Origin of the sequence: Streptomyces sp. MS19 (assembly GCF_047200595.1) — a bacterium.
Classification (GTDB): Bacteria; Actinomycetota; Actinomycetes; order Streptomycetales; family Streptomycetaceae; genus Streptomyces.
Genome location: NZ_JBJZOH010000023.1, coordinates 1 through 57671 on the forward strand (window position 1 = coordinate 1; position 57671 = coordinate 57671).

At 75.4% G+C, this 57671-nt stretch carries 44 protein-coding genes and 2 pseudogenes; 19 read left to right on the forward strand and 27 right to left on the reverse strand.

Features of this window, described 5'->3' with window-relative positions:
* Positions 1 to 109: pseudogene (locus ACL02R_RS20530) on the forward strand (IS481 family transposase); the annotation flags it as partial.
* Positions 110 to 116: 7 nt separating this feature from the next.
* Here ACL02R_RS20530 and ACL02R_RS20535 read toward each other — a convergent pair.
* Together ACL02R_RS20535 and ACL02R_RS20540 are read right to left on the reverse strand one after the other, a co-directional pair.
* Positions 117 to 518, reverse strand: coding sequence for a hypothetical protein (locus ACL02R_RS20535; RefSeq protein ID WP_412798422.1), 402 nt, complete (start codon positions 516 to 518; stop codon positions 117 to 119).
* A 534-nt stretch (positions 519 to 1052) separates the two neighbouring features.
* Positions 1053 to 1450 (reverse strand): annotated as a pseudogene (locus ACL02R_RS20540) (YchJ family protein); the annotation flags it as partial.
* A 193-nt stretch (positions 1451 to 1643) separates the two neighbouring features.
* On the opposite strand from ACL02R_RS20540, the gene ACL02R_RS20545 reads away from it, so the two are divergent.
* From ACL02R_RS20545 to ACL02R_RS20590, 10 genes are all read left to right on the forward strand, one after another.
* A complete protein-coding gene (locus tag ACL02R_RS20545; protein ID WP_412798423.1) occupies positions 1644 to 3446 on the forward strand; it encodes a BTAD domain-containing putative transcriptional regulator in 1803 nt (600 codons plus the stop codon).
* 5 nt (positions 3447 to 3451) lie between these two features.
* A complete protein-coding gene (locus ACL02R_RS20550) occupies positions 3452 to 5605 on the forward strand; it encodes a TOMM precursor leader peptide-binding protein (protein WP_412798424.1) in 2154 nt (717 codons plus the stop codon).
* A 213-nt stretch (positions 5606 to 5818) separates the two neighbouring features.
* Entirely contained in the window at positions 5819 to 7744 is a 1926-nt protein-coding gene (locus ACL02R_RS20555) for a TOMM precursor leader peptide-binding protein (protein WP_412798425.1), read from the forward strand.
* A 50-nt stretch (positions 7745 to 7794) separates the two neighbouring features.
* The gene (locus ACL02R_RS20560) at positions 7795 to 9372 is read left to right on the forward strand and encodes a nitroreductase family protein (RefSeq protein WP_412798426.1); all 1578 of its coding nucleotides are present in this window, start codon (positions 7795 to 7797) and stop codon (positions 9370 to 9372) included.
* A gap of 36 nt (positions 9373 to 9408) precedes the next feature.
* A complete protein-coding gene (locus ACL02R_RS20565) occupies positions 9409 to 12189 on the forward strand; it encodes a lantibiotic dehydratase (RefSeq protein WP_412798427.1) in 2781 nt (926 codons plus the stop codon).
* 56 nt (positions 12190 to 12245) lie between these two features.
* A complete protein-coding gene (locus ACL02R_RS20570) occupies positions 12246 to 13244 on the forward strand; it encodes a lantibiotic dehydratase C-terminal domain-containing protein (protein WP_412798483.1) in 999 nt (332 codons plus the stop codon).
* A complete protein-coding gene (locus tag ACL02R_RS20575; protein ID WP_412798428.1) occupies positions 13241 to 14353 on the forward strand; it encodes a peptidase M50 in 1113 nt (370 codons plus the stop codon). The genes ACL02R_RS20570 and ACL02R_RS20575 overlap by 4 nt, the downstream gene beginning before the upstream one ends.
* 19 nt (positions 14354 to 14372) lie before the next feature.
* Entirely contained in the window at positions 14373 to 15386 is a 1014-nt protein-coding gene (locus ACL02R_RS20580; RefSeq protein ID WP_412798429.1) for an ABC transporter ATP-binding protein, read from the forward strand.
* Entirely contained in the window at positions 15383 to 16138 is a 756-nt protein-coding gene (locus ACL02R_RS20585) for an ABC transporter permease (protein WP_412798430.1), read from the forward strand. Before ACL02R_RS20580 ends, ACL02R_RS20585 begins: the two co-directional genes overlap by 4 nt.
* A complete protein-coding gene (locus ACL02R_RS20590; RefSeq protein WP_412798431.1) occupies positions 16135 to 18057 on the forward strand; it encodes a TOMM precursor leader peptide-binding protein in 1923 nt (640 codons plus the stop codon). The genes ACL02R_RS20585 and ACL02R_RS20590 overlap by 4 nt, the downstream gene beginning before the upstream one ends.
* A 199-nt stretch (positions 18058 to 18256) precedes the next feature.
* Here the strand turns inward: ACL02R_RS20590 and ACL02R_RS20595 are convergent, their stop codons facing one another.
* Positions 18257 to 18433 carry a thiazolylpeptide-type bacteriocin gene (locus tag ACL02R_RS20595; protein ID WP_362968761.1) on the reverse strand — a complete coding sequence of 59 codons (177 nt, stop codon included), beginning with the start codon at positions 18431 to 18433 and terminating at the stop codon, positions 18257 to 18259.
* A 213-nt stretch (positions 18434 to 18646) separates the two neighbouring features.
* Here ACL02R_RS20595 and ACL02R_RS20600 point away from each other — a divergent pair, with 213 nt between their 5' ends.
* Both ACL02R_RS20600 and ACL02R_RS20605 read left to right on the forward strand, forming a co-directional pair.
* Positions 18647 to 19900 carry an amidohydrolase gene (locus ACL02R_RS20600; protein WP_412798432.1) on the forward strand — a complete coding sequence of 418 codons (1254 nt, stop codon included), beginning with the start codon at positions 18647 to 18649 and terminating at the stop codon, positions 19898 to 19900.
* Positions 19897 to 20151 carry a hypothetical protein gene (locus ACL02R_RS20605; protein WP_362968765.1) on the forward strand — a complete coding sequence of 85 codons (255 nt, stop codon included), beginning with the start codon at positions 19897 to 19899 and terminating at the stop codon, positions 20149 to 20151. Before ACL02R_RS20600 ends, ACL02R_RS20605 begins: the two co-directional genes overlap by 4 nt.
* Positions 20152 to 20198: 47 nt before the next feature.
* Here the strand turns inward: ACL02R_RS20605 and ACL02R_RS20610 are convergent, their stop codons facing one another.
* The gene (locus tag ACL02R_RS20610) at positions 20199 to 21194 is read right to left on the reverse strand and encodes a helix-turn-helix transcriptional regulator (protein WP_412798433.1); all 996 of its coding nucleotides are present in this window, start codon (positions 21192 to 21194) and stop codon (positions 20199 to 20201) included.
* A gap of 337 nt (positions 21195 to 21531) precedes the next feature.
* Between ACL02R_RS20610 and ACL02R_RS20615 the strand changes: the two genes are divergently transcribed.
* Positions 21532 to 22662, forward strand: coding sequence for a lactonase family protein (locus ACL02R_RS20615; RefSeq protein WP_412798434.1), 1131 nt, complete (start codon positions 21532 to 21534; stop codon positions 22660 to 22662).
* 181 nt (positions 22663 to 22843) lie between these two features.
* Here the strand turns inward: ACL02R_RS20615 and ACL02R_RS20620 are convergent, their stop codons facing one another.
* A complete protein-coding gene (locus ACL02R_RS20620; RefSeq protein WP_412798435.1) occupies positions 22844 to 24925 on the reverse strand; it encodes a glycoside hydrolase family 97 protein in 2082 nt (693 codons plus the stop codon).
* Positions 24926 to 25686: 761 nt separating this feature from the next.
* Here ACL02R_RS20620 and ACL02R_RS20625 point away from each other — a divergent pair.
* Positions 25687 to 27114 carry a serine hydrolase domain-containing protein gene (locus ACL02R_RS20625; RefSeq protein ID WP_412798436.1) on the forward strand — a complete coding sequence of 476 codons (1428 nt, stop codon included), beginning with the start codon at positions 25687 to 25689 and terminating at the stop codon, positions 27112 to 27114.
* Between the two features lie 30 nt (positions 27115 to 27144).
* Here ACL02R_RS20625 and ACL02R_RS20630 read toward each other — a convergent pair whose 3' ends face one another.
* Positions 27145 to 27978 carry a hypothetical protein gene (locus ACL02R_RS20630; protein WP_412798437.1) on the reverse strand — a complete coding sequence of 278 codons (834 nt, stop codon included), beginning with the start codon at positions 27976 to 27978 and terminating at the stop codon, positions 27145 to 27147.
* A 211-nt stretch (positions 27979 to 28189) separates the two neighbouring features.
* On the opposite strand from ACL02R_RS20630, the gene ACL02R_RS20635 reads away from it, so the two are divergent.
* Entirely contained in the window at positions 28190 to 29215 is a 1026-nt protein-coding gene (locus ACL02R_RS20635; protein WP_412798438.1) for a LuxR C-terminal-related transcriptional regulator, read from the forward strand.
* A gap of 35 nt (positions 29216 to 29250) precedes the next feature.
* Here the strand turns inward: ACL02R_RS20635 and ACL02R_RS20640 are convergent, their stop codons facing one another.
* Genes ACL02R_RS20640 through ACL02R_RS20705 form a run of 14 tightly spaced genes read right to left on the reverse strand, consistent with a single transcriptional unit; the run spans position 29251 to position 48150 of the window.
* Positions 29251 to 30063 (reverse strand): thioesterase II family protein, encoded by an 813-nt coding sequence (locus tag ACL02R_RS20640; RefSeq protein ID WP_412798439.1) that lies wholly within the window; start codon positions 30061 to 30063, stop codon positions 29251 to 29253.
* Positions 30060 to 31043 (reverse strand): 3-oxoacyl-ACP synthase III family protein, encoded by a 984-nt coding sequence (locus tag ACL02R_RS20645; RefSeq protein ID WP_412798440.1) that lies wholly within the window; start codon positions 31041 to 31043, stop codon positions 30060 to 30062. The genes ACL02R_RS20640 and ACL02R_RS20645 overlap by 4 nt, the downstream gene beginning before the upstream one ends.
* Entirely contained in the window at positions 31040 to 32104 is a 1065-nt protein-coding gene (locus ACL02R_RS20650) for a MupA/Atu3671 family FMN-dependent luciferase-like monooxygenase (RefSeq protein ID WP_412798441.1), read from the reverse strand. The genes ACL02R_RS20645 and ACL02R_RS20650 overlap by 4 nt, the downstream gene beginning before the upstream one ends.
* 19 nt (positions 32105 to 32123) lie before the next feature.
* Complete coding sequence (locus ACL02R_RS20655) at positions 32124 to 33362, reverse strand: MFS transporter (protein WP_412798442.1); 1239 nt, start codon at positions 33360 to 33362, stop codon at positions 32124 to 32126.
* Positions 33363 to 33371: 9 nt separating this feature from the next.
* Complete coding sequence (locus ACL02R_RS20660) at positions 33372 to 34967, reverse strand: amino acid adenylation domain-containing protein (RefSeq protein WP_412798443.1); 1596 nt, start codon at positions 34965 to 34967, stop codon at positions 33372 to 33374.
* Positions 34960 to 36072, reverse strand: coding sequence for an HAD-IIIC family phosphatase (locus tag ACL02R_RS20665; protein ID WP_412798444.1), 1113 nt, complete (start codon positions 36070 to 36072; stop codon positions 34960 to 34962). The genes ACL02R_RS20660 and ACL02R_RS20665 overlap by 8 nt, the downstream gene beginning before the upstream one ends.
* A 2-nt stretch (positions 36073 to 36074) precedes the next feature.
* The gene (locus ACL02R_RS20670; protein ID WP_412798445.1) at positions 36075 to 37082 is read right to left on the reverse strand and encodes a 3-oxoacyl-[acyl-carrier-protein] synthase III C-terminal domain-containing protein; all 1008 of its coding nucleotides are present in this window, start codon (positions 37080 to 37082) and stop codon (positions 36075 to 36077) included.
* Entirely contained in the window at positions 37079 to 38200 is a 1122-nt protein-coding gene (locus tag ACL02R_RS20675) for an acyl-CoA dehydrogenase family protein (protein ID WP_412798446.1), read from the reverse strand. The genes ACL02R_RS20670 and ACL02R_RS20675 overlap by 4 nt, the downstream gene beginning before the upstream one ends.
* A complete protein-coding gene (locus tag ACL02R_RS20680) occupies positions 38193 to 38480 on the reverse strand; it encodes an acyl carrier protein (RefSeq protein ID WP_362968463.1) in 288 nt (95 codons plus the stop codon). Before ACL02R_RS20680 ends, ACL02R_RS20675 begins: the two co-directional genes overlap by 8 nt.
* Positions 38477 to 39349, reverse strand: coding sequence for a 3-hydroxyacyl-CoA dehydrogenase family protein (locus tag ACL02R_RS20685; RefSeq protein ID WP_412798447.1), 873 nt, complete (start codon positions 39347 to 39349; stop codon positions 38477 to 38479). The genes ACL02R_RS20680 and ACL02R_RS20685 overlap by 4 nt, the downstream gene beginning before the upstream one ends.
* Positions 39346 to 42861 (reverse strand): beta-ketoacyl synthase N-terminal-like domain-containing protein, encoded by a 3516-nt coding sequence (locus ACL02R_RS20690; RefSeq protein ID WP_412798448.1) that lies wholly within the window; start codon positions 42859 to 42861, stop codon positions 39346 to 39348. Before ACL02R_RS20690 ends, ACL02R_RS20685 begins: the two co-directional genes overlap by 4 nt.
* A 26-nt stretch (positions 42862 to 42887) precedes the next feature.
* Positions 42888 to 43247 (reverse strand): acyl carrier protein, encoded by a 360-nt coding sequence (locus tag ACL02R_RS20695; RefSeq protein ID WP_412798449.1) that lies wholly within the window; start codon positions 43245 to 43247, stop codon positions 42888 to 42890.
* Positions 43244 to 46336 carry a condensation domain-containing protein gene (locus ACL02R_RS20700; RefSeq protein ID WP_412798450.1) on the reverse strand — a complete coding sequence of 1031 codons (3093 nt, stop codon included), beginning with the start codon at positions 46334 to 46336 and terminating at the stop codon, positions 43244 to 43246. The genes ACL02R_RS20695 and ACL02R_RS20700 overlap by 4 nt, the downstream gene beginning before the upstream one ends.
* Positions 46333 to 48150, reverse strand: coding sequence for a non-ribosomal peptide synthetase (locus ACL02R_RS20705; RefSeq protein ID WP_412798451.1), 1818 nt, complete (start codon positions 48148 to 48150; stop codon positions 46333 to 46335). The genes ACL02R_RS20700 and ACL02R_RS20705 overlap by 4 nt, the downstream gene beginning before the upstream one ends.
* A 596-nt stretch (positions 48151 to 48746) precedes the next feature.
* On the opposite strand from ACL02R_RS20705, the gene ACL02R_RS20710 reads away from it, so the two are divergent.
* Both ACL02R_RS20710 and ACL02R_RS20715 read left to right on the forward strand, forming a co-directional pair.
* Positions 48747 to 49316 carry a GNAT family N-acetyltransferase gene (locus tag ACL02R_RS20710; RefSeq protein ID WP_412798452.1) on the forward strand — a complete coding sequence of 190 codons (570 nt, stop codon included), beginning with the start codon at positions 48747 to 48749 and terminating at the stop codon, positions 49314 to 49316.
* 40 nt (positions 49317 to 49356) lie between these two features.
* On the forward strand, positions 49357 to 49779 hold the full coding sequence (locus tag ACL02R_RS20715; protein WP_412798453.1) for a RidA family protein: 423 nt from the start codon (positions 49357 to 49359) through the stop codon (positions 49777 to 49779).
* Between the two features lie 15 nt (positions 49780 to 49794).
* Here ACL02R_RS20715 and ACL02R_RS20720 read toward each other — a convergent pair whose 3' ends face one another.
* Positions 49795 to 49980 carry a hypothetical protein gene (locus ACL02R_RS20720; RefSeq protein WP_412798454.1) on the reverse strand — a complete coding sequence of 62 codons (186 nt, stop codon included), beginning with the start codon at positions 49978 to 49980 and terminating at the stop codon, positions 49795 to 49797.
* 256 nt (positions 49981 to 50236) lie between these two features.
* Between ACL02R_RS20720 and ACL02R_RS20725 the strand changes: the two genes are divergently transcribed.
* Positions 50237 to 51070 carry a TrmH family RNA methyltransferase gene (locus ACL02R_RS20725; protein ID WP_412798455.1) on the forward strand — a complete coding sequence of 278 codons (834 nt, stop codon included), beginning with the start codon at positions 50237 to 50239 and terminating at the stop codon, positions 51068 to 51070.
* A gap of 6 nt (positions 51071 to 51076) precedes the next feature.
* Here ACL02R_RS20725 and ACL02R_RS20730 read toward each other — a convergent pair whose 3' ends face one another.
* The 6 genes from ACL02R_RS20730 to ACL02R_RS20755 all read right to left on the reverse strand — a co-directional run bounded on the left by ACL02R_RS20730 (position 51077) and on the right by ACL02R_RS20755 (position 57494).
* Positions 51077 to 51466, reverse strand: a complete 390-nt coding sequence (locus ACL02R_RS20730) for a hypothetical protein (RefSeq protein WP_412798456.1) — start codon at positions 51464 to 51466, stop codon at positions 51077 to 51079.
* Positions 51467 to 51946: 480 nt separating this feature from the next.
* Positions 51947 to 52165 (reverse strand): ferredoxin, encoded by a 219-nt coding sequence (locus ACL02R_RS20735; RefSeq protein ID WP_412798457.1) that lies wholly within the window; start codon positions 52163 to 52165, stop codon positions 51947 to 51949.
* A 5-nt stretch (positions 52166 to 52170) separates the two neighbouring features.
* On the reverse strand, positions 52171 to 53355 hold the full coding sequence (locus ACL02R_RS20740) for a cytochrome P450 (protein WP_412798458.1): 1185 nt from the start codon (positions 53353 to 53355) through the stop codon (positions 52171 to 52173).
* Between the two features lie 672 nt (positions 53356 to 54027).
* A complete protein-coding gene (locus ACL02R_RS20745; protein WP_412798459.1) occupies positions 54028 to 55095 on the reverse strand; it encodes a B12-binding domain-containing protein in 1068 nt (355 codons plus the stop codon).
* The gene (locus tag ACL02R_RS20750) at positions 55092 to 56771 is read right to left on the reverse strand and encodes a PP2C family protein-serine/threonine phosphatase (protein WP_412798460.1); all 1680 of its coding nucleotides are present in this window, start codon (positions 56769 to 56771) and stop codon (positions 55092 to 55094) included. The genes ACL02R_RS20745 and ACL02R_RS20750 overlap by 4 nt, the downstream gene beginning before the upstream one ends.
* A 72-nt stretch (positions 56772 to 56843) precedes the next feature.
* Positions 56844 to 57494 carry a M23 family metallopeptidase gene (locus tag ACL02R_RS20755; protein ID WP_412798461.1) on the reverse strand — a complete coding sequence of 217 codons (651 nt, stop codon included), beginning with the start codon at positions 57492 to 57494 and terminating at the stop codon, positions 56844 to 56846.
* Between the last annotated feature and the right edge of the window lie 177 nt (positions 57495 to 57671).

Genomic DNA, 57671 nt, shown 5'->3' on the forward strand with positions numbered 1-57671 from the left:
GGCCCTGACAGACTTCATCCACACCTACAACCACCACCGCAGCCACACCGCACTCGCAGGCCAGCCCCCAATCACCCGCGTCAACAACCCTGCGGGTCAATACATCTAGCCGGTAGCTAGCCCAGCGCACGGCGCAGCGTCTCAGTCACACTGACTTCCGGGAACCGGCGCGCCATCTCGGAAGCGGCCTTCTCAATCAGCACATCGAGAAGGCCGGGCGCTGCGCCATGCAGCACATCACGCAAGAAGTCGGCAAGCTCGTCCGGATCATCCGGAAGCGCGAGATCGGCCGACAGCGGCGTCCCTTCCGTCCGGTACCGGGCGGCGGGGACGCCCACCCGGTCCGGATGCACGCACACCGGCACCCCGTCCGCCGTGTACCGATGGCCGTCCTCAACGCTGAACGGGAACTCCCGGGACGGTCGCTCGGCAACGTCGAATCCGCCGAACGGGTAGCGGCGGGCGGGGCAGATCCCGCACGCGGGATGCCAGTCACCGGACACGTACGGAACGTTCATGACGACACGCTAGCGGCGGTGCGGCGGCGCGGACGGTCGATCCCCGAGGAAGACCCCCGGCGGAAGTCGGACTCCGGCTACGCCGTCTTGTCCGCCACGTAGGTACCGCGCTGCGGCACGGTGTAGACGTGGCCCTGTTCGCGCAGATGTGGGCGCATCGTGATCGATCTAGCTCTCAGACGGCATGAGCCGACCCTAGACGTAGGCCGACGCGTCGGGCTGTCGCTATACGCGTGTAGACGTAGGTGGCCAAGATGGCCTGCCGTCAGGACTCCACCTGTCAAGCCACGAAAGGGCCCCGCGGGATGCGGCACATCCCCGGGGCGTGGCCATCAGCTACAGGGAGCTGACGACATGCGCAAGGCTATACGCCGCACGCTCGTGAAGAAGGACGTGCCATACCGCTGTGCTCCCCCGAACCCGAATGACGTGCGAGCCGCGCCCTGGCAGTCAGTGGCTCGTCCTGTTCCCCGAATAAGAACGCCGAGAGGACGGAGGTGGTTCCTGTGCCGAAGAGTCAGGGGAGGGGGTGCCGTTCTCGTAGACCCATTCGCCTTTGTGTGGCGGGTGAAGGTGCTGTTCTCGTGGAGTGTGCCGGGGCCTGTTGTGGTGCGGTAGTGCGCGCGGAATGTCACGGTGCCGGTTGTATGGAACGCCGTGCCTTCGGTGGTGGCCAGGATTTCCAGGGCTGTCCAGCGTGTGGTCGGGTCAAGGTCGAGTGTGGCGGGGCGTGTGCTGTGGTGCCAGGTGCGTAGGAGGTAGGCCGTGTCGCGGTGTGCGAAGGCGCTGTAGCGCGAGCGCATCAGTGCCTCGGCTGTCGGGGCCGTGGCGTCGCCCCTGTGCAGGCGGCCGCAGCATGACGCGTATGCCTCGGGGCCGCCGCAGGGGCAGGGGGTGGGCGGCTGGGGGCGGCGGGGGGTGCGTCGGGCCATGGTGACCATTGTGCCGGGCGGGGCGGGGGCGTACCGGGGCCGGTTGTCGCCGCATGCCCCATCTGGCAGCAACCGGACTGCGAAGCCTGCAACTTGAGGACGCGATCGGCCCTGCGCCGCAAGGGTCGACGCGGGTAGCGTCGGTGTCCTCGGCGGATTCCCGGCTCCACGCAGCGCCGCAGGAGGATGACGGATGACCGTACGGTTCCAGCTCCTCGGGCCGCTGAGCATCACGGACGGAACGGACACCGTGGTGCTCCAGCCGTCCAAGCCGACCAACCTGCTGGCCGCGCTGCTCCTGCGGTCCGGCACCATCGTGTCCGCCGGCTACCTCCAGCGGATGGTCTGGGGCGACGAGCAGCCCGTGACCGCCCGCGCGTCGCTCCAGACGTGCGTGCTGCGGCTGCGGCGGCTGTTCGCCAGGCACGCGGTGCTCGGCACGCCGATCGAGGCCGTGCCGGGCGGTTACCGGATCAGCGCCGACGCGCGTTCCCTCGATCTCGTGGACTTCCGCGAGCGCGCCAGGGCGGCCGCCGCCACGGACGCGGGTCCCGAGGCCGAACTGGCCGTGCTGCGCGGCGCGCTGGGGCTGTGGCAGGGCTCGCTGCTGGCCAACGTGCGCTCCGAGCTGATGCACCGCGACGAGGTGCCCAGGCTGCTGGAGGAACGGCTGCGCGTGGTCGAGCGCGTCTGCGACCTGTACCTGGCGCTCGGGTACTGCGGCCAGGCGCTCGTGGAGCTGTGGGGGATCACGCGGGCGCATCCCGGGCACGGCCGGTTCAGGGAGCAGCTGATCGAGGCGCTGTACCGGGCGGGGCGGCAGACGGAGGCGCTGGCGGAGTACCGGCGGTTCAAGGGGTTCCTGCTGGAGTCGCTGGGTGTCGATCCGTCGCCGGGGCTCCAGAAGCTTGAGCTGGCGATCCTGCGGGGCGAGGACCTGGGGCCGGTGGCGGGTCCTGAGGTGCGCCCGGCGGTCGCCGCGCTGCCCGCCGCGCCGGAGCCCGAGGCCGTGCCCGTGTCCGTGTCCGAGGGGCCGCCGCCGGTGCCGTGGTTCACCGGCAGGGAGGCCGAAGTGGCGGCGCTGGCCGAGCGGTTGGGCGGGGCGGCGGATGTGTCCGCCGGGCCGGTGACGGAGCTGGTGTGCGGGGCGCCCGGCATCGGGAAGACGGCGCTGGCGCAGCAGGTGGCGCACCTGCTGCGGGACCGGTTCCCCGGCGGCCGCCTGCTGCTGCGCATGACCGACGCCGACGGCGCGCCGCGCCCGCCCGCCGAGACGGCGGCCGAGGCCGCCGCGCTCCTGCCCGCGTTCGGCCGGGAGGGGAGCCCGCGCGCGCTGCTGGTGCTCGACGACGTGACGGACGCGGAGCAGGCGCGTCCGCTGCTGCCCGCCACGGGCGGGGACGCGGTGGTCGTCACGAGCAGGCTCGGTCTCGCCGGGCTCGTCGCGACGCACGGCGGGCGGGTGCAGCGGCTGGACGCGTTCACGCCGCGCGAGTCGGCCGACCTGCTGGCCGCCGTGCTCGGCGCGGAGCGCGTGGCGGCCGGGGCGGGCGAGACGGCCGCGCTGGCCGCCGCCTGCGGCCACCACCCGCTGGCGCTGGTGATCGCGGCGGCGCGGCTGCTGACGCGGCCCGCCCTCGGCCTGGCGGACGGCGTGCGGTGGATCGCCGCCGACCCGCTGTCCCGGCTCGCCCTGAACGACGACCCGCGCATGTCCGTGCCGCGCGTCCTGCGGGGCGCGCTCGACCGGCTCGACCCGGCGCTCGCCGACGCGTTCCTGACGGTCGGCGCGCTGCCGTCGGCCCGCTTCGGCCCGGCCGACGCCGCCCGTTTGCTGGGGCTGCCGGAGGCGGAGGCCGACCGCCTGCTGGAGCGGCTGGTGGACGCCGGGCTGCTGGAGGACGGCCCGCCGGGCCCGTACCGCGTCCACGGACTGCTGCGCCTGTACGCCCGCCCCGCCGGCCACGGCCGGCTCCGACCGAGACAGAAGGTGTGACGAGGATGGCGACACCGTTCGACAAACTGGCCGGGGTCCGTCCGCGCATCCGGCGCGACGTGCTGTTCACGCGGACGCCCGGCGGGGTGCTGTTCCACAACGCGGACGGCGGCTTCCACCTAGCGGGACGGAACGCGTACCGCTTCGCTACGCTCGTCGTGCCGCACCTGGACGGCTCGCGGCCGCTCGCGGACATCTGCGCGGGCCTCGGGGAGCAGCAGCGCGCGATGGTCGCGAAGCTGGTGGAGTCGCTGGTGGAACGGGACTTCGCGCGCGACACCGTGCCCTCGGGCGACGCGGGTCTCCCGGCGGCGGTGCGGGAACGGTTCGCCGCGCAGATCGCGTACGTGGACCACTACACGGACGGCGCGGCGGCCCGCTTCCTGCGCTTCCGCGAGACGTCGGTGGCGGTGCTCGGCGAGGGCGACGTGGCGGCCTGGTGCGCGCTGAGCCTGGTGCGCAACGGGTGCGCGGCCGTCGCCGTGGAGTCGCCCGCCCCGGCCGCCGAGGCGGAGGCGGCGGAACTGGACGGCGCGGGCTGCCCCGTACGGCTCACGGCGGCGCCGGGCGACGACGGGCTCGGGGCGTACGACGTCGTGGTGGTGGCGGGCGCCGACGCGCTGGCCCGTACGCGGCGGCTGCTGGACGCGGGCCCGCCGCCCGGTCAACTGGTGCTGCCCGTCTGGACGTTCGGTGAGCGGGCGGTCGTCGGGCCGCGCGGCTCGGCGGACAGCAGGGGGTGCGTGTCCTGCGCCCTGCTGCGCTTCGGCGCCGGTCTCGACGCCGCGACGGCGGCCGGGCTGTGGAGCGAACTGGCGGGCGGGGCACGCCCGTCGGGCGGCGCGCCCGGCGGGCCGCTGACCGGCCCGGTCGCCGCGATGCTCGGCAACCTGCTGAGCTACGAGATCTTCCGCACCGTGACCGGCGCCCTGCCCGCCGAGACCGAGGGTCAGGTCCTCGTGCAGGACCTCGACTCGCTCGACGTCACGGCCGAGCCGCTGCGCCCGCACCCCCGCTGCCGCCGGTGCGCGCCCGCCGCCGCGCCGGAGGACGGGCTGCCGGACGCGCTGGCCGTCGCGCGGACGACGACGGTCGGGTCGGCGCGGGACGCCGAGGAGCTGGTGGCGGAGCTGAACCGGCTGAGCACCGCGCTGGTGCGCCCGCACGCCGGGGTGTTCACCCGCTGGGACGACGAGACGCTGACGCAGACGCCGCTCAAGGCGGCCCGCGTCGCGCTGCCGCTCGGCGCCGGCGGGACGCGGCTCGTCACCGCGTTCGACGTGCACCATCTCGCCGGGGCGCGCAGGCGAGCGCTGCGGGCCGCCGCGCTCGCGTACGTCGACCACGTGGTGCCCGCCGACGTCCTGCCCGGCGGCCCCGGGGAACTGCCGGTGGTACGCCCTGAGACGCTGACCATCGGCAACGGGTCTCGCGTGGTGGGAACGTGGACCGCCGTCACGTCGCTGCTGACGAAGGAGCGGTCCGCCGCGCCCACGGCGGCCGTGTGGCCCGCCGGACCGTACAACCGCGACCTGGCCGTCCAGCGCGGCCCGGCGGGCGCCGGGGCCGGGGAGACCCCGCAGGAGGCGGCGGGCCACGCGCTGCTCGCCGCGCTGGCCCACGACGCGCTGCTGCGGGCGGTCGGGGGGACGACGGCCGTACGGCCCGTGCAGCCGCCGCGCGACGACCAGGCGGAGCTGGTCTTCCTGCACCGCACGGCCGGGACGCTCGGCGTGCGGGTGGAGCTGCTCGACCTGGGCGAGGACGCCCGTTCCGGAGCCCACGCGGTGCTGGCGCGGAGCACGGCGGACGACGGGGGCGGCGCCGGGTGGGCCGTCGCCTGCGACCTGACGGCCGGGGCCGCCGCGACCGCAGCGCTGCGCGACCTGCTGGGCGCGGTCCAGGTGGCCGCCGAGACGGGCGCGCCGCCCGACACCGGCGACCCGCTGCTGCCCGAACTGGCCCCCGGCGCGATCGCCGTCACGGCACCGGCGGGACCGGCCGCGCCCGAGGTGACGTTCCCCGCGCTGCTCGACCGGCTGCGCGCGGCGGGCCGCGACGTGCTGTACGCCGACACCACACCCGCCGACCTCCGCGCGGGCGGCCTGCGCACGGCCCGTGTGCTGCTCACGACGGGAGACACCCGTGCGGACGGCTGAGGCGACACCCGACGCGATCGGGGTTCCGGCGACGACAGGACCGGCCGCGACGTGCTGTGGGCCGGCACCAGACCGTCCGGCCTCCGCACCGCCTGCGTGCTCCTCACGACGCGAGACACCCGACGCGACCGCCGTCACGGCACCGGCCACGCCGGACGTCACGAGCTCCGCGCCGCTGGTCCGCCCGCGTACTGCTCACGACGGAGGACGCCCGTGCTGACGGCTGACGCGGTGCGGGCCGACGACCCGGTGGCCGGGCTGTGCGGCGCGCTGTCCGCGCTGATCGGCCGGGCGCTGGGCGGCGCGCGGCCCGTGGATGTCGCGCCGCTGGGGACGCGCGACGCGTTCGCCGGGCCGTGCGGGACCCCGGGCGGCGTCCCCGTGCGGGTGTACGGGCGGCACGCCGTCGTCGGCCCGCTGCCAGGGGCGGACGGCGGGCAGCCGTGCGCGCACTGCCTCGAACGCCGCTGGCAGGCGGTCCGCTCGGTCGCGCTGCGCGAGGCGCTCGAACTCGGCGGCGGCACCCGCGCGGCGGGCACACCCCCGTACGCCACCCCCTTCGCCGCCGACGCGCTGGCCGCCGTCATCGCCGCGCGGACGGCCGGCGGGGGCCCGCGCGCGGCGGTGCACCTCGTGGACCTCGCCGCCCTCACCGTGCGCCGCTATCCGCTGCTGCCCGACCCGGAGTGCCCGCGCTGCGGCCGGTCCGAGCGCGACACCGCCGAGGCCGCCACTCTGGTGCTGGACCCGGCGCCGAAGCACCGGCCCGGCTCGTTCCGCGTGCGCGACATCGCGGACTACGACCTGCCGACCGACGCGTACGCCAACCCCGTCTGCGGCGCGCTCGGCCCGTCGGTGGTCTACGACGTGTCGTCCACGTCCACCTCCGCGACCATCGGCTGCTTCTCGCTGCGGTCGGGCGACTACCTGCGCGAGACGTTCTGGGGCGGGCACGCCGACACGTTCGCCGACAGCGTCCGCATCGGCATCCTGGAGGGCCTGGAGCGCTACGCCGGGATGCGCCCGCGCGCCCGTTCCGCCGCCGTGCGCGCCAGCCTGGACGCGCTGACGGCGGACGGCACAGCCCCCGGGGGCGTCGTGGACCCGCGCCGCTGCGGCCTCTACTCCCCCGGCTTCCACCGCGCGAACCCGCACATCCCGCCGTTCACCACCGACCGCGAGATTCCCTGGGTGTGGGGCTGGTCGCTGGGGAACGAACGCCCGGTCCTCGTCCCCGAGGTGCTGACGTACTACCACACGCCCGGCCTCGCGGGCCGCTTCGTGCAGGAGAGCTCCAACGGCTGCGCCTCCGGCGGCTCGCTCGCCGAGGCCGTCTACTTCGGGCTGATGGAGGTGATCGAGCGCGACGCGTTCCTCCTCGCCTGGTACGGGCGCGCGGCGCTGCCGGAGATCGACCCGGCGAGCAGCGCGCGGCCCGCGACGCGGCAGATGGTGGACCGGCTGGCGATGTACGGGTACGAAGCGCGGTTCTTCGACACGGCGCTGACGTTCCCGGTGCCCGTCGTGACGGGCGTCGCGGTGCGACGTGACGGCGGGCTCGGGCGGATGTGCTTCGGCGCGGGCGCCGGGCTCGACCCGGAGGCGGCGCTGGCGTCCGCGCTGTGCGAGATCGCCACCGACGCGGTGAACCTGCCCGGCCGCACCGAGCGCGAGGAGGCGCGGCTGCGCGCGATGGCCGCCGACTTCGGCAAGGTCGCCGCGCTGCACGACCACCCGCTCGTGTACGGCGTCCCGGAGATGGGCGTCCACGCCGACTTCCTGCTCGGCGCGCCCGGCGCGCCCCGGCCGCCCCGGCACAAGCTGGCGGAACGGTTCGGCGGCGGCCGGACGCTGCCGCCCGCCGACGACCTGCGGGCGGACGTACGGGCGTGCGTCGCGGCGGTGACGGCGGCCGGGTACGACGTGGTGGTCGTCGACCAGACGACGCCGCAGCAGCGCGCGCTCGGCCTGGCGACGGTCGGTGTGCTGGTCCCGGGGCTGCTGCCCATCGACTTCGGCTGGTCGCGGCAGCGCGCGCTCGGCATGCCGAGGATGCGCACCGGGCTGCGGGAGGCCGGGCTGCGCGACCGCGACCTGGAGCCGGCCGACCTCAACCCGGCGCCGCACCCGTTCCCCTGACCCGCCCGCGACCCCGACCGAGCACGACGGCGTACGAGAAGGAGCAGACCATGGGGTACGCCCATGACTACGCCACCGCGATCATGCATCGCGGGCGCGTCCCGATGGAGCCGGCCGACTTCGTGCCCGACTGGGCGGACGGGCCGCGCAAGACGAAGTACTACCCGGGGACGGAACGGCTGCCGCTGCCGGACGCCGGGCCCTGGCCCGCGACGGCCACCGTGCGGCGCGGCCTGGGCGGCGAGGGCGGGACAGGGGCGTTCGGCCTGCCCGAACTGGCCGGGCTGCTCGGCGACTCGTACGGGCTCACCGGGCGGCGGCTCGGCGTGCAGGCGAACACGGACCTGGACGCGCTGCCGTTCTACCCGCTCGCCAACTGGTCGCGCGGCACGGCCTCTGGCGGCGGGCTGTACCCGGTCGCGGTCTACTGGGTGTCGGGCGCGGGCGGTCCTGTGCCGCCGGGGGTGCACCACTACTCGCCGCGCCACCACGCGATGCGGCGGCTGCTGACGGGAGATGTGACGGGCGAGGTCCGCGCGGCGCTCGGGCCCGGCGCGCCGGGGCAGGACACGGGCCAGTACCTCGTGCTGGGCGTCAAGTACTGGCAGAACGCGTTCAAGTACAACAGCTTCTCCTTCCACGCGGTGAGCATGGACGTGGGCGCGCTGCTGGGGAGTTGGCGGACGTGGGCGCGGGCGCGCGGCCTGGCGGTCGAACCGGCGCTGTGGTTCGACGAGGCGCGGCTCGCGCGGCTGCTGGGCGTGCGCGGCGAGGAGGAGGGCATCTTCGCGGTCGTGCCGCTGCCGTGGGCGGGGACCGGTGCGGGACCGGCCGCGCCGGGGGCCGCCGTCGCGCGGCGGGACGAGGAACGGTCGCGGCGCGTCCTGGAGTTCGCCGCGCTGCGGGCGATGCAGGAGGCGACGTCCGCCGACGCCGCGCGGCGGCCCGCGCCCGGCGCGCTGTCGGCGGCGGCGCCCGCCGCCGGGGAAGGGGCGGACGTGCGGCTGCCCGCGCCCGTACCGCTGGAGCGGGGGCTGCGGGCGGCGCTGCGGGCGCGGCGCAGCAGCTTCGGCCGGTTCGCGGCCGGGCGGCCCCTGGCCGCGGGGCGGCTGGCGGCGCTGCTGGCCGCCGCGCGGGCCGGGGCGCGGCTCGGCGGCGACGCGGACGCGGCGGGGGCCGGGGACCTGACGCGGCTGTACGTGTTCGTGAACCACGTGGACGGCGTCGAGCCGGGGGCGTACGCGTACGACCCGGCGGGCGGCGGCGCGCTGCGGACGGTGAAGGCGGGGCCGCCGGGACCGTTCCTCCAGAAGAACTACTTCCTGGCCAACTACAACCTGGAGGAGGCGGCGGCCGTGATCGTCCCCGCGCTCCGCACCCACGCCGTGCTCGACGCGGTGGGCGACCGCGGCTACCGCGTCGTGAACGCGCTGACCGGCTCCGTCGCGCAGGCCGCGTACACGGCGTCGGCCGCGCTGGACGTCGGCTGCGGCGTGGCCCTCGGCTTCGACAACATCGCCTACCGCGAGGAGCTGGGGCTGCTCGACGGCGACGAGCAGCCGCTGCTGATCATGATGGTCGGCCACGAGCGCCCCGCGCCCGCCGACTTCCGCTACGAGATCGCCTGACGCGCGAGCGCCGGACGGATGGGAGCGCGAGAGGCCATGGACGGTACGGACGTCATCACACGGACCGGGCACGCCCACCACTGGGAGCTGGGCGGCCTGTTCACGGCGCGCGTCGCCGGGCTGCCGCTGGCGGCGGTGGACGGCCTGCGGGCACACGGCAGCGCCGCGTGGGCGGCGGAGGTCCTGGACGCCGAGGAACGGGTGCGCGCGGCGGGCGGGCGCGTCGCCGACCTGCTGCACGGCCTGGTCGGCAACAACGAGGACGGCGACGCCCGGCGCGCGCTGCTGCGGCTGCGCCGCGAGGTGTTCAACAACCGCCTGCCACGGGACCGGGACGAGGCGGTGGCCCTGGCGGGCGGCCGCGACGCGGCGGCGGGGCGCGCCCTGGCGGACTGGCTCGCGGACCGCGCGGCGCTCGCCGGGCGCGAGGCGGCGGGCCCCGGGCTGCTGGCCGCCGATCTGGCCGGGACGCGCGCCGCGCTGCGGGAGCTGGCGGCCGAGGAGCGGCTGCGGAACGGGCTGCTGCTGGCGTCGCCCTCGCTGGACGCCGAACTCGACACGTACCTCGCGCGCGTGAACGGCGCGGACGGCGCGGCGGGCGGGCCGGACAAGCGGGCGCGGAAGACCGAGCGGTCACTGCTCGCGTACCTGTACAGGACCGCGTGCAAGACCAGCCCGTTCAGCACCTTCACCGGCGTGGCGCTCGGGACGCTCGGCGACGGCGCGCCGGACACGCTGCGCGCGGCCGGTCCGTGGACCAGCCGTCCCCGGCTCAACGTCGCCGTGCTCGGCCGGATCGCCGAGGCGGTCGTCGCGGACCCGGCGCGCCGCGCGGACCTGCCGGTCGCCCCGGCGCCCGGCTGGGGCCGGGAGGAGGACCGCGTGCGGTACGTGCGGCGGTGGGTGACGGCGGGCGAGGACGACACGGCCGTCACGTTCGACACGGTGCGCGACCGGCTGTTCTTCCTGCGGCGCAGCGGCGTGCTCGACCGGATGCTGGCGCTGCTCGGCGAGCGGCCCGCGCTGCGCTACGGAGAGCTGGCGCGCTGGCTCGCCGACGGCCTGGGCGCACCCGCCGGTGACGTGGAGCGGTACCTCGCCGCGCTGCTTGCGGTGGGCATGGTGCGCGTGCCGAGCCTGGACACGGGGGTGCACGACACCGATCCGCTGCGCGCGTTCCAGCGGTCGCTGCGGGCGCTCGACCGGCCCTGGGCGCGGGAGACGGCGGACGCGCTCGAAGGCCCGGCGCGCTGCCTCGACCGCTACCCGGCCGAGGGCCCCGCCGGGCGGCGCGCGCTGCTGGCGGAGCTGCGCGAACGGCTCGGCGACGTGCAGCGGTCGCTCGGCGCGGAACGGGCCAGGGTGCCGCGCACGGTGCTGTACGAGGACGTGACGGTGCCGTCCGTGACGGCGGACCGCGCCGCGTTCACCCGGGCGGTGGCGGAGCCGCTGCGCTCGGTGGAACGGGTGCTGCCCGCGTTCGACCTGACGCTGCCGCAGCGGCTGACGTTCACCGGCTTCTTCCTCGCGCGGTACGGCAGGGGCGGGCGCTGCGACGACCTGCTGCGGCTGATCCACGACTTCCACGAGGACTTCTTCGACCAGTACCTGTCGTTCACGTCACGGCGCGCGCGGTTCGACGCGGCGGGGCGGCACGTGCCGGAGGAGAACTGGCTCGGGCTGCCGCGGCTGAAGGCGCTGGACACCGCGCGGCAGGTGTTCCAGGACGGGGTGCGGGAGCTGTGGGAGACGAGCGGCGCGGCCGGGGCCGGCCCTGGCGGGCCGGCCGAACTCGTCCTGGGCGAGGACCTGTTCGCGCGCACGGCGGACGAACTTGCCGACCTGTCCGGCGGGACGGCGGTCTCCGCGCACCACGTCCAGCTCGCGGCCGGGGAAGGCGACGGGCCGCTCGTCGTCCTCAACCGCTCGTACGGCGGCCTGTCGTTCCCGTTCAGCCGCTTCACGCACTGCCACGAGGACACGGACCTGGCCGGGCGGCTGCGGGCGCGCGCCCGCGCCGTCCAGCCGCCGGGCGCCGTCTTCGCCGAGGTGACGGGCGGTCCCGTGACCAGCAACCTCAACCTCCACGGGCGGCTGACCGACTACGAGATCGTCTGCCCCGGCGAGACCAGCGGCGTACCGGCGGACCGCCGACTGGCCCTGGAGGAGCTGTCGCTCACCCACGACCCCGCCGCCGACCGGCTGGTGCTGCGCTCGGCCCGGCTGGGCCGCGAGGTCGTCCCCGTCTACCTCGGCTACCTGGTGCCGCTGGCGCTGCCCGAGGTCCCGCGCACGCTGCTGCTGCTCTCGCCGACGTCGATGGCGCCGCTCGACGTGTGGGGCGGCATCGCGGAGAGCGCGCCGTACGAGGGCGTGACGCGCCGCCCCCGCGTACGGCACGGGCGGCTGGTGCTGGCCAGGCGCAGCTGGAGCGCGCCCGCCGCCGTACTCCCGCCGCGCGCGGGCGACGCCGGGGCGGGGGGCGACGCCGCGTGGTACCTCGGCTGGCAGCGGTGGCGGCGGCGCCAGGGCGTGCCGGAGCGGGTGTTCGCGACCGTGGCGGACGGCGGCGCGCGGGGCGCGACCGGCGCGAAGCCGCAGTACGTGGACTTCGCCGCGCCGCTGTCGCTGCTGGCCTTCGAGGGGCTGCTGCGGCGGCCGGAGGCCCGGGTGGTGTTCCGCGAGGCCCTGCCGGACGGCGCCGCGCCCGGTGTCACCACCGAACGGGGGGCGCACGTCACCGAGTTCGCCGTCGAGACCGTGCGGGCGCGGCACGGGGAAGGTACCCCGGAAGGACCGGAAGGAGACGCGTCGTGAACGCGACCGGAGCGTGGCAGGCCGTCCATGTCCACTACGCCGCCAACCCGCGGCCGATGCTGCTGAACTGCGTGCGCCCGCTCGTCGCCGATCTTGAGGCGGACGGGCTGCTGGACGGCTGGTTCTTCATCAACTACTGGCTGGAGGGCCCGCACGTGCGGCTGCGCCTGCGGCCGTCGGCGCCCGCCGCCGAACCCGAGGTGCGGGCCAGGACGGAGGCCGCCGTGGACCGCTTCCTCGCGGAGCGCCCGGCGCTGTACGAGGTGGACTCCGGTTTCCTCAACGAGTTCTACAACCAGCTGTTCGACATCGAGTTCGGCGCCGGTGACCGCGCGCCCTACCTCGACGCCGACGGCCGCATGAACCTGCGGCCGAACAACTCCCACGCCTGGCAGCCCTACGAGCCCGAGTACGGCAAGTACGGCGGCCCGGCGGGCGTGGCGCTGGCGGAGTGGCACTTCCGGCACTCAAGCGAGCTGGTCACCGACGCGTTCCGCGACAAGAACCTGCACCTGCGCACCGTGCTGCTCGGCACGTCCGCGCAGCTGATGATGGTGATGTCCGCCTGCTTCGTCGCCGAGACCGCCGCCCTGGCCGGCTACCTGGACGACTACTACACGTTCTGGCACCGGGCGTTCCCCGACTCCGGGTTCATCGGCAGCACGGAGTACGAGCGGAAGGCGGACGAGGTCGGCCCGCCGCTGGCCCGCTGGTACGCGCGGATCAGGGACGCCGTGGCCGCCGGCGAGCCGGGGCGGCTGCCCGCCCTCCTCGCCCGCTGGGCCGCGCACTGCGCCGAACTCGCCGCGCGCGTACGGGAACTGGCCGACGGGGACGGGCTCGTGTTCCGCTCCTGGGACGGCGAGCGCGACGAGCGCGTCACCGACCGGGACGAGGCGCTCGTCCGCCTCCTCTCCCCCTATATGCACATGACCAACAACCGGCTGCACGTGACCATCCAGGACGAGGCGTACCTCGCGCACGTCCTCGGGCGGGCGCTGCGCCGGGAGCTGCCGCCGCGCGCGGCGGCCTCGCACGCCGGGCGGGAGCGGTGACCGCCCCCGGGTCCCTGGCGGGCCTGCGGCCCCGGCTGCGCCCGGGGGTGCTGGTGAGCGAGCCGCTGCTGCTCGGCCCGCGCACGGTGCACCTGGTGAGGGCGCCGGAGGGCGGGCGTACCTTCGAGGTCGGGCCGCGCGAGGCGTTCCTGATGACGCGGCTGGACGGGGCGCGGACCCTGGAAGAACTGGGCGGGGCGTACGCGGAGGCGTTCGGCCGCAGGCTCGGCGAGGCGAACTGGCGGCAGCTGCTGGCGCTGCTCGGCGGCCGCGGGCTCCTGGCGGGCGGGCCCGCCACGCCTGGCGCGGGCGGTGGCGAGGCGGCGGCGAAGCCGGGGAACGGGGTGCTGCGCGGCCGTGTCCGGCTCGTCGCCGACGCGCACGCCACCGCCGGGCGGCTGCACCGGGCCGTACGCCCGCTGCTGGCGCCCGTCCCGGCCGTGGCGCTGCTCACGCTGCTGACCGGCATGACGGCCGTACTGGCGTGGCACCTGCCGGAGTTGGTGGACGGCGCGGCGGCCGTCTTCCGCAATCCCGTGCTGCTGGTGGCGGTGGCGACGGCGCTGTGGTTCAGCACGGCGCTGCACGAGCTGGCGCACGCCGTCACCGCGCGGCACCACGGCGGCCGGGTCGGCGAGATCGGGTTGCGCTGGCGGCTGCCGGTCGTGATCATGTACTGCACCGTGGACGACTACCCGTTCCTGCCGGGCCGCCGGCGGCGCATCGCCGTCGCCGGGGCGGGGGCGGTGACGAACCTGCTGTTCCTCGTGCCGTTCGCCGCGTGGTGGCTGCTCGCCCCGGAGGGCGGCACCCGCGAGGCGCTGGCCGGGCTGCTGTTCCTCGGCGTCCTCCAGGCGTTCGCCATGCTGGTGCCGCTGCCGCCGCTGGACGGCTACACCATCGTCAGCCAGGCCCTGGGCGCCACCCGGCTGGCGACGTCGAGCCGCACGTACCTCGGGCTCGCGCTGCGCCGCGACCCGGCCGCCGCCGCCCACCCGCCCCGCGCGCGCAGGGCGTACACGGTCTACGGGCTGTGCGTGGTGCTGGCCGGCGCCGCGCTGCTCGGCGCGTTCGTCCTGCTCGTCGACGCCCTGCTGACGGCGCCGTGACACCGTGAAGGAGATCTCCGTGGCCCACGCATCCGAGACCGCAGGACCAGGCGGGAGCGGCGCGCCCGCGCCCCCGGCCGTCGTCCTGGACGGCGTGCACAAGACGTACGGCGGCGTGCGGGCGGTGGACGGCGTCTCGTTCACCATCGCCAGGGGCGAGTTCTTCGGGCTGCTGGGTCCGAACGGCGCGGGCAAGACGACGCTGATCGAGATCATGGAGGGCCTGCGCCGCGCCGACGCGGGCACGGTAGCCGTCCTCGGCACGCCGCCGTGGCCGCGCGACACGGCGCTGCTGCCGAAACTGGGCGTGCAGACGCAGTCGTCGGCGTTCTTCGTGCGCCTGACCGCCGCCGAGCACCTGCGGACGGTCGCCGCGCTGTACGGGGCGGACGGTGACGCGGCGGCGCGCACGCTGCGTTCGGTCGGCCTCGACGAGCAGGCGGACGTACGGGTGGAGGACCTGTCGGGCGGGCAGCGGCAGCGGCTGGCCATCGGCGCGGCCCTCGTGCACGACCCCGAGCTGATCTTCCTCGACGAGCCGACCGCCGCGCTCGACCCGCAGGCCCGCAGGTCGCTGTGGCGCGTGCTGCGCGACCTGAAGCGCGCGGGCCGCACCATCGTCTACACGACCCACCACCTGGACGAGGCCGAGGCGCTGTGCGACCGGGTCGCGATCATGGCGAGGGGGAGGGTCACGGCGCTCGACAGCCCGCACCGGCTGATCGCGGGGAACGCGACCGTGACCCGGCTGCTCGTCCCGGCGGAACGGCTCGGCGTGGACACCGCGCGGGGCCTCCCCGGCGTGCTGCGGGCCGACCTGGACGGCGACGTGGTGGTCCTCCAGGCCGCCGACGCCGGGCCCGTGCTCGCGGCGGTCGCCGAAGTGGCCGGGCTCCAGGGCGTGCAGACCCGCACCCCAAGCCTGGAGGACGTCTACCTGACCCTGACCGGGCAGGCGGGCGAGCCGTCCGCGGAGGCCGCACGCGCCGACGTGTCCACGGACCAGCTGCGACGGACGGAGCCGAGCGCATGAGCGCCTACACCGCACTCCGGGAGGCGGGCTACCGGGCGTACACCCGGGACCGCACCACCCTCTTCTTCACCTTCGCCTTCCCCCTGCTGTTCCTCGTCGTGTTCGGCCTGATCTTCAGCGGCCAGGACGTGGAGGAGAGCGGCAGGCCGTACATCAGCTACATCGCGCCCGGCGTGCTGTCGTGGGGCGTGGCGAACGCGGCCGTGTTCGGCGTCGGCTTCACGCTGATGCAGTGGCGCCGGGACGACATCCTGCGGCTGATCCGGATGACGCCGACGCCGCTCGGCGCCGTCCTGGGCTCGCGGTGGGTGCTGGCGATCGGCGTCGGCGTCGTGCAGGCCGTGGTGTTCGTGGCCGTCGCGATGCTGCCCGGCTTCGGGCTCGAACTCGACGCGGGCTGGCCGCTGGCGCTGCCGGTGCTGGTGCTGGGGGTGTCGGCGTTCCTGGCGCTGGGGGCGATCGTCGGGGCGTACTGCCGCACACCGGAGGCGGTGGCGGCGGTGGCCAACTGCCTGATGGTGCCGATGGCGTTCCTGTCCGGCTCGTTCTACCCGCTGGACGCGATGCCGTCGTGGCTCCAGGACATCTCGTGGGTGCTGCCGCTGCGGCACCTCAACGACGGGGTGTCCGCCGCGCTGACCGGTTCAGGCGGCGTGGGGGACATCGGCCTGGCCGCCGCGCTGCTCGTCGGGTTCGCGGCGGTCCTCGGCGTCGTGGCCTTCCGTACCTTCCGCTGGAGCGACCAGTCATGACGGCGCCCGTGACCGCGCCGCCGCCCCTCGACGCGGCCCGTGACACGCTCCAGGCCGCGCTGCGGCGGCGCTGGGAGGACGCGGGCCGCCCGGGGCCCGCGCCCGTGGTCGCGCCGCTCGGCGCGGCCGACGTCCTGGCGCCCGGCGCCGACCCGCACGCGGACGCGCGGCCCGCCGCCGCGTTCCACCTCGCCGCGCGCGCCGTGCTGCTCGGCCCCTGGGGCGGCGGCGTGCGGGCGGCGTGCGGGCAGTGCCTGGCGATGCGGTGGCAGCGGCTGCGGACGCGCTCCGAGCGCGAGGCGCTCGAAGGCGGCGCGGCGCCGGGCGGCGCGCGCGGCTGGCCGGTCGTCACGGACCACGCGGCGGACGCCGTGTGGGCGGCGGCGCGCGCGGTCGCCGCCCGCGCCGACGCGCCCGGCACCAGCCACGGGCTGCCCCGCGTCACGCGGATCGACCTCGCCACGCTGGCGCTGGTGACGTTCCCGCTCCTGCCCGAGCCGCTGTGCCCGCACTGCGTCACCCCCAGGGCAGAGCGGCCGGAGGACGCCGTCCCCGACCTCACCGGCGCGGTCAAACCAGACCCCGGCGGCTACCGCGTACGGTCCACCGCCGCGTTCGCCCTGCCGGCCGAGGCGCTGGCCAACCCGGTCTGCGGCGCGCTCGGTTCCCGCACGCACCTCAACCCGGCGTCCACGACGACCGCGCCGGTGTCGGGCAGCAACTTCGTGCGCGGCTACGCGGGCCTGAACGACGTCACCTGGAGCGGCCAGGGCGACAGCTACGCGACGAGCGGGACCCTCGCGTTCCTCGAAGGCCTGGAGCGCTACGCCGGGACGCACAACCGGCGCGGCCTGCTGCCGGTCACCGCCTCGTACCGCGACCTGGCACGCGCCGCCCGCGACGGGGGCACCGCCGTGCTCGACCCCGCCGACTGCGGCGCGTACGCCCCGGAGACCTACCGCGACGACCCGATGGTGGACCCGTTCGACCCCGGGCGGCCCATCCCGTGGCTGCACGGCTGGTCGCTGCGCGACGAACGGCCCGTCCTCGTGCCCGCCCGGCTGGTGCACTACAGCGCGGGCGTGGCGGCGGACAACTTCGTCTTCGAGTGCTCCAACGGCTGCGCCACCGGCGGCCATCCGGCCGAGGCGGTGCTGCACGGGCTGCTCGAACTCGTCGAGCGCGACGCGTTCCTCCTCGCCTGGTACGGCCGCCGCCGCCCGCCCCGCATCGACCTCACCTCCTGCCGCACGCCCGGCATCCGCGCCGCGCTCGACCGCGCCGCGCTGCTCGGCTACGACGTGCACGCCTACGACACGCGCGCCGACCTCCCGGTGCCCGTGGTGACGGCGCTCGCCGTGCGCGGGGACGGCGGCGAGGGGCTGCTGTCGTTCGGCGCGGCGGCCGGGTTCGACCCGGAGCAGACGGTCGCGGGCGCGCTGAGCGAGGTCCTCACGTACATCCCGCACCTGCCCTTCCAGGTGCGGGAGCGGCGGGCCGAACTGGAGGCGATGGCCGCGGACTTCACGCGCGTGCGCGAGCTGAAGGACCACGCGCAGCTGTACGGGCTGCCGCGCATGGCCCGGCACGCGGAGCCGTTCCTCGCGCCCTCGCCCGCCCGTCCGCTCGCGGAGGTCTTCGCCGGGTGGGAACGTGTCAGGCCCCGCACCCTGGATCTGCTGGACGACCTGCGGCTGCTGCGCGACGGGCTCGCGGGCGCGGGGCACGACGTGATCGCCCTCGCGCAGACCACGCCGGAGCAGCGCGCCGCCGGGCTGCACACGGTGGCGACGCTCGTGCCGGGGCTGCTGCCGCTGGACTTCGGCTGGAACCGGCAGCGGGCGCTGCGCATGCCGAGGCTGCGCGCGCTGTGCGGCCCCGGCGCGGGCACCCACGCCGTGCCGCACCCGTTCCCGTAGGGCGCGTCTTCCGGGTCTTGTCGGGTCAGGCCGCGTTGTCGGACGCGGTGCGGCGCGAGGCGGAGCATCGCCGCTCGTACCCGGACGTACTCCTCACGATGCGGCGACGCAGCGAAAGCCCCCCCAGGCCCGCGCACGCGTGGCAGGGCCCTCCCGGCTCGGTGGTCCGCCGGGAGGGCCCTGTCGCGCGGCGCCTGGATCAGGCGCTGCAAGAGGTGGTGCTGGTGGTGCTGGAGCAGGTGGAGGTCGAGGAGCAGGAGGTGGAACCGGCGAGGACGACCTCGGCCTCGTCCGAGTAGTCCGAGATCTCGAAGGTCTCGGACTCCAGCTCCAGGATCTCGTCGGCCAGCGTGGACAGCTCGGGCTTCTGCGACATGGTGTCTCCTCGGGGACGGGGGGCGGGCGCCGGTGGCACCGGCTGCGGCCCGCCACCGTTCCATTGCAGCGGGGGGCGGCGGCAGGAGTACCCCGGTTCCGCTGTCAGGCCGCTGACACCTGGTGTCAGCGACCTGTCCGGCCGTGGCGTGGCGTCCCGTGCATGCTGGGGTGCGACGGGGACGTGAGGCAGGCGTGAGGAAGAGGGGTCCGCATGGCCGTCCCGCCGGACGTGCTCAGGTCGGCCGTCGAGCTGTACCTGGCGCTCCACACCCGTCCGGAGCCCGCAGGGGCCGAGGAGCGCACGGCCGCCGCGCTGGCCGCCTGGCTGCGCGCCGACGGGTACGCCGTCACCACCGGCGTCGGCGGCCACGGCGTCGCCGGGGTGCTGCGCAACGGGGACGGGCCGGTCGTCCTGCTGCGCGCCGAACTGGACGCGCTGCCCGTCCAGGAGGAGACGGGCCTCGCCTGGGCGAGCGAGGTCCCCGGGATGATGCACGCCTGCGGGCACGACCTGCACCTCGCCGCGCTGGCGGGCGCGGCCCGTGTCCTCGCCGGGTCGGCCGCGTCGTGGCGGGGCACCGTCGTCGCCGTCGGCCAGCCCGCCGAGGAGACCCTCACCGGGGCGCGGGACATGCTGGCGGACGGCCTCTACGAGCGCTGCGGCGTGCCGGACGCGGTGCTCGCGCAGCACGCCGCGCCGCTGCCCGCCGGGACGGTGGCGCACGCACGGGGCGCCGTGCTCGCCGGGAGCAGGACCCTGGACGCGGTGCTGCACGGCGCGGGCGGCCACGGCGGCACGCCGCACCTGACGGTCGATCCGGTGCTGGCCGCTGCCGCCGCCGTGCTGCGGCTCCAGGGGATCGTCTCGCGCGAGACGGCGCCGGCCGAGCAGGCCGTGCTGACGGTCGGCAGGCTCAGGGCGGGCGAGCTGGCGAACGTCGTCCCCGACCGGGCGGAACTCGGCCTCAGCCTGCGGGCGTTCGGCGAGGACACGCTCGACCGGATGACGGCGGCGGTGCGGCGGGTGCTGCGCGCCGAGAGCGACGCGTCCGGCTGCCCGCGCCCGCCGGACGTGACCGTGGCGGCACGTTCGCCCGCGCTGGTGCCCGACCCGGGGCTGACCGGGCGCGTACGGGTGGCGCACGAGGAGGCGTTCGGCGCGCGGCGGGTGCTGGAGTGGCAGCCGGCGACGGCGACGGAGGACTTCCCGTGGTTCGGCCCGGCGGGCGCCGGGCTGCACGGCGGGACGGCCGTGCGCACCGCGTACTGGATGCTGGGGACCGTCCCGGCGGCGCGGTGGCGCGCCGCGCTCGCCCCCGGCGGGCCGCCGCCGCCGTCCAACCACTCCCCCGCGTTCGCGCCCGACGTGCGCACGGCGCTGCCCACCGGCGTCGAGGCGCTGACGGGGGCCGCGCGGCGGGTGCTCGGCGCGGCGGTGCCCGCCCCGGCGCGGGCGGCGGGGTGAGCGCTGCGGCGGCGGTGGAGGTCGTCGCGGTGCGGCGCGACGCGTCCGCGCCGTACGCGGAGACGACCGCCGTGCGCCTCGTGTGGCTGCTGCGGGCGCACCGGCCGCGCTGCGCCGGGATCGAACGGGACCGTGTGCGGCTGCGGCTGGCGGACGGGCCGCCGGGCGGTCAGGCGGCCGCGCGGGCGGCGCTGCGGCGTGCGCTGGCGAACGGGTCGGTGCCGGGGTGGGCGGTGGAGCGGCGCGGATGACGGGCGGCGGGCGTGGGTGTGGGGCGTGGGTGTGGGGCGTGGGGCGGTCAGATCCAGCCGCGTTCGCGGGCGAGCAGCGCGGCCTGCGCCCGTGTCGACGCCCCGAGCATGCGCATGACATCCGCAATGTGGCGGCGATAAGTGCGCACCGAGACGCCGAGGTCGCGCGCGCCGGTCTCGTCCTTGCCGACCGTGCACATCAGCCGCAGCACGCGCAGTTCGGCGCCGGACAGGTCGGGGCGCCGGTCGGCCGGGGGGCGCACGGCCAGCGACACGTCGTCCGCCTGCTCCCAGATCCGCTCGAACAGCCCCGCCAGGCTCGCGACCAGCACGCCGTCGCGGACCAGCAGCGCCCGGCTCGTGTCCCGCCGGGGGTCGAGCGGCATCAGGGCGGCACGCCGGTCGTAGACGACGACGTGGTCCGACATCTCGGCGGCGACGCGTACCCGGGCGCCCCTGCGGACGAGTTCGCCGAGGTACGCGGCCGTCGGCTCGTGCGCGAGCGCCGTGCCGGTGACGACCATGCGGCGGCGCACGCCACGGCGCAGCGCGCGGAAGTCGCGGGCCCGCACACCGGCCGACCCCTCGGGCGACAGACGGGCGCGCGGTTCGGCGGAGACGATCTCCTCGCGGGCGAAGAAGGCGAGGTCGTCCATCCGGTCGTGGATGGCGCTGCCGCCGTCGAGCTGTTCGATGCCCTGGGCGGGCGCGGCGCGGCGGGCGGTCTCCGCGCGTAGCGTGTCGAGCACGTGACGGTACTGCGTGATGCGCTGGATCTCCTGGTACATGTCACGCAGCCGCAGTTCGCTGAGCCTGGCGAGCGCGATCTCGGGATCGGCCGCCGTCGTACAGCCGGGAAGCTCGCCGGGTCTGAGCAGGCCGAGGCGGGTGAGGCGGTCCAGCGCGAGGCGCACGGCCTCGGGGTCGGCGTCCAGGACGAGGGGCAGTCCTTCGCGGGTCGTGCCGGGGTGGCGCAGGAAGTGACGGTAGACGGCTTCCTCGGTCGGGGACACACCGAAGTCCGCCAGTTCGTTCGCATGCACGTCGGACACTCCTGTGGGGGTGGCCCCGTGTGGGGGCACGGGCGGGGAGCGGGGTGCGGGCCGGGTGGGGCCCGGAGTCGCCTTGTTCCTGCCCGTTCGCATACGGCGCCGAACACCTGATCATCGCCGGACGACCAGGCAGGGACGACCGTCCCGGTCAGCGCGCCGCACCGGCCGTAGCGGAAGGGAAGCGTCCGGCCGCGCGCCCCGCCCCAACGGCGGACGGGCGCCGCGTCGCACCCGCCGGGGAGGACCGGGCGGGGTTACCTTCACGGACGGAACGCGGCCCGTCACCCGCGTCCACGGCCGTCCCCGGCCCACCGTCGGAAGGGGTCCCATGCACCGCTCGTCCCGCGCCTCCCGCCTCGCCCTCGCCTGCGCCGCCCTCACCCTGGGCACGGCCTTCGCGCCGCCGGGGGCCGCGCCCGGCGGCGGCGAGCCGTCCGCCGTGTTCGTCCAGAACAACGGGGCGGAAGGCAACGAGATCGTCGCCTACGCCCGCGCGTACGACGGCACGCTCACCCGCCGGGGCGTCCATCCGACCGGCGGCGACGGCGCGGCCCTCGAAGGGGCCGTCGCCGACGACCTGGCCTCCCAGGGCTCCCTGACCTACGACCCGGGCCACGGCCTGCTCTACGCCGTCAACGCGGGCAGCGACACCCTCACCGTCTTCCGCGTCCACGGCACCCGGCTCGAACGCCTCCAGGTCATCTCCTCCGGCGGCGACTTCCCCGTGAGCGTCACGGCGCACGGCGACCACGTGTACGTGCTCAACGCGCTCGGCGGCGGCAGCGTCCAGGGATTCGCGTACGCGTCGGGGCGGCTGACCGCGCTGCCGCGCACGCACCGCGACCTCGGCCTCGACCCGGCGGCGGCCCCGCAGTTCCTCAACACCCCCGGCCAGATCGGCTTCACACCGGACGGCTCGGGGCTGCTCGTCACCACCAAGGCGAACGGCGACCGCGTGCTGCACTACCGGATCGACGCGTACGGCCGCCCCGCCGCACGCCCCGTGGTGACGGAGCTGCCGGACGCCGTGCCGTTCGGCTTCGCCTTCGACCGGGGCGGGCGGCTCGTGCTGGCCGAGGCCGGGCCGAACGCCGTGGCCGTCTTCGACATCACGCCGGGGGGCGGGCTGCGGCAGGTGAGCGAACGCGCCACCGGGGAGACGGCGACCTGCTGGGTCGTCAGGAGCGGGCACCTCTTCTACGCGTCGAACGCGGGCAGCGACTCGGTCGGCGTCCTGCGCGGTGAACGGTCGGGCAACCTCGAACTGCGCGCCATCACCCCGACGGAGGCGGGCCCCATCGACGCCGCCGCGTCCGCCGACGGACGGCACCTGTACGTGCAGACGGGCGTCGCGTCCACCGTCGAGGCGTTCGCGATCGGCCGCGACGGATCGCTGACGCGGGTCGGCTCCGTCCCGGTCCCCGGCGGAGACGGCGGCGAGGGCATCGCGGTGGTGTGACGGACCGCTCCACCCGGCCCGGACGGCTGGCGCAGCCGGTCGTCCAACTCGCCCTTTCACGGGCGGGACTTCGCCCACCGTGTCGTGCTCACCGCGCTCGCGGGGCGGGTGACGCACGCGGGTTGAGCGTCTCGTGCGCCCGGCGCGGGAGCCGGGTGGCTCCCGCGCCGGGGGACGGGCCTCAGGGGGTGTGGCGGGGCAGGGTCGTGAGGTCGGCGCGGGTCGCGGGGCGGAAGCGGACGGCCTGGCCGCCGCTGCGCCCGAGATCGGCGGTGAACGTGTCGGCCGCCGTCACGAGCGTCCGGGTGACGGCGAGCGCGGTCGGGTTCGTGTCGTAGTCGGCGTCCGGCGCGTCGGTGTACGCCTCGGCGACCCACTCCCCCGCGCCGAGGAACGACAGCGGATAGCTCAGCGTCCTGGCGTGCTCCCCGGTCATGGCGCCGGTGAACCACTCGCGCCCGGAGCGGCGTGCCGTCACCAGGTGGTCGCCCACCTCGGCGGCCAGCACCTCCGTGCGGTCCCAGCGGGCGGGGACGTCGCGGATGAACCCGAGCCCGGGGGCGTCCCGGTAGTGCTCCGGCAGGTCGGCGGCCATGTGCAGACCCGAGAAGTACGTGACGTAGTAAGCAAGTTGCTTGCCGACCGTGGTGTGCACGCGGCGCCCGAGCTGCTGCGGGTCCCACAGGATGTCCATGATGCCCGGCGTGTAGTCCATCGGCCCGGACAGGCCGCGCGTGAAGGGCAGGATCAGCGTGTGCTCCGGGGTGTTGCCCTCGCTGAACGCGTCCCACTCCTGGCCGCGCACCGCCTCGCGGGAGATGGCGTTGGGGTACGTGCGCATCTCGCCGCTCGCGTGCACGCACTCGTGGCAGTTGACGTTGATCCGGTGCTCGGCCGCCGCCTCCAGCACGCGCCGGTAGTGGTTGATCATGAACTGGTCGTAGTGGTTGTGGCCGGGGATGTCGCCGACATACCCGGTCTTCACGTAGTTGACGCCCAGGTCCTCGTAGAGGGTGAACGCCTCGTCGAGCTGCGCCTCGTAGTTCTCGACGTTGGCGCCCGTCTCGTTGTGCATGATGAACTCGACGCCCCTCTCCCGCGCGTACGAGACCACCTCGCGCAGGTCGAAGTCGGCCGTGGGCCGGGTGAACGACTGGTCGCCCCAGTCTCCTTCCCACCCCTGGTTCCAGCCTTCCGCGAGCAGGCCCTCGATGCCGTTGGCGGCGGCGAAGTCGATGTACCGCTTGGCGCGCGCGGTGGTCGCGCCGTGCCGGGGCCCGGTCTCCCAGGTGGCCTGGTCCTGCTGCATCACCCACCAGATGCCGACGTACTTGACCGGCTCGATCCACGAGGTGTCGCCGCCGCAGATCCGGCAGGGCGGGTTGAGGTTCTCCAGCAGGTGCGACTCGATCAGGCCCGCCGCGTCGGGCGCGACGGTGAGCGCGCGCCACGGCAGGGCGCGCCCCGCGCGAGTGACGACGGCGGCGTCCCTGCCGGGGGTGGGGACGAGGTCCGCGCGCAGGCTCCCGTCCTCCGGTGTGACGGTCATGGCGGCGTAGTCGACGAGGTCGGCCTCGTGGACCGACAGGTGGATGCCGTCCGGCCGGCGGAAGGTGACGGGCGCGTTGCTCTTCCCCATCGCGCTGAGCGGGGTGGAACGCCACGGGTTCTCGTCGCTGTTGTCGTCGCGCGGCGTCCACCAGGCGACGGGGTCGCCCGTCAGGTCGAACTCGGTGGCCTCGTCGGCGATGCGCAGCGACCGCAGGCCCGGCTGCTCCGGCACGTCGTAGCGGAGCGCGACGCCGTCGTCGTACGCGCGGACGATGACGGAGAACGTGCGGCCGTCGCGCTGCCGCAGGTCGACCGTCAGCTCCTCGTACCGGTCGCGGACCTCGGCGTCGGCGCCCCAGACCGGCTGCCAGGTGCTGTCGTACGCGCGGGTGCGGTGGCCGGTGACGGCGACGTCGTGGCCGAGCACCGTGCCGTCGGTGAGGCGCAGTCCGAGGTCCGAGGGGGCGACGAGGAGGGTGCCCGCGCGGGACACGCTGTAGGTGAGCCGCCCGCCGGACGCGGAGACCGCGAGAGTCAGCGTGCCGTCGGGCGAGGTGGCCGCGGGTCCTGCCGCGTCGACCGGTGCCGCGCCCGGGGCGGGGGGCGCCGCGCTCGACGGGGCGGCCCAGAGGGTGAGGAGGAGCAGTGCGAGCACCGGGACCAGGGCGGTCACGGGGCGGGCGGGGAAGCGTGGACGCAGCGGTTCTGACACGTTCGTGTTCACTCCAGGGTGGTGCACCCCTCCCCCGTGGAGCACGGACGCCGGTGGCGGCGGGCAGGGCCGGGACGGGTGGGCGGGACGCGCGCCGCACGGCGCGGCGCGCGGGGGACGCCTGGCTCCGGAAGCCTCGTCCCGGCCCGGCTCGGCCCGGCTCGCGCCGGGTCCCGGCGCCGGGGGCGTCGCGGGCCGCCCGTCCTGACGGGCGGCCCGCCGAACTCACTGCGCGGGGAGGGTTATCACGGCCAAGCCCCCGTATCTCACGGCTCGTCACCTAGCGACGCGGCACAGCACCCGCCCGCGCCCCCGCGCTCGACGAAATTTCCGGAGAGAACGGGGCGTTCGCGGGCATTTCGGGGCCATCCTACCGCCGGGCGGCGTGCCGGGCCGGACAGGACACGGCCCGGAAGTCCTCACCCGGACACCCGGCGCGCAGGAGGTCGCGGGGAGTCCGGCGGGATGGGAGAAGCCCGAGCGGCGGGCGTGCGGTACGGGCGGTCGCCTTGCTCACGGTGTGCCGTGCTCGTCCCGGCGGGCGGAGACCACCGATGCCCCGGCCGACCGCCGTACGCGCCGGCCGGCGGTAAGGAAGCGGCTCACCACCGAGCGGGAGAAGGTACGCGGCGAGCAGGGCACTCGTCCGGCCGGCGAGGGCCGCCGTCCGGGCCGGACGAGGCCGTACGCCGGGCCCTGTCCCCGGTGGCCGGGGAGAAAACGCCGCGCGAGCCGCCGTGCGGCCATGCTAGAAAGCCGGGATGCCGTCCCGCCACACCCTGCTTCCCCGTTCGGCGCCCGCCGCCTCGGGGATATCGTCCCGTTCGATCGCCGCGATGCTGGACAGGCTCGAAGCGCGATCGGGCGAGAGCCACTCCCTCATGGTCGTCCACCGCGGTCAGGTGGTGGCCGAGGGCTGGTGGGCGCCGTACTCGGCCGACCGGCCGCACCTTCTCTACTCGCTGACCAAGTCGTTCACCTCGATCGCCGTGGGGCTCGCGATCGGCGACGGGCTGCTCTCGCTGGACGACCGCGTGGTGGACGTGCTGCCCGACCGCGTGCCGGCCGGTGTGTCGGAGCAAGGCCGCCGCATCACCGTCCACCACCTGCTGTCCATGACGGCAGGACACCCCGCCGACAGCCTCACCGAGGCGTGGGAGCGGGAACCCGGCGACCTGGTGAAGGGCTTCCTGGGCCTGCCGTTCGCCACGGCCGAGGGAACGCGGCACGTCTACGACAACTCGACCACCTACATCCTGGCCCGGATGGTGGAGCGGGTCACGGGCCGCGGCCTTCCGGAGTTCCTCGACGCGCGCCTGTTCACGCCGATGGGCATCGACCACGCCGAGTGGGACCGGGTGGCGAGTGGCGCCGCCTTCGGCTTCCACGGACTGCACCTGACGACCGAGTCCGTCGCCGCCTTCGGCGAACTGCTGCGGCGCGGAGGCGTGTGGGGCGGCCGACAGCTCGTCCCGCGCGACTGGGTGGAGCTGGCGACCAGCCGCCACATCGGCAGCGGATGGGTTCTGGACGGATCGGACCAGGCCGACTTCTCCCACGGCTACGGCTACCAGTTCTGGATGTCGCGTCACGGCTACCACGGCCATGGCTCCTACGGGCAGCAGTGCGTGGTCATACCGTCCCACGATCTCGTCGTCGCCGTGACCGCCCAAGGAGAGTCCCAGAGCGTGCTCGACGCCGTGTGGGAGTACCTGCTGCCCGGCGTGGGTCACGCGGCAAGCCCTCAGGACGACGCGATCCTCGCCGATCGGCTGCGGCGACTGTCGCTGCGGCCGGTGCCGGGGTCGGCCGACCCGGGGCGCGCGGTCAGCGCGAGACTCGACGCCTCGGCCGAGGGGTCGGCCCTGCCCGGCGGAACGGCGGTCACCGTCGATCCCACCGACGGCGGATGGCGCGTACGCCTCGGATCGCTCCTCGAAGTCGAGGTCGGCCACGGCGACTGGCGGGAGAGCGCCCCGCTCGGCCGGCCGATCGTGGCGGCCGGCGCCTGGCAGGGCGGCACCTACGCCGCCGATCTCTACGTCATCACGACCCCGCACCGCGTCCGGCTGGCCGTCGACGCCGACGCGGGGACCGCGACGGCGACCTGGAGCACCCCGCCCCTGACCGGCCCCAGCCTGGAACTGCACGCGCGGTCGCCGCTGATGACGCGGCCTGACGTCGCGTAGGGCGGCGCTCGCCGGGGCCGGGAGCGCGCGTCAGGCCCCGGCCTCGACGGCGCGCAGGTGGGCCTCCGCGTCGCGGCGCAGCTCGTCGGTGTAGCGGACCCGGCCACCGCGCCCCGCGTAGCGGCGGTCGCGGGTGCCGCTGGTGCGGCGCAGGACGGTGACGCTGTTCTGCATCAGCTTCTGCGACTCCAAAAGGTTCACGACCTCCAGTTCGCCGGGGTGGGCGTGCTGGAACCGCTCGATGTAGCGCAGCAGCGCCTCGCCCTCGGGATAGGTCATCAGGTAGTGCATGACGACGAGGCCGCCGTCCGGGTCGATCAGCTCCCAGAAGTGGTCGAAGAACCAGAGGCACTCCCACGCGTCGATCCACGCGAAGTCGATCGGCGTGAACCCGGCGGGGAGCCGGTCGGCGGCGTCCCGCAGGTCCGAGTTGACGACCGTCACCAGCCCGTCGAGGCCGAGCCCGCCGAGCACCTCGCGGACGCGCCCCGCGGAGGAGTCGGCGATCGAGAGGTTGTCCACGGCGACCAGCCGCGGCCGGTAGGGGGCCAGATGGGGCGAGGGGGACACCAGGGGCGGGTCGGCGAGCAGCCAGGTGTCGTCGAGTCCGGCGCCGCGGGCGAGGTGGTCGCGGGTCTTGGCGGCGAGCGCGGCCGACTCGGCGCGCACGGTCTCCTCGACGTCGGCGAGGGCGGCGGCGAGAAAGGGAGTTGTGTACCCCATTCCCACTTCGAGTACACGCTCCGGGCGCAGAAGCTGAATGAGGTTCGCGAGCAGCGGGCCGACGACCTCCGTGCCCATACCGGGGACACTCAGCCCGGCGACGGCGGCGCGGAACTCTTCACCGTGAACTCTGTGTGTCATTTTCCCTGTCCTTGTCCGGGCGCCGGACCGTTCGCCGGCGCCTGCCGGACGCGCGGCCCGACGGCGTGAAGGCACGTCAATGTCAGCCGTGGGAGAAGCCCTGGTCGGGCGGGACGGAGGAATGTCCTCAGATCCTTTCTCCGCACCATTGCCGAATCAACACCGCGCCCTAACATGTATGCGCACTGCACGATCATGCAGGGGGAATGAAATGGGACAAACAGAATGTGACAGAGCGGCCTGCGGCGGTAGTGAGCTGTGCGAGGCCGGGCTGCGGCAGTACCGCGAGGCGATGGCGGTCGGCGGGATCGCCGCGGAGCCGGCCGCACGCTGCCTCGTGGCCCTTGGCCTGCTGGAACCGGCCGCCGACGACCCCGGACTGCACGTGCCCGTCCCGCCGGTGGTGGCCGCCGGCCGGGCGATGGCCCCCATCGAGGAGGAGCTGGCGACCGCCCACCGCAGGCTGATCTTCCTGGCCGGATCCTTCCGCTCCGCCGAGGAGGTGTTCGCTTCGGCACACAGGAAGGATCTTCCGCACGCGACCGTCTTACACGGCGGCGACCTCATCGCCCGCACCATCGACGCGTCGGTCGCCGCGTGCCAATCCGAATTGCTCACCGCACAGCCCGGCGGACGGCGGCCGCCCGATATCCTCGAAACCGTCGTCCAGCGCAATCTGGAATTGCTGGAACGCGGCGTCAGCCAGCGCACGCTCTACCAGCACGCGGTATGGACGCATCCGCCCACCGCCGAATACATCAGGAAGGTCGCGGAAGCGGGCGGAAACATCCGTACGGTCGGCGAGATGTTCGACCGGCTCATCATCTGCGACCGCGAGGTCGCCTACATACCGACCGGCCCCGACTATCCGGACGAGGCCCTGGAGGTCCGTGACCCGGCGCTGGTGTGGTTCCTCGCCAACGTCTTCGAGTACGCGTGGGCGCGCGGCACCCCGGTCGAACCGGCCATGCACCGGCGGCCGAGGACCGTCGTCTCCGAGATCGAGCAGAGCATCATCCGCTTCCTTGTCGCCGGGCACACCGAGGAGCGGATCGCGCGGGGCCTCGGCATCAGCCGCCGGACGGTCGCCGAGTACATCAGCCGCATCTCCCGGCGGCTCGGCAGCGTCAGCCGCGCGCAGCTCGGCTACCTCATCGCCGTGAACGGCCTGCTCGCCGACCACTTCGTCACGGACGCCGGGGTGCCCGCCGACCCGGAAGGGCACGGCGGGGTGTGACGGCGTCCGTGACGAAGTGGTCGGGGCGGCCGGTGTCAGCGCAGCGCGGCGCGCGCCGCGTCGGCCTCCCGCGCGATGGTGTCGCAGACGCCCGCCACGTGGTCGAAGAGGTAGAAGTGCCCGCCGGGCCATGAGCGGTACGTGGTCGCGGCCGTCGTCTGCTCGCGCCACGGCGCGGCCGTGGCGGCGGTCGCCACCGCGTCGTCCCGCCCGGTGAAGACGGTCAGCGGGACGTCGAGCGGCGGCCCCGGATGCCGCCGGTAGGTGTCCACGACCGCCAGGTCGCCGCGCAGGACGCGCAGCATCCCGTCGAGGACGTCCGGCATGGCGAACACGTCGTCCGGTGTGCCGCCCAGGTCGCGCAGGAACGCGGTGAGCCGCTCGCGGGGCCACAGGTGCCGCCGGTCGTCGTCCTGGCGGTGCCCGGGGGCGGGCGCGGCGGACAGCCCGGCCCAGACGGGCGGCGTGCCCTCCCGCGCCAGGGCGCGTGCCGTCTCGAAGGCGAGCAGCGCGCCCATGCTGTGGCCGAAGACCGCCCAGGGACCGGTGAGCAGCGGGCGCAGCCGGGGGACGAGGAAGGTGACGGCCTCCCGGGAGCTGCGGCAGAGGGGTTCGCCGGGTGCCATCAGGCGGCCGGGCAGGTCGGCGGCCAGGACGCGCCAGTCGGCGGGGAACCGCCGGGCGAACGGCGCGAAGGCCGCCGCGGAGCCTCCCGCGTGGTGCACCAGCAGCAGGGTGAACGGCGCGGCGCCGCCCGCCCCTTCGCCGCCGCCGGAGGCCGGGGCGAGCAGGCGGCGCAGGTCCTTCACCCCGGCGCCGGTCGCGACGTCCGTCACCGCGCCGCTCACCCGCCCCGGTGTTCGAGCGCCGTGACGGCCCAGGTGAAGCCCATGCCGCTGCTGGCGACGAGGACGAGGTCGCCGGGCGCCAGCCGCTTCTCGTCGAGCAGCCCCCGCAGGGCGATGAACGGGTCGGAGCCGCCCATGTGGCCCAGCCGGTCGTAGTGGAAGACGCTCTTCTCCGCCGGGAGGCCGAGCCGGTCGAGCAGGCGCTCGTGCATGCCCTTGTCGCCCTGGTTGATCAGCAGGAACGCCACGTCGGACAGGTCGCGGCCGGCGGCGGCCAGGACGTCGGCGGCGCGGGCCGGGAAGTTCTCCAGATACGCGTCGGCGAGTCCGGGTCTGCGGCCCCGGCGGCGCATCAGGACACGGTCGTCCTCCAGGTCGCCCGAGTAGTAGTCGGCCCAGGCCGGGTCGGTGCGCATGGCGGAGCCGAGGACGGCGAGGGCGCAGTCGTCGCGGCCGAGCAGGACGGCGGCGGGCGCGTCGCCGAAGTTGAACAGCGCCTTGGACTCCGGGTCCTCGTGGTCGACCAGCCTGCTGAGCCGGTCGCCGATGAGCACGAGGACGAACGGACCGGCGCCGAGCGCGAGTTCGTTCATCCCGGCGCGCACGGCGGTCATCCCGCCGTTGCAGAAGTTGGCGATCTCGAAGCAGTGCGCCCGGGTGATGCCCAGCTCCTGCGCCACGCGGGCGGCGGGCGTCCAGAAGGGCAGGTCCCACTCCCCCGAGCCTGAGTAGATGACGTGGCTGATGTCCTCCAGCCGCACGCCGTTGCGCTCGATGACGGCCCGCGCGGCGTCCGCCGCCAGTTCCCACGCCGCCTCGTTCTCGGCGAGGACGGGGAACGAGGGGGTGTGCGTGATGGCGAGGATGTCCGCGACGGGGAGCCCTGAGGCGGCGCTCATCTCGTGGACGTCCGCGCGCGCGGACGGGAAGCGGACCTCGAAGTCGACGATGCCCGCGGCGGCGGACCCCCGTCCGGTCACGGCGCCGTCCTCCCGTCGCCCGACGTCAGCTCGCGCAGGCGCGCGAGACGGCCGAGGCCGCCGAGGACGTCCTCGGTGGGCAGCCCGAAGTCGACCAGGCAGGCGATCTCGTCCACCCCGATCTCCCGGAACCGCGCCACGTGCGCCGCGACCTTCTCCACCGTGCCGAGCAGCCCGCCGCCGTCGTAGTACCGGTCGAAGGAGCGGGCGACGATGAAGTCCACGTCGTCGGGCGTCAGCCGCGAGGCGTCGATCCGCCGCCCGTCGAGCGAGGAGCCGAGGAGCAGGCCGAGCGAGCTGCGCAGGTAGTCGCCGAGCGGACGGCGTACAACCTCCCTGACCGCGTCGTCGTCCTCGCCGAGGAACGTGTGGACCATCAGGGCGACATGGCCCCGCCAGCCGTCCGTCCTGCCGCACTGCGCCGCCGCCGCGCGGTACTCGGTGATCTTCGCGGCGAGGTCGCCGGTGTCCTGGCCCAGCAGGTGCGTGAGCAGCCCGGCGCCGAGCCGCCCGGCGTTCCTGAACGTCTCGACGCCGCCCGCGCTGGTGACCCAGACGGGCAGCTCGGGCTGGACGGGCGGCGGGTAGATCCGCAGCTCGCGCTCGTCCCCCACGCCGTCGCGGAACGTCACCTTCTCGCCGCGCCACAGCGCCCGTACCTGCTCCACCTGCTCGGCCAGCAGCCGCCTGCGGTCCGCGTAGTTCTCGGGGCGGAGCGCGAAGTCGGTGGCGTGCCAGCCGGAGGCGAAGGACAGGCCGGCCCGGCCGCCCGACAGGTTGTCCACGACCGACCACTCCTCCGCGATGCGCAGCGGGTGGTGCAGCGGCGCGACGACGCTGCCCGCGCGGATGCCGATCCGCTCGGTGACGGCGGCGACGGCCGCGCCGGTGACCGCGGGGTTCGGGTAGAGGCCGCCGAAGGGGTGGAAGTGCCGCTCCGGCGTCCAGACGGCGGAGAAGCCGTTCCGGTCGGCGAAGCGGGCGCCCTCCAGCAGCAGTTCGTAACGGTCGTGGTCCTTCTCGGTGCTGTCGTTGGCGAAGTAGAACAGGCTGAAGTCCATGGGGCCTCCCGGGGAGGGTCTATGCGACGGACTGTTCGACGGAGGAGGGGGCGGGCAGCCGGGTGCGTTCCGCCCAGGCGGCGACGGACGGCGCGGCCGTCCCGGCGGCGAGCAGCAGCACCGAGAAGATGAGCCAGCCGGGACGACCGAGCCCGGCGATCAGGCCGGTGGCCAGCGCGGGCGTCACGACGGTGCCGAGCTGCGTGGACATGCCGAACATGCCCTGGTACTGGCCCTGCGCGTGGTCGGGCGCGAGGCCGTAGGCGAGCGACCAGGCGCCCGCGCTGTAGAACATCTCGCCGCCCACGTGGACGAGCGCGCCTGCCACCAGGATCACGACGGCCAGCCACGTCGGCTGCCCGGACGCCATGGCGAAGAACGCGCAGCACGCCGCGAGCAGCACGCCGGACCTGCGCAGCGCGCGTGCGCCGCCCGACACCTCCTCGCTGCCGCGCCCGGCCCGCACCTGGAACAGGACGACGACCACCGAGTTGAGGATGATCAGCAGCGAGTACAGCCAGGTGGGGGCGGACGTCTCGTCGGTCATCCAGATGGGCAGCGCCACGGTCAGGATGCCGATGTTCATGATGAGGACGGAGTTCAGCAGGGCCACGATGGCGTAGGGCGCGTCCCGCAGCACGACCCACTTGGGGCCCTCCTGGTCACGCGGGACGGGCGGGACCTGCGGCACCGTCAGGTAGGCGAGCCCCGCGGCGATGAACAGGACGCCGCCCGCGACGAGCATCACCGTGTACGCCGGTCTGCTGTCGAAGTACAGGGCGACGGCGCCGCCCGCCGCGCCGAGGGACACGCCGAGGTTGCTGACGGCCCGCATGTACGACCAGGCGCGGACCCGTTCCTTCTGCGGGATGAGCCCGGCGACCAGGGCGCCGCGCGCCGCGTCCGTGGACGACTCGGCGGCGAGCGCCAGGCTCGTCACGAGGACGAGGCCGGGGAAGTTCTGTACGAAGCCGTAGCATGCCGTGAACCCGCCGAGCAGCAGCAGGCAGACGACGGTCGTGTTACGCGGGCCCAGCACGTCGGCGAGCCGTCCCGCCGGGATGCTCGCGGTCATGCCGACGGCCGCGCCGATGGTCAGCGCGAGGCCGACCTGCGCGGCGGGGATGTCGACGGCGCGCGTGAAGAACAGCACGCTGACGGTCATCAGGATGCCGTGGGCCGATGTCTTCGACAGGTTGCTCAGGCACAGTACGCGGACGATTCCCTTGGGCGGGATGATGTCCTGGAGGAACGACACCGAGATCTCCTATGTGGCAGCTCCCGCCGTGTCCGCCGGAGCGGGCGCCAGCAGGTCCGAGGTGATGCGCGGCCGGTCGGTCTTGCCGTTGGCGTTCAGCGGCACGGCGTCCAGGTGCCGGAAGGTCCGGGGCACCATGTGGACGGGCAGCATCTTCCGCAGGGCGCGGCCGAGGGCCTGGGGCTCCGCCGGACTGCCTGTGTAGCAGCCGACGAGTTCGGTGTCGCCGCCGGACCGCAGGGCGATCACGACGGCCTGGCGGACGGTGGGGAGGCGGCGCATCGCGGCCTCGACCTCCCCGAGTTCGACGCGGTAGCCGCGTATCTTGACCTGGTTGTCGAGCCGTCCGAGGTGGACGAGGCGGCCGCCCTCGCGGCGGACGCGGTCGCCGGTGCGGTAGTAGTGCTCGGGCGTGGGCGGCCCCGCGCCGTCGAGGACGGTGGCCCCGTCGGCGCCGTGCAGCAGGAACCGGCCCGCGTTGTCGGCCGGGTCGAGGTAGCCGTCGAAGCGCTGCGGGCCGCGCACGCACAGCTCGCCCTCGTCGGCGGGGTGTCCCGCCTCGTCGAGGACGAGGTGGTCGAGGAACGGGTAGACCTCGCCGATGGGCACGGTGTCGTTGGCCGTCGCCGGCCAGGCGCCCGGGTCGGCGGGCAGCGTGTACTCGGCGCAGGCGACGGTGAGTTCGGTGGGACCGTAGACGTTCTCGACGGTGGTGGCGGGCGCGGCCGCGCGCCAGGCGGTGGCCTGGTCGTACGACAGCGGCTCGCCGATGAAGACGCTCAGCCGCAGGCAACCGGCGCGCCCGGCGGGCAGGTTGCCCAGTTCGGCCGCGACGGAGACGACGGACGGGACGGAGAACCAGTGGGTGATGCCGCGCTCCGCCACGTGGTCGACGGGCGTGAGGAGGTCGGCGCGGCCGGGGACGACGAGCGTGGCGCCCGCGCCCCAGGTGACGAACAGGTCGAAGACCGAGGGGTCGAAGGTGAGGTCGAAGGTGTGGGACATGCGGCAGCCGGGGCCGATGCCGTAGCGGGCGATGTTGTGGGCGAGATAGGGCGTGAGGTTGCGGTGGCGGATGGGGACGCCCTTGGGGCGGCCCGTGGACCCGGAGGTGAACAGCACGTACGCCACGTCGTCCGGGCCGGCGGCGTACGGCGGCAGCGGCGGGTGCGCGGGGGCGGTGGCCCGCGCGGCGGCGGTCACCTCCTGGGCGGTGAGCCGCAGTTCGGTGGGCACGGCGCCGCGCAGGCCGCCGTCGAGCTGCCGGGCGTCGGCCGCGTCGGCGAGCAGCACCTCGGCGCCGGCCAGGTCGGTGATCATGCGGTTGCGCGCGGCGGGGAACGCCGGGTTGACCGGTGTGACGGTGGCGCCGAGGCGCAGCGCGGCCAGGTATCCGGCGAGGGAGACGACGCCGCGGGTCGCCATGACGGAGACCCGCGCGGGCGGCCCGCCGTGCGCGCCGGTGATGCGGGCGGCGACCGCCTCGGCGGCGCGGCGCAGTTCGGCGTACGTGAACGTCTCGCCGTCGGCTTCGAGGGCGGGCAGGTCCGCGTGGCGGTCGGCGGCGGCGGCGAACCACGCGTGGAGCGTCCGGGCGTCAGCCACGGGCCGCCTCCCCGGTGTGCGCGGCGACGCCCAGGTCCGGTGCGTCGAGCCGCATGGTCGTGGGCGGGTCCTGCCGCCGCGGGTCGATGTGGAGCAGGTCGATGCCCTCGTGCGCCGCGGTGCCGTCGCCGGGGAGGGCATCGGCGCGCGAGCCATCGTACGAGGTGAAGCCCGCGAAGCGGTAGGCCACCTCCATCATGCGGTTGCGGTCCGTGCGGCGGAAGTCGGCGAAGAGACGCACCCCGGCGCGGGCGGCCTCGTCGGTGAGCCAGCGCAGCAGGACCGATCCGGCGCCGAAGGAGACGACGCGGCAGGAGGTGGCGAGCAGCCGCAGCAGCCAGGCGCCCGGGTGCCGTTCGAGCAGGACGATGCCGACGGCGCCGTGGTCGCCGAAGCGGTCGGCGAGCTGGACGACGAGGACCTCGTGGCGCGGGTCGGCGAGGAGGGCGCGCAGCTCCTCGTCGCCGTAGTGGACGCCGGTGGCGTTCATCTGGCTGGTGCGCAGGGTGAGTTCCTCGACGCGTGTGAGGTCGTCGCCGGTGGCGCGGCGGATCGTCATGACGAGATCGAGGGTGCGCAGGAAGTCCTCGTCGGGCCCGGCGAAGTCCTCGCGGGCGGCCTCGCGGCGGAAGCCGGCGCGGTACATCTCGCGGCGGCGGCGCGAGTCGGCGGTGACGACGGGGCTGAACTCGGGGCGTTCCGGCAGGCCGGGCACCTCGTGGGCACCGTAGCAGCGGACGTCGGGCAGGTGGTGGGCGACCTCGGCGCGCTCGGCGGGCTGGTCGTCCACGAACGCCACGGTGCCGTGGGCGAAGCCGAGCGCGTCGGCGATCTCGCGCACGGACCGGGACTTGGGGCCCCAGCCGATGCGGGGCAGCACGAAGTAGTCGGCGACGCCGAACTTCTCCAGCCACTCCCAGGCGTGGTCGTGGTCGTTCTTGCTGGCGACGGACTGGAGGATGCCGCGTTCGTCGAGTGTGGTGATCACGCGGCGGACGTCGTCGGACAGCGTGACCTCGCCGTCTTCGAGGACGGTGCCCTTCCACAGGGTGTTGTCGAGGTCCCAGACCAGGCACTTGACGCCCTTCGGGGGCGTGGCGTTCACGTTCAGACCTCCCACAGGGTGACGGCCCAGGCGGCGACCGGGCTGTTGTTGAGGACGAGCACGAGATCCCCCGGCCGCAGGTCGCCGCGCGCCAGTCTGCGGTCGAGGTTGAGGACGACGTCCATGGCGCCCAGGTGGCCGTAGGCGGCGAGGTGTTCGCCGCAGACCGGGTCGATGGGCAGGCCGAGCAGCGACTCGTAGAACGCGTAGGCGCCGGCGGTGACGTTCTGCATCAGCGCGGTGGTGACGTCGGCGCGCGCCACCCCGGCGTCGGCCAGCACCTCGTCCACCATGCGGCCGAGGCGCATGCGGCTGTGCAGGGCGAGTTCGAAGCGGTAGCGGTCCGGTGAGGCGCACTCCTCGCGCCACTCGTAGGACGGCACCTGCTTGTAGTCCACGCGGAACAGGTCGTGGAACGTGCCGTCCGTCTCCATGCGGTGCGCGCGCAGCACGGGCCGTCCGCCGCGTACGAGCGTCATGGCGAAGGCGCCGTCACCGATGACGGTGACGGGAGGGCGTACGCGGTCGTAGCCGGTGGGGCGGCTGCCGTGGGCGATGAGGACGCTGTCGCGCGACGGGTCGGCGAGCAGCAGGTCGCGCCCGAGGGCCCAGGCGGCGCTCGATCCGGTGCAGCCGAGTCCGTCGACGGTGAACGCGAACGCGCCGTCGAGCTTGGCGTCGGCCTGGACGCGGCAGACGTCGGAGCCGAGCAGGACGTCGGGGGCGCGGGGGCCGACGAGCATCAGCGTGCCGGGCCGCCTGGCCTGCCCGTCGAGGCGGGCGAGGAGTCCCCTGACAGCCTCGGTCGCGAGGTCGCCGGCGGTGCGGTCCTCCAGGACGCCGACCGTGGTGATGCCGCTGCCGAGGGCGAACTCGGCCGCCTCGGGGTCGAGTCCGTCGAACTCGGGGAGTCCGGCGACGGGGACGCGCTCGGTGGGCAGGACGCAGTGGATCGCGCCGATGCCGATGGCGGCGCCGGCGGTACTGTCCGGGGTGTCCGGTGCTGTCATGACCACACCGCCAAGGCGTGCTTGCCGAGGAGCAGCTGGCTGATCTCGTTGCTGCCCTCGATGATCTCCATCAGCTTCGCGTCGCGGTAGGCACGGGCCACGGTGCCGCCGTCGCGCGCCCCGGCGGACGCGAGGACCTGCACCGCCGTGGCGGCGCCGCGTGCCGCCTGGACGGCCGCGAGGTGCTTGGCGGTCACGGCGGCGGCGGGCAGCTCGGGGCTGCCCTCGTCCCAGCAGCGGCTGGCGTGTTCGCAGCAGCGGGTGACGGCCTCGTGGGCGACGTGCAGTTCGGCGAGGTGCCGGGTGACGAGCTGGTGCGCGGCGACGGGGGTGCCGAACTGCACGCGGCCCGCCGCGTGGGCGCAGGCGGCGCGCAGGCAGGACCGCAGGATGCCCGCGCAGCCCCAGGCCACCGAGACGCGGCCGTACGTCAGCGCCGAGGTGACCAGCCAGTCGACGGGCAGGCCCGCGCCGCCGAGCAGGCTGTCGGCCGGCAGCCGCACCGCGTCGAGCCGCACGTCGGCGTGCCCGGCGGCGCGGCAGCCCATCGGATCGGGGACGCGTGTGACGGTCACCCCCGGCGCGTCGGCGGGGACGACGACGGCGGCGGCGCCCGTTCCGTACCGGCCGAAGACGACGAGCAGGTCGGCGTAGGCGCCGACGGTGATCCACGACTTGGCGCCGTCCACGACGACGCTGTCCCCGTCGCGGACGACGGTGGTGGCCATGGCGGACAGGTCGCTCCCGGCGCCCGGCTCGCTGAAGGCCACCCCGGCGAGGCGGCCGGAGGCGAGGGCGCTCAGGTACGCGGTCCGCTGCTCCTCGTCGCCGAACCGCTCGACGGTCCAGGCGGCCATGCCCTGGGAGGTCATGACGCTGCGGACGGACGAGCACAGGGCGCCGACGTGCGCGGTGAGTTCGCCGTTCGCGGCGCTGGAGAGGCCCGCTCCCCCGTGGGCGGCGGGGATCTGGGCGGCCAGCACGCCCTTGCCGCCGAGGGCGCGCAGCACGTCGTGCGGCAGGGCGCCCGCGCGGTCCCAGCCGGCCGCGTGGTCGCCGATCAGCTCGTCCGCGAGGCGGGCGAGCGCGGCGGCCGCGCCCCCCTCCGGCTCAGGCATCGGTGCCGCCGTCGGTGCCGCCGCGCAGGCGCAGGACGAGGGCGGTCATCCGCTCGACGCTGCGGAAGTTGTCGAGGGTGAGGTCGGGCCCGGCGACCTGCACGCCGAAGGACTGCTCGACGTGCACCAGCAGTTCCATCGCGAACAGGGAGGTGACCAGGCCGCTGGCGAACAGGTCCACGTCCGGGCCGACGTCCGTCCTGGTCCGTGCCGCGAGGAACGCGGTCAGGTCGTCCCTGATGTGCCGCGCCGTGTCCGTCCTGTCGGTGGGGGTGGTCATGACGTGCGTCCTCCGTACTCGAAGAAGCCGCGGCCGGTCTTGCGGCCGAGGTCACCGGCGGCGACCTTGTCCAGCAGCAGGGGGCAGGGGTCGTAGCCGCCGTCGCCGGTGCGCTCGTGGAGCACGCGCAGGGAGTCGGCGACGTTGTCGAGGCCGATCAGGTCGGCGGTGGCGAGCGGGCCCGTGGTGTGGCCGAGGCAGCCCTCGAACGCGGCGTCCACGGAGGCCGGGTCCGCGATGCCCTCGGCGACGATGCGCGCGGCCTCGTTGATCATCCGCTGGAGTATCCGGTTGACGACGAAGCCGGGGCCGTCGCCGACCACGATGCCGTCCCTGCCGAGTGCCGTCAGCAGGGCGCGGGCGGCGGCGAGCGCGGGCTCGCCGGTGCGGGGGCCGCGGATCAGCTCGGCGGCGCGGATCATGTACGGCGGGTTCATGAAGTGGATGCCGAGGAGGTCCTCGGGGTGCCGCACGGAGTCGGCCTGCTCGTCGATGGGGACGGCCGACGTGTTGGAGATCAGGAGCGTGCCGGGGGGCACGAGCGAGGACACCTCGGCGAGCACCTTGGCCTTGAGCGGGGCGAGTTCGGTGACGGCCTCGACGACGGCGGTGACGTCGCCGATGTCGGCGAGGCGTGTGGTGGTGACGAGGTCGCCGGTCGCGCCCTCGCGGGGCAGCCTGCCCGTCAGGCGGGCGAGCCGCAGCTGCTGGGGGACGGCGGCGGCTGCCTTGTCCAGGGCGTCCCTTGAGACGTCGACCAGGACGACGGGCAGGCCGTGGCCGACGGCGAGGGTGGCGATGCCGGTGCCCATGACGCCCGCGCCGACGACGGCGAGGCGGTGGGCGGGGGCGGGGGCGGGGTCGCTCACTTGTCCTCCTCGGTGACGGTGGCCGTGCCGGCGGTGCCGGTGGCCGTGGCGGCCCTGGCGCCCTCGGCGGCCAGGTCGGGGAGCAGGGCGCCGATGGCGGGCGTCCGGTGCGCCAGGAACGCAAGGCCCGCGCGCAGCTGGGCGCCGGTGACGGCCGGGGACAGTCCGGCGCGGCGCAGCCAGGGCTGCCAGTTGCGCGCCTGGACACCGGCCTCGTCCAGCTCGTGGCCCTCCATCTCGTAGAGGGCGGTGCCGGACAGGACGGCGCTGCCGGTCTCCTGGGCCCGTTCGGCGATGAGCCGCTGCCACTCGGTGAGCGGCACGGTCCTGGTGGGCAGCCCGGTCTCCGCGAGGGCGGCGAACAGGTCTTCGAGGCTGGGGGACGTCTCGTCCACGAGGTGGTAGGCGCGGCCCACCGACTTGGCGGACAGGGCGAGTTCGGCGACGGCGCGGGCGAGCACGTCCACCGGGGACAGCGGCATGCCGCGGTCGTCCACCGGGCGCGCGCCCACGACCAGGCCGCTCGCCAGGAGGAACCAGACGAGGTCCTTGTCGTTGCAGGCGCCGCTCTCGGTGGAGGCCATGATGAGTCCCGGCCTGAACACGCGCACGCGCATGCCGTCCTGGTCCGCGCGCTCCAGGATGCGCTCGCCGACCCACTTGCCGACGCCGTAGCCGCCGAGCTGCGGGTCGAGCGGCTGCTCGCGGGTCTCCAGGAGCAGGCCGTCGGCGCCCGCCGGGCCCGTGGCGGCGACGGTGGAGATGAAGCTGATGTCGCGGATGCCGTGCGGGCGCATCCAGTTGAGGAGGCCGACGAGCGGCAGGACGTTGTCCTCGCGAAGGGTCCGGTAGGGCTCGGTGAAGACGACGCGGGCGGCGCAGTGCAGGACGTGGCCGACGCGCGTGGCGAGTTCGCCGTCGCGGTAGGCGCGGCAGACGGCGGCGATGTCGCGCAGGTCGCCGGGGACGGCGTGGACCCGTTCCGGATCGGGCGCGGGCAGGCCGAACTTCGCGGCGGCCGCGGTCAGCCGTGCCATGCCCTCCGCCTCGTCGGCGGCGCGGACCACGCAGTAGACGCGGCCCTTGGACGCGGCGAGGAGCCGGTCGAGGAGGAACGCGCCGAGGTAGCCCGTCGCGCCGGTGAGCAGGACGTCGCGGCCGGGCGCGGACCTGGCGGCCAGCGGCTCCAGGGGCAGCTGGAGGTCGGCGTCCACGAGGGCCCCGTCGCCGTCGGCCGCCGGGTCCACCTCCTCGTCGCCCGCCGCGGCGCCGGCCTTGAGGCCGCCGACGATCCGCGCGAGCCGCCGGATCGTGGCCTGGCTGCCGCCCGCGCGGTGGACGTTGACGAGGACACCGTGGCGCTGCTGGATCTCCAGCACCATGCGGACGGACAGCAGGGACGTGCCGCCGAGCGCGCCGAACTCGTCGTCGGGGCCGATGGTGTCGAGCCCGAACAGGTCCTGCCAGAGCGCGGTGAGGTCGGCTTCCAGCGTGCCGTCGGCCGGACTCCCCGGGGCGGGTGCGGCGGCGGGTGGCTGGGCGGGCGGCTGGTCGGGGGTGGGCAGGCGGTCGAGCGCCCAGTGGCGCCGGCGGGTGAACGGGTACGTCGGCAGGGTCACCCGGCGGCCCGTGTCGCCCGCCAGCGCCGACCAGTTGACCTCCACGCCGTGCAGCCAGGCGGTCGTCGCGGCCTCGTCCAGCAGGCCGGCGAGCGTCTCGGCGTCGGTGTCGGCGGTGGCGGTGACGGCATGGCGGTCGCGGCCGGACGTGCCGTGTCCGGCGAGGATTGCGAAGGTGCCGTCGGGGATCTCGCCCGCCGTGCCCGCCACCGTTCCGGTCGCGGCGGGGAGCAGCGCCCTCAGCGCCGCGACCAGCGCGTCCGGCGGCTGTGGCGCGTCCGGGGGCGGCAGGACGAGCACGGCGCGGCGGGCGCCGCTGCGCTCGGTCCGCACGGCGGGCGGGCGCGGCAGGCGCAGCGCGGCGGCCAGCCGGTGGGCGGGGGCGGTGACGACGCGCCGCTCGCCGAAGGCGGCCCGCCCGACGCGCAGGGTGTGCGCGACGTCGGCGGGCGGCAGGCCGTCCTCGTCCAGGGCGTCGGCCAGGAGGCGGGACTGCTGGTCGAGTTCGGCGCGGGTACGGGCGGACAGGACGAGCCGGACGGTCGGCCGTACGGGGGCGGCGGGCCGTACCGGCGGTGGCGGCGGGGCGAGGACGGCCGCCGCGTTGGTGCCGCCGACGCCCATGGAGTTGACGAGCACGTGCCGCTCGGGGTCGGTGGCCCGCTCGGGCGCGGTCGTCACGTAGAAGGGGCTCTCCTCCATGACGCCGGGGTCGCGGGGGCGTTCGAAGGCGGGGTGCGGCGGAACGGTGCCGGTCCGGGCGACGTGCACGGCCTTGATGAAGCCGGCGATCCCGGCGGCGGGTCCGGTGTGCCCGATGTTGGACATGACCGAACCGAGGCCGCAGTAGCCGCTCTTGTCGGTGGTGGCGCGGAAGGCCTTGGTGAGGGCGAGGAGTTCGATGGTGTCGCCGACGGCGGTGGCGGTGCCGTGCGCCTCGACGTACCTGACCAGGTCGGCGGGCACGCCCGCGGTGCGCAGCGCGGCGGCGACGACGTCGGCCACGCCGTCCGGGCTGGGGGCGACGAAGCCGAGCCGGTCGCCGCCGTCGTTGCCGACCGCGCTGCCGCGTACGACGGCGAGGACGTCGTCGCCGTCCGCGAGGGCGTCCTCCAGGCGGCGCAGGGCGACGACGCCGACGCCCGAGCTGTATGTCGTGCCGGTCGAACTGGCGTCGAACGAGCGGCAGTAGCCGTCGTCGGAGAGGACGCCGCCCGGCTGGTGGAGGTGGCCGCGGAACGGTTCGAGGACGGTCGCGCCGCCCGCGAGCGCGATGTCGCACTCGCCGGAGAGCAGGCTGAGCGTCGCGTAGTGCACCGCGTAGAGGGACGAGGAGCAGCCCGTCTGGATGCTCAGCGCGGGGCCGCGCAGGCCGAGCTTGTAGGCGGTGCGGGACGTCATGAAGTCGGCCTGGCCGCCGACCGTCAGGTCCAGGTCGTCCACGGCGGCGCGCAGGCCGTCGCGCAGGGCCTTGGCGACGAGGAGGGCCGCCGAGTAGTTGCCGGCGGCGCTGCCCGCGAAGACGCCGGTGACCGGGCCGCCCTTGCGCGCCGGGTGCCCGGCCGCCTCCAGGGCCTCCCAGGAGGCTTCGAGGAAGAGCCGCTGCTGCGGGTCGATGGTCTCCGCCTCGCGCGGCGGGTAGCCGAAGAACTCGGAGGCGAAGTCCGCCACGCCGGGCAGCGAGGTGGCGACCCGGACGAAGGCCGGGTCGGCGAGCGTGTCGTCGGTGACCCCGGCGGCCCGCAGCCGCTCGGGGGACATCTCCCGCATGGCGAGGGCGCCGCGGTCGATGTTGCGCCAGAACTCCCGCGGTGTGGCGGCGTCGGGGTACCGCACGCCGACGCCGACCACCGCGATGTCGGTGCTGTTGATGCTGCTGGTGCTGCTGGTCAAGGGTCCGCTCCCCGTCCCGTCCGCCGTCACTCGGATACGAGCTGTCCGCGCCGCGCGCGGCCCAGGAGGCCGTCGCGGCCACGCCCCGCCGTGTCGTCACGCGCGACCGCGGTGGCGGGCGGGGCGGCGAGCAGCGCGGCCTGGGCCGTGACGGTGCTGTGCTGGAAGAGGTCGGAGACCTTCAGGGTGTGGGACGCCAGCGGGTGCAGCTCCTCCCAGAGCATGATGAGCAGCAGGGAACTTCCGCCCGCCTCCAGGAAGTTGACGTCGAGCGGCACCTCGTCCGCGCTGTCCAGGTCGAGCACCTCGGCCCAGGCCTGCCTGACCTGGGCGAGCAGGTCCTCGTCGTTCGGGGCCGGGGACTGGCCGGCCGTGGCGTCGTTCACGACATGCTCCTCTTGAGTGGGTGCGAGTCCGGCGCGGCGACGAGGTCGGCGGCGGCGGTCACCATGCCGGCGAGCAGCCCGCGCGCGGTCTCCTCGCCGAACAGGCCGGTGGTGTACGCGAGGGCCAGTTCGATGTCCTGCTCGCCGCTCTCCGTGACGGTCAGCTCCAGCTCGTACTTCACGTGCAGGGGGTCGAGCGGGAGGTGGCGCGCGGTGATGCGGGGAGCGAGGGGCTCGGGGACGGGCGCGGTGGTCTGGGAGCTGAGGTAGACGGGCGTCAGCGCGGGGCGGCTGAGGTCCCGGTCGGGGTGCAGCGCGGCGGCGAGCGCGTCCAGGGGCACGTGCGCGTTGCGGTAGGACGTCATGCAGCTCTCCCGGACGCGGGCCAGGAGACCGGCCCAGGTCGGGTCGTCGCGCAGGTCGGCGCGGAGCACGAGGGTGTTGACGAGCATGCCGACCGCGTCGGCGCTGCCCGGGGCCTCGCGTCCCGCCCAGGGGAAGGCGAGGAGGAAGTCGCGCTGGCCGCCGCGCCGGGCGAGGGTGACGGCCAGCAGCGCGGCGCTGGTCATGAACATGGTGCAGCCGAGCGTGCCGCCGGTGACGGTGCGCAGCCGGGCGGCGAGGTCTCCGCCGAGCCGGACCGCGCGGACGTCGGCGGTGGTCGTCTGGAGTTCGCCGCGCGGCCTGTCGTGCGGGAGGGCGATGTCGGCGGGCGCGCCGGACAGGTGCGCCAGCATGGCGGCCGTCTGCGCCGCGACGTCGCCCTCGTCGGCGCCCTCGGCGCTGTCGCCGCCGTCCAGCAGCGCGGGGTGGACGGCGGCGCGCGGCTCGGGCCTGCGGCCGGTGACGAAGGCCCGGTACGTCGCGGCGATCTCGGACAGGAGCAGGTCGCGTGACCAGCCGTCGGCCACGATGTGGTGGACGACGAGGACCAGCAGGACGCGGTCGGCGGTGTCGATCAGCTCGGCGCGCGCGAGGGTGCCGCCCGCGAGGTCCATCGGCGCCCAGCACACCCTGGCCAGGTGGTCGCGCAGCTGGGCGGCGGTGCGGCCGGGGGCGTCCGTCACGGTGGTGACGGCGGGGCTGCCGTCCGTGCTGTAGCGGACCTGCCGTTTGCGGCGGTCGAGGAAGAAGCGGGAGCGCAGCGCCGGGTGGCGGGCGAGGACCGTGTCGACGGCGCGGCGCAGGGCGTCGCGGTCCACCGGTCCCGAGTACTCGACGACGGTCGGGACGAGGTAGGCGGCGCGCAGGGACGGCAGGCGGTCGAGGAACCAGAAGCGCTGCTGGACCGGGGACGCCGTGTGCTGGCTGCTGTCGGCGATCGGGGCGGGCGCGGTGGCGTGCCCGGCGGCGGCCGGGTCGGGGCCGGCCGTGGCGGCGGCGGTGAGGAGGCGGCCGAGTCCCGCGACGGTGGGGTCGGTGAGGAAGTCGCGGGGGGACACGACGGCACCGTGGCGGCGGCGTGCGTCCGCGAGCATGGTGACCGCGAGGAGGGAATGGCCGCCCAGGACGAAGAAGTTGGTGGCCGGCGCGAGCGTGGCCGCGGTGACGACGCGGCCGGAGTGCTCGCGGTCGGTGAGCGCGGCGGCGAAGAGTTCCGCCGCGCGCCGCTCCCCGTCGGTGCGCGGCCCGGTCCGGGGGGCCGGGGCGGCGGCGCGGGGGGCGTACGGGCCGGGCGGTGGCGGGAGGGCGTCGGCGGCGGGCTCGCCGGGCAGCGGCGGGAGGTCGCGCAGGGCGGTGTCGGGGGCCGCCACGACGTGACCGAGCAGGGCGGCGACGCCGTCCGCGACGGCCTCGGCCGTGGCGGCCGGGTAGCGGTCGGTGTCGTACTCGACGGTGACGGTCAGCCCTTCCCGCGTCTCGTCGGCGATCAGCAGCAGGTCGAACTTGGCCGTTCCCGTGGCCAGCACCTCGGGCGCCGACCAGCCGAGGCCCCCGGCGCGGGGCGGCGCGGTGTTCTGGTACACGAGGCCGACGTCCACGAGGGGCCGCTGCCCCTGCCCCCGGGCGGCCGTGGCCGCGGCGGTGAGGCGGTCGAACGGGATGCTCTGGTGCGCGAGCGACCGGAACGCCTCCCGGCGCGCCGCCGCGCACAGCCGGGCGAACGACTCGGCGGAGTCGACGCGGCAGCGGACCGGCACGGTGTTGACGAAGAAGCCCACGGCCTCCTCCAGGTCGGCGTGCACCCGGCCCGCCGTCATCGTGCCCAGGAGGAAGTCCGTCCTGCCCGACCAGCGGTGGAGCACCGCCTGCACGGCCGCGCCGATGACCACGTAGGGCGTCACGCGCAGCGAGCGCGCCAGCCCGGCGATGCCGCGGCGCACCGCGTCGGGCACCACGCGCCCGTACTGCCGTCCGGGGCGTGAGCCCTCCGGCGCGGGGGCGGCGGGGGCGCGCCCGGCGAGGGGCAGTCCCGGGGGGAGTTCGAGCAGTTCGGCGACGCGGCGGTCGATGTCGCGGTGGAACGCGGGGTCGTCGGCGGACTGCCGCTCGCGGGCGGCGAAGTCGGTGTAGGCGGCGGGCAGGGCGGGGAGCGCCGGGTCGCGGCCGTCGCGGGCCGCTTCGTACGCGGTGGCGAGGTCGTCGAAGAGCGGCGCGAGGGACCAGCCGTCGACGGCGATGTGATGGAGCGTGAGGAGCACGGTGTCGCCGCCGTGCGGCAGGCCCGTCCAGAGGGTGCAGCGCAGGAGCGGTCCGGTGGCGAGGTCGAAGGGGCGGCGGCCCCTGGCCTCGGCGGCGCGCCGGACGCCCGCCTCCGTCGCGGCGGCGCCGGCCGGGCGGACGACCTCCACCGGGACGGGCGCGGGCGCCGTCACGGTCTGGACGGGGCGCCCGTCGTGGAGGTGGAAGACGGTGCGCAGCGGCTCGTGCCGGGCGGTGACCGCCTGGAGGGCGAGGGCGAGCGCGGCGGGGTCCAGCGGCTCGCGGGAGTGGAGGAGGAGCGGGACGTTGTACGTCGCGTTGCCCGGCGCGGCGGCGTCCACGAACCAGAGGCGTTCCTGGGCGAACGACAGCGGGTGGGCGGGGGGCCGGTTCTCGGCGGTGTCCGCCGGGCCGGGGGGTGCGGCGGTGCCGCGGGCGTCCGTCATCGTGTGGTCACCGCCGGGTCGGTGTCGGCGACGTGGCCGGCCAGTTCGCCGAGGGAGTCGGTGAGGAGGACGGCGCCCGCGTCGAGCCGTACGCCGAGGCGCTGGCGGACGCGTGCGGCGACCTGCATGGCGAGGATGGAGTTGCCGCCCAGTTCGAGGAAGTTGTGCTCGGGCCGCACGTCGTCCGCGCGCAGCACGTCCTGCCAGATCTCGCCGAGTACGGCGGTCAGCGGGGCGTTCCCCGCCGGCCGCGCGGCGGCTTCGGGGGCGGGTGGCGGGGCGGTGAGGAGGGCGAGCAGGCGCGTGCGGTCGGCCTTCCCCGTGGAGCCGAGGGGGAGGTGGTCGAGGACGAGCCAGCGGGCGGGGAGCATGTAGGAGGGCAGGCTCTCGGCGAGCCGCCGGTCGAGCAGGCGCGGCAGGTCGGCGCTGTCGTCCACGGCCGGGGCCGTGATGTCGCGTGCGGGGAGGACGAACGCGGCGAGGGAGGCGGCCGGGCCCTCGCCGACCTTCTCGACCAGCGCGAAGTCGGCCAGCCCGGTGGCGAGCACGGCCCGTTCGATCTCCTCCAGCTCGATGCGGAAGCCGCGCAGCTTGACCTGCCGGTCGCTGCGGCCGGACAGCTCGATCGCGCCGCCGGGGAGGCGGCGGCCCGTGTCGCCGGTGCGGTAGATCCGCTCGCCGGTGGCGGGGAGGGTGGTGAAGCGCTCCGCGGTCAGCTCGGGCCGCCCGAGGTAGCCGAGGGCGACGCCGGGCCCGCCGACGCACAGTTCGCCGCTCTCGCCGTCGGCGACCGGTTCGAGACCGGGGCCCAGGAGGTGCAGCGTGGTGTCCTGGAGGGGGTGGCCGACAGGGACGCGGTCGAGCCCTTCGAGGTTCGCCTCCGTGCAGTCGAAGTACGCGGCGAAGGTGGTCGTCTCGGTGGGCCCGTACCCGTTGACCAGGCGGCCGGGCGGGTCCGCCGCCAGCACGCGGCGCACGGCGCCGAGGTCCAGCTGCTCACCGCCGACGATCAGGGTCCGCAGCGAGGCGAAGGCGCCGGGGTCCTCGCGCGCGACGGTGTGGAACAGCGAGGTGGTGAGGAACATGCTGTCGATCCGCTCCTCGCGCAGGAGGGCCGTCCACGCGTCGAAGGGCAGGTCGGTGGCCGAGGGGAGGACGACGACGGTGCCCCCGGCGGTGAGGGTGTTCCACAGCTCGAACGTCGTCGCGTCGAACGCGGGGTTGGCGGCGCTCGCCACCCGGTCCCCGGGCTCGACGGTGCAGAACACCGGGCGCAGCGCGAGGCGCAGCACGGCGCGGTGCGGTACGACGACGCCCTTCGGCCGCCCGGTCGAGCCCGAGGTGAACGAGACGTACGCGGCGTCGTCGCCCTCCGTCCCCGGCTCGGGCACCGGGTGGGCGGCGGCGCCGTCGCCCGGCACCGGGAACGCCTCGACATCCGGCGGCAGCCAGGACGCGAGGTCCGCCCACCGGCCGTCGGGCCGCGGCGCGTGGACGGCCCAGCGGGTGCCGGACTCGGCGACGATCCCGGCCAGCCGGTCCACCGGCGCGAGCGCGTCGAGCGGCAGGTAGGCGGCGCCGCTGCGCAGGATGCCGAGGAACGTCACCACCAGGTCCGCCGAACGGTCCTGCGGCACCGCCACCAGGTCGCCGCGCCGCACCCCGCGCCGCGCCAGCCCGGCGGCGAGCAGCCCGGCGCGTTCCCACAGCCGGCCGTATGTCAGCTCCTCGCCGCGCGCCGGGTCGCGGACGGCGGGGGCGTCCGGCCGCCGCTCGGCCCACCGGGCCACGGCGTCATGCACTCCGGGAGCCACGCTCACAGCCTTTCCACCTCTCGGTCCTGGTGCTCGCTCGGAAATACGCGCCCGGGAATCGGCCGGAATTCATGTCCGGCTTTCTCCGCGCGCGGCAGTGCCGGGGATTCCAGAAATGCGGAATCCGTCGGCGCGGGGGGAATGCGGATGCCGTCAGCCGGCCGCCGGTACACCGCGGCTGCCCCAGCCGTGGTCCGCGAAGCCGGCGGACCGGGGTGGTTCGGCGGACGGGGCGACGGGGGAATTCCCGTGCCGTGCGCCGTATTCCGGCGGAAAGGCGGACGGGAACCCGCCGGAAGGGACGGTCACCGCCGCCGCGGGCAGTCCGGTGATCCGGTTGTCCATGAGCGCATTACCCCCTGTTGAACAGTTTCTCCAGAAAGGCCGATCTCACAGCGGAGAATCCTGCCGAGGGGCTGTACCGGACGCAACGGCGATCGTTCGCACATCTACGCAGCGCATGTTGATGCGGGGGTACTTGTCGGACATATGGCGATGCTTACCCGGGCTGCCCCGCCGCGTCCTCTGCCATGATCGGCGCCGTGGCCGGGCGGCGGCGCGGCGCATCCCCGGATCGCATCCCCAGGAGGTCTGTCGTGGCACTCTTCCGTCACCCGCTGGGCGGCACGGCCGCGCTGGAACCGCTCGAACCGTGGCAGGCGGGAGAGTTCGCGGCGTACGTGGCGCGCGTACGCCCGCACCTGGCGCCCTGGCTGCCCTGGGCGCACGCGGTCACCGACACGGCGTCGGCGCGGCAGTGGCTGGAGCGGTACGCCGACGAGCAGGCGCACGGCCGGGGGCGGGTGTGCGGCATCCGCGTGGACGGGCAGCTGGAGGGCGGCGCGCTGTTCCGCGTCTTCGACACGCAGTCCGGCGTGTGCGAACTCGGCGCCTGGATCTCCCCGGCGGCGGAGGGCACCGGGCTGGTGACCCGCGCGTGCGCGCACCTGGTCGACTGGGCGGTGCGCGAACGCGGGATCGTCCGCGTCGAATGGCGCGTCACCCCGGCGAACGCGCGCAGCGTCGCCGTCGCCAAGCGCCTCGGGATGCGGCACGAGGGGACGCTGCGCCAGGTCTTCCCGATGGACGGGGCGCGGCAGGACCTGGAGGTCTGGGCCCTGCTCACGGACGACTGGGCGGGGGACGGAACGGACGGCGGCCGTTAGGAACGGAGCGCGCGCCGCCCGCGTGGGCCAGAATGCCGGGATGGCATCCCCCGAGAACTCCTCCCTGACCCACCTCGCCGCCCCCGAGGGCGTGGCCCCCGGGACCGGCTACACCCACGTGGTCACCGGCACGGGCCGCCTCGTCGCCGTGTCGGGGCAGGTCGCGTTCGACGCGGACGGCACGGTCGTCGGCCCCGGCGACCCCGCCGCGCAGGCCCGGCAGGCGTTCGAGAACCTGCGGCGCTGCCTCGCGGCGGCAGGCGCGGACTTCGGCGACGTGCTGAAGCTGACCTACTACGTCACGGACGTCGCCCACCTGCCCGCCGTCCGTGCGGCGCGGGACGCGTACGTGGACACGGCGCGCCCGCCCGCCAGCACCGCCGTGCAGGTGGCGGCGCTCTTCCGCCCCGAACTGGTCGTGGAGGTCGAGGCGCTGGCCCTCGTCCGGGAGACGTCCGGCTGAGGCCGGGGGCACGGGTCAGCGCGGCGTCAGCACGTACGGCGTTCCCCTCCGCCCGCCGCACCGCCGCACCGCCGCGGGGACACCGTCCGCCTCGACGCGCGGCGGTGATCTCCCGTCGGCCCAGCCGATGTCCACGGTCCCGCCGCCCCCGGCGCGCGACTGGAGCAGCCGCTCCGTGCGGCGGCCGTCCTCAAGGCGCACCCGCCGTGTCCCCTGCCCATTCCCCGGAACGCCCCGGGCCAGGTTCCCGAACACGGGCGGCGCCGTGGCCGCGGGCCGCCGCCGGGCGTGAACGGCCGGGTCCCGCGGCCCGCTGTATGCTCGGCCCCGCAGAGGAACCCGCCGCGGTGCCCGACGACGCGGCGGCCCAGGGCTCCGGCCGCCGGACGCACCCGGGCGGCGCGGGGCCCTGCGCCATGTCGCAGCCGCGCCGGAACGGCCTGAGGGGAGCACGGGCGTGCACGAACTGATCACCAGCGCCGCCAACCCCCTGGTGAAGCGCGTCCGTTCGCTCGCCGACCGCAAGCACCGCCGCCGCGAGGGCGCGTTCGTCGTGGAGGGCGTCCAGCCGGTGTGGCGCGCCGTGGAGGCGGGGTGGGACGTCGACACCCTCGTGGTCGCGCCGGAACTGCTCGCGGGGACGGCGGCGGAGCGCATGGTCGCCCAGCGCGAGGCGGCCGGGACGCGCGTGGCACGCCTCGGCCGCGCCCTGTTCGAGCGGCTGGTGGACCGTGACGGTCCCGCCGGGCTCGCGGCAGTCGTCCGCACCAGGACGCGCGCCCTGGAGGACCTGGCGGTCGGTCCCGGCGCGGTGTTCACCGCGCTGGACAGGATCGCCAACCCGGGGAACCTGGGCACGGTCATCAGGACCGTGGACGCGGCGGGCGGCGCCGGGGTCGTCCTGATCGGGGACACCGTGGACCCGTTCGGCCCGGTCGCGGTGAAGGCGAGCATGGGGTCGCTGTTCGCCGTGGACGTGGCGCACGCGCCGGACGCCGGCACGTTCTTCGCCTGGGCGGCCGGGAACGGCGTGCGGGTGCTGGCCGCCTCGGGCGGCGCGGCGGACGACCACTGGGACGCGGCCTACCCGCCGCCGCTCGCCCTGCTGTTCGGCAGCGAACGCGAGGGCCTGCCGTCCGGCGTGCTGGAGCGCGCCGACGGGCGGCTGCGCATCCCGATGGTGGGTACGGCGGAGTCGCTGAACGTGGGCGTGGCGGCGGGCATCATGCTGTACGAGGCCAGGCGGCACCTGGTCGGCGCGGCGGAGGGCGGCGCCGCGCCGCACGCGTGACGCCTGTCAGACGGCTCCCGAGTCCTCCTCCACGGTCAGCGTGAGCACGGTGCGCGCCCACTCGGACTCGTGCAGGACGACGCAGTCCGTCACGACGCCGGTGACCCGCCGGTGCACGACGCGGTCCCTGCGGGGCGCGATCGCGAAGACGCCCTCCAGGTCCTCCGGGACGATGCCCTCGATCCGCCGCGTGCGGACCACACCGGTGGTCCACGCGCCGAGGTCGGCGACGTGTTCGCGGGAGCTGTAGGTGACGCCGGTCGTCAGGTCGCGTATCAGCGCGGCGTCGCCGGAGTCCGGCTTCCACCGGCCACTCCGCAACGGGCGGGTCCACCAGGTGAGTTCGACGCGGTGGCCCAGCGGGATGGGCGTCGGGCGGGTGAGTCGTACCATCACGCGCCCAGCGTAAGGCGGCCCACTGACAGTCAGGCCGCCCGTACGGGGGCGCGGGGCTTTCCGCCGGGTGGGGCCTTCTCGTGACGTTCGCCGGAGGAACGGATGCTCCCCCGCTTCCCTCCCCCGCGACGGCGGCGGCCGGGATCGTCGCGGGCGTCGGCCTGACCAGCCGGAGCGTGATCGTGCCCTGGCGTCACCGCCCCGTCCATGGCTCTCCCGAACCCGGCCCCCGGCCCCCGGCCCCGGTGACGCGTCCGCCCACCGCTTCCTCGCCGGGGCGACGCCGCTGCACGCCCCCGGTCAACAGCGCGGACGGCCACGAGTCGCCCTGTGCGACCAACCGCCTCGGCCGTTCCCGGCCGGCCCTGCGCCGGCGGCTGGTGCGGTATGTCGAGGCCATGGGCCAGTCATGGCACCGCCGTCCCGTCCGCACGGAAGGTGAACGCCGCCGCCCGCTCGCGGCGGGCGGCGGCGCGCGGCTCAGGGGCGGGGGCCGATGACGGTCTCCCGCTCCGTCACGGTGATGGCGGCGACCGGGCAGGAGTCCGCCGCGTCGAGGGCACTCTCGTCCGGGGCGATCGTGTCGGTGACGGGCGCGCTGTGGCGGCCGTCGAGCGCGAAGAGCGCGGGTGCCGTGCCGGCGCAGATGCCGGTGCCCATGCAGCGGCCGCGGTCCACGTCGAGGTGCCAGGCGGTCATGGGGCTCACCATCCGATCGGCATGGCGCGGGGGCCGCGGACGAGCAGTTCTTCCTTCCACAGCACCTCGCCCGCGAGCCGCAGGCCGGGGAAGCGCGTGATCAGCGCGCCGAGCCCCTCCTGGAGTTCGAGGCGGGCGAGGGGGGCGCCGAGGCAGTGGTGGACGCCGTGCCCGAAGCCGAGGTGGTGGGGGTCGGCGCGGCCGATGTCGAGCCGGCCGGCCTCGGCGAAGCGTCCGGGGTCCTGGTTGGCCGCGCCGACCGACACGAGGACCGGTTCGCCGGCGCGCACCAGCGTGCCGCCGACCTCGATGTCCTCCGTGGCGTACCGCGCGGCGCTCGCGCCCGCGCCGAGCGGCACGAAACGCAGCAGTTCCTCGACGGCCCCCGGCACCGCCGCCGGGTCGGCGCGCAGCCCGGCGAGCTGGTCGGGGTGGCGCAGCAGGGTGTGCACGAAGTTGGGCAGCTGGGTGGCGGTGGTCTCGTGCCCGGCGACGAGGACGGCGACGCACAGGTCGATCAGCTCCTCCTCGCTCAGCCGGTCGCCGTGGTCCCTGGCCTCCACGAGGGCGGTCATCAGGTCGTCCCGCGGCGCGCGCCGGTGCTCGGCGACGAGACCCGCCATGTACGCGCGCAGCTCACCCCGCACGGCCGTGAACTCCGCCTCGGTCATCGGGCTGGTGGACAGCAGGCTGTCGCTCCACACGCGGAACCGCGGCCGGTCTGCGGCCGGGACGCCGAGCAGCTGGCAGATCACGAAGACGGGGATGGGCAGGGCGTAGTCCTCCACCAGGTCCGCGGGCTGCCCCGCCGCCTCCATCGCGTCGAGCAGTTCCTCGGCGAGCGCGCGGACCTGCGGACGCAGCCGTTCCACCTGCCGGACGGTGAACGCCTTGGCGACCAGGGTGCGCAGCCGGGTGTGCTCGGGCGGGTCCATGGCGAGGATGCCGCTGCTGCGCCTGCCCTCGGACTGCCGCGGCTCGTCGCGCCCGACGGCGGCCGCGCGGCTGAAGCGGCGGTCGCCGAGGACGAGGCGGGCGTCGTCGTAGCGGGTGACGAGCCACGCGTCCTCGCCGTGGTTCATGCGGACGCGGGTGAGCCCCGGTGTCTCGCGGGCGGCGCGGTAGGGGGCGGCGAGGTCGAGTCCCTCCGTGTGGTTGAAGGGGTAGTGCACCGGCGCGGTCTGATCCATGGGGCCTCCCGGTCCTCTCGGTGGGGCCGGTCCTGTTCCCGGTCCGTCCACCGGCTCGGCGCGCGGCGCTTCTCCCTTTTCCCGCGCGGGAGGTGGACACGGCCGGGATCTCCGGCGGACACGGTGACGCTAGGAGCGGCGCCCGAGCCGCAACAAGGGGGCGGGGATTCCTTTGGGCCATGCGTGCCCGGGTGCGGCGGACCGCCCGAGATGACGGCGCGTACGGATTCGGCGTGGATCGCGTCCCGGTGTCCGCCAGGGAGGGGGCGAAGGCCCAGGTCAGCGGTCCGGCCGGGAAAGGATGACAGGATCAGTAAGTCACCGTTGAGTCAAGCGACCCAACGGCGATTCATTCCTACGGGACCATGGCAGCGCGCGCCACGGAATGGCTTCTTCCGCTCGCCTCGCGCGCGTTCCCGTGCATCCGGCCGCCCAGGCGGGTGTTCTCCCTTTCCCCCCGGCGGCCGATGGCACGCGTGTGCCCGCGCGGGAGGCGGCGCCCTGACCGGCGTGACGGGCAACGGCACGCCGGCGCCGGACCGTTACCGGATCCCGGTGCTGTGACCCACGCGGGGCGTGCCGCGCGCGGCACACGGGGCGCGGGCGCGGGCGGACCACCAGATCTTCCTCGACCTGTTCAGGAACGGCCGCATCCCCGGTCCGTGAACGCGCTCAGGACGGGCCGTGCCCGCCGTTCCCCCCGCCGTCCGTGAGGGCCGCGCGGCCGTGCCGGAGGATGCGGACGGCGCGGGGCAGGTCGTGGAGCTGCCCCGCGAGGACGTCGAGCACCTCGGGGAGCCCGCCGGACGGTTCACCGCGCGCGGTGAGGACGTGCGTGGACCAGGTGAGGTAGGCGGCGAGCAGGTCGTCGTCGTCCGTGTAGAGCGCGGCGGCGAGGAAGTCGACGACGGTGGCGACGCGCTGCGCCGACGGCCCGTCCCCGCCTGCCCAGGGGCCCCGTCCCCCGGGCTGCCTGCCGGGCGCGGTGCTCTTCCTGACCAGCTGCGCCGCGCTGCGGGTGACGAGCGTGTACTCCTGGTCGGCGAGGTGGGGCAGGTCGTCCACGGCGCGGTGGCCGGAGGCGGGGCGCGGCAGCGCGCCGCGGTCCAGCCGGTCGGCGGCGGCGCGCGCGTCGGGGCACCACAGGTCGGCGCCGAACAGCCGCGCGTACCGCCCGTCGGGGCCGAACGCGGGCCCGCCGACGAGGACGGGGATGCCGGTGGCCTGGCAGGCGATGATCGCCTCGTGCGCGGCGGGCAGCCGGGTCGACAGCGAGGTGGACAGCGCGACGAGGTCGGGCCCGGTGAGGTGCAGGTGCTCCACGAGGTGCGGGACGGGCACCTGGGCGCCGAGGTCGTCCACCCGCCAGCCGCGCAGCCGCAGGACCTCGACGAGCAGCCGCGCCGGGAGGGCGTGCCACTCACCGTCCACGCAGGCGACGGTGACCCTGCCGCGCTCGGCGTCGGGGCGCCGGACGGCCGGGTGGTCGAGCAGCGCGTCGATCACGCGGCCGTCGATGGCGGTGGCGGCGTGCTCGTCGGCGATGCCGACCTGGTTGTCGGCCCAGGCGTCGCCGATCCTGCGCTGCACGGCGCCGACGACGTCGAGCAGGACCTCCTCGGCGGGCATGCCGGATTCGAGCGCGGCGAAGGCGACCTGGGCGGCGGCGATCTCGTCGCCGCCGAGCACCGCGTCCCACAGCTCGGCCGCCCAGTCCTCCGCCGGGCGTGGCGCGGTCACGGCGCACCGTCCCGCCGGGCGCGCGGGGCGGCCGGGGCGCGCAGGACGACGAGCGCGATGTCGTCGTGCCGCCCCGAGCCGAGCCACTGGGCCACGATCATCTGGACGCGTTCCGTGACGGCCTCGGCGGGCAGGCCGACGCATTCGGCGAGGACGGCGCGGAGCCGTTCCTCGCCGAAGAACTCGTCGGCCGTGGGCCCGCCGCGCGCCTCGGTGATGCCGTCGGTGTAGAGGAGGCAGGCGTCGCCGGGCTCCAGGCGTACGCCGGCGGTGTGCGCCTCGACCTCGGGCAGGACGCCGAGGAGGCTGCCGCTCGTGTCGGCGGCCTCCACCGTGCCGTCGGCGCGCAGGACGAGGGGCACGGGGTGGCCCGCGCTGGTCAGGCGCAGATCCAGGGCGGAGCCGTCCCGGCCGACGGAGGCGAGGACGAGGGTGGCGAAGCGGTCGCCCGTGGTGTCGAGCAGGGAGCCGTTCAGCAGGCGCAGCAGCGTCGCGTGGTCGGGGGCGACGGGGATCAGGGCGTGCAGGGTGGTGCGGATCTTGCCGGTGAGGACGGCCGCGTCGAGGCCCTTGCCGCTGACGTCGCCGAGGACGACGAGCGGGTCGCCGCGGTCCGCCGAGCCGGGGTGCACGTCGTAGAAGTCGCCGCCGATACGTTCCGTGTCGCCCGAGGGACGGTAGCCGGAGGCGAACTCGACGCCTTCGAGCGGGGGCACGCCCGGCGGCAGCAGGTCGCGCGTCAGGGTGGCGGTGATGGCGGACTGCTCCGCGTACAGCCGGGCGGCGGACATCGCGGCGCCCGCGCGGGACGCGAAGAGCCGCAGGGTCACGTCGTCGCTGTCGTCGCTGTCGTCGGGGGCCGGGCTCCCGGGGCGCTGGAGCAGGAACATCGCGCCCGCCGACGTGCCGTGTCCCGGCAGGGGGGTCAGCAGGGCGGAGCCCACAGGGCCCATGCCGGGGGGCAGGGCCCATCCGGGGAGGGCGGCGGGGTCGATGCCCTCGGCCGTGGGGGTGTGGCCGCCCAGGATGCGCTCCAGCTCCGGGGGGAGGTCGTCGGGGTCGAGGGCCAGGGTCCGTCGCAGGGGGTCATGGCCGCGGACGCAGTACGTGACGAAGTGGGCCGGTTCCATGCTGGTGGCGATCACGGTGACGCCGTCGGCGATGTGGGTCGAGGCGAGCCAGGCCGTGGCCTCCATGCACCGGTCGAGGTTGAGGGAGGCCAGGAGGCGGTTCGACAGCTCGGCGAGGAAGGCGGTGCGGTCGCGCTCGCGGTGGAGGGCCTCGGCGAGGTCGTGGTCGGGGCTGTCGTCGGCGAGCCACCAGGTGATGCCGCCGCCGGGCCCGGCCGTGGGGGTGGCCCGCACGGTGCGGCCGCCCACCGGGCCGCGTACGGCGTGGTGGTCACCGAAAGTCGTTTCGGGTTCCCGCTGTGTCAGGCGGTGGTGGGCCGAGCCGAGCCAGTCGGGGGCGGCCTCCGACAGCGGCCGTCCCGGGGCGGCGGCGGGCAGGAGCGCGAGGGCGCCCTCGTTCGCCCGGAGCACGGTCCCGTCCGCGCCCGCGACCAGCACGGGGCAGGGGACCGACTCCCAGGAGGGGCCGGTCCCCGTGGCGTGCGCGGGGGCGGCGGAACTCGTCACTCGGCGGGACCTCACAGTGCGCGGCGGGGTCTCCACCATCGCGCAGACGCCCCCTGTCGGCACGCGGGGTGCGCCGGACAGGGGGCGTGGCGGGTGCTGCGGGGGTCGGCGTCAGTGGTTGACGTCGTGCTCGTGGAGGAACGGCATGGGGTCCTCGGCGGAACCGTAGTCCGGCGTGCTGCGGACCTCGAAGTGCAGGTGGGGGCCGCTGCTGTTGCCGGTGTTGCCGGAGCGGGCGATCTCCTCGCCGGTACTCACCCGCTGGCCGGGCTTCACGTCGATCTCGGAGAGGTGCGCGTACTGGGTGTAGGTGTCGTCGTCGTGCTTGACGACGACCGCGTTGCCGTACGCCGGGCCGTCGCCGGCGCCGTTGCCGCCGGCCTTCACGACGGTGCCGCCGTGCACGGCCTGGACCGTGGTGCCGACGTCCACGGCGTAGTCCTGGCCGCTGTGCTTGTGGGCCCAGCGGTCACCGCTGTGGCCGTAGGAGGCGGAGAGGTCGTAGTCGCCGTCGATGGGGGCGGTCCAAGTCGTGGCGGCCTTGTGCTGGGCATCCGCCTGGGCGCCCGCGCTGCTGGCGAGGGCGGTCGCGGTGGCGGTGCTGTCGATGTGCGCCGTGGTCTCGGCGGCGCTGCCGCCCGTACCGACGGCTGCGGCGCCGGTGACTCCGGCGGAGGCGACCAGACCGGTGGCCAGGGCGACACCCGCACGGGAGCGCAGTCGCATGTCCTTCAGGCTGCGGATCGTGATGCTGTTCGGCATGGGAAGTACCTCGCAGTATTCGGGGTCGTCGGCCCAGGTCCGGGCTGACACGTTCATGGATAACCGCCGGTGCCGGAGGGGTTCAAGCAAGGCATTCCCGAGGCGAGGTAGTAGGGAAGAACGACAATGCGACGGCGGAATAGGCCCGTTTTCCGCCACGGCGCCGCAGGCGGGACC

Coding starts and splice junctions, on each gene's coding strand:
- ACL02R_RS20735 (WP_412798457.1), bottom strand. CDS start 52,165: ATGACCGCCTGGCACCTCGACGTGGACCGCGGCCGCTGCATGGGCACC.
- ACL02R_RS20535 (WP_412798422.1), bottom strand. CDS start 518: ATGAACGTTCCGTACGTGTCCGGTGACTGGCATCCCGCGTGCGGGATC.
- ACL02R_RS20615 (WP_412798434.1), top strand. CDS start 21,532: ATGCACCGCTCGTCCCGCGCCTCCCGCCTCGCCCTCGCCTGCGCCGCC.
- ACL02R_RS20570 (WP_412798483.1), top strand. CDS start 12,246: ATGCTGCTGAACTGCGTGCGCCCGCTCGTCGCCGATCTTGAGGCGGAC.
- ACL02R_RS20680 (WP_362968463.1), bottom strand. CDS start 38,480: ATGACCACCCCCACCGACAGGACGGACACGGCGCGGCACATCAGGGAC.
- ACL02R_RS20755 (WP_412798461.1), bottom strand. CDS start 57,494: ATGCCGAACAGCATCACGATCCGCAGCCTGAAGGACATGCGACTGCGC.
- ACL02R_RS20670 (WP_412798445.1), bottom strand. CDS start 37,082: ATGACAGCACCGGACACCCCGGACAGTACCGCCGGCGCCGCCATCGGC.
- ACL02R_RS20585 (WP_412798430.1), top strand. CDS start 15,383: ATGAGCGCCTACACCGCACTCCGGGAGGCGGGCTACCGGGCGTACACC.
- ACL02R_RS20630 (WP_412798437.1), bottom strand. CDS start 27,978: ATGACACACAGAGTTCACGGTGAAGAGTTCCGCGCCGCCGTCGCCGGG.
- ACL02R_RS20740 (WP_412798458.1), bottom strand. CDS start 53,355: ATGGATCAGACCGCGCCGGTGCACTACCCCTTCAACCACACGGAGGGA.
- ACL02R_RS20545 (WP_412798423.1), top strand. CDS start 1,644: ATGACCGTACGGTTCCAGCTCCTCGGGCCGCTGAGCATCACGGACGGA.
- ACL02R_RS20625 (WP_412798436.1), top strand. CDS start 25,687: ATGCCGTCCCGCCACACCCTGCTTCCCCGTTCGGCGCCCGCCGCCTCG.
- ACL02R_RS20560 (WP_412798426.1), top strand. CDS start 7,795: ATGGGGTACGCCCATGACTACGCCACCGCGATCATGCATCGCGGGCGC.
- ACL02R_RS20675 (WP_412798446.1), bottom strand. CDS start 38,200: ATGCCTGAGCCGGAGGGGGGCGCGGCCGCCGCGCTCGCCCGCCTCGCG.
- ACL02R_RS20750 (WP_412798460.1), bottom strand. CDS start 56,771: ATGGTGGAGACCCCGCCGCGCACTGTGAGGTCCCGCCGAGTGACGAGT.
- ACL02R_RS20600 (WP_412798432.1), top strand. CDS start 18,647: ATGGCCGTCCCGCCGGACGTGCTCAGGTCGGCCGTCGAGCTGTACCTG.
- ACL02R_RS20635 (WP_412798438.1), top strand. CDS start 28,190: ATGGGACAAACAGAATGTGACAGAGCGGCCTGCGGCGGTAGTGAGCTG.
- ACL02R_RS20565 (WP_412798427.1), top strand. CDS start 9,409: ATGGACGGTACGGACGTCATCACACGGACCGGGCACGCCCACCACTGG.
- ACL02R_RS20700 (WP_412798450.1), bottom strand. CDS start 46,336: ATGACGGACGCCCGCGGCACCGCCGCACCCCCCGGCCCGGCGGACACC.
- ACL02R_RS20590 (WP_412798431.1), top strand. CDS start 16,135: ATGACGGCGCCCGTGACCGCGCCGCCGCCCCTCGACGCGGCCCGTGAC.
- ACL02R_RS20650 (WP_412798441.1), bottom strand. CDS start 32,104: ATGGACTTCAGCCTGTTCTACTTCGCCAACGACAGCACCGAGAAGGAC.
- ACL02R_RS20715 (WP_412798453.1), top strand. CDS start 49,357: ATGGCATCCCCCGAGAACTCCTCCCTGACCCACCTCGCCGCCCCCGAG.
- ACL02R_RS20595 (WP_362968761.1), bottom strand. CDS start 18,433: ATGTCGCAGAAGCCCGAGCTGTCCACGCTGGCCGACGAGATCCTGGAG.
- ACL02R_RS20550 (WP_412798424.1), top strand. CDS start 3,452: ATGGCGACACCGTTCGACAAACTGGCCGGGGTCCGTCCGCGCATCCGG.